General features: G+C 53.2%; 58 protein-coding genes and 3 tRNA genes (1 of these 61 cut by a window edge). 21 read left to right on the plus strand and 40 right to left on the minus strand.

The genetic code is table 11. From position 1 onward, the window contains the following. Window positions 1-225 (minus strand): argininosuccinate synthase domain-containing protein (locus tag ACTF5G_RS00005; protein WP_438950765.1); only part of this gene is annotated, 225 nt, incomplete at its 3' end. 227 nt (window positions 226-452) lie between these two features. Between ACTF5G_RS00005 and pyrC the strand changes: the two genes are divergently transcribed. From pyrC to ACTF5G_RS00020, 3 genes are all read left to right on the plus strand, one after another. Then, on the plus strand, window positions 453-1,484 hold the full coding sequence (gene pyrC / locus ACTF5G_RS00010; RefSeq protein ID WP_438950766.1) for a dihydroorotase: 1,032 nt from the start codon (window positions 453-455) through the stop codon (window positions 1,482-1,484). Between the two features lie 2 nt (window positions 1,485-1,486). Beyond that, the gene (gene rnt, locus ACTF5G_RS00015) at window positions 1,487-2,101 is read left to right on the plus strand and encodes a ribonuclease T (protein WP_438950767.1); all 615 of its coding nucleotides are present in this window, start codon (window positions 1,487-1,489) and stop codon (window positions 2,099-2,101) included. Window positions 2,102-2,180: 79 nt separating this feature from the next. After that, window positions 2,181-2,498, plus strand: a complete 318-nt coding sequence (locus ACTF5G_RS00020; protein ID WP_438950768.1) for a hypothetical protein — start codon at window positions 2,181-2,183, stop codon at window positions 2,496-2,498. 73 nt (window positions 2,499-2,571) lie between these two features. Here ACTF5G_RS00020 and ACTF5G_RS00025 read toward each other — a convergent pair whose 3' ends face one another. After that, entirely contained in the window at window positions 2,572-2,892 is a 321-nt protein-coding gene (locus ACTF5G_RS00025) for a 2Fe-2S iron-sulfur cluster-binding protein (protein ID WP_438950769.1), read from the minus strand. A gap of 32 nt (window positions 2,893-2,924) precedes the next feature. Beyond that, a complete protein-coding gene (locus tag ACTF5G_RS00030; RefSeq protein ID WP_438950770.1) occupies window positions 2,925-4,148 on the minus strand; it encodes an NAD(P)/FAD-dependent oxidoreductase in 1,224 nt (407 codons plus the stop codon). A 266-nt stretch (window positions 4,149-4,414) separates the two neighbouring features. On the opposite strand from ACTF5G_RS00030, the gene ACTF5G_RS00035 reads away from it, so the two are divergent. After that, entirely contained in the window at window positions 4,415-6,685 is a 2,271-nt protein-coding gene (locus tag ACTF5G_RS00035) for an NADP-dependent malic enzyme (protein ID WP_438950771.1), read from the plus strand. 72 nt (window positions 6,686-6,757) lie between these two features. On the opposite strand, the gene ACTF5G_RS00040 is transcribed toward ACTF5G_RS00035, so the two are convergent. The 3 genes from ACTF5G_RS00040 to grxD all read right to left on the minus strand — a co-directional run bounded on the left by ACTF5G_RS00040 (window position 6,758) and on the right by grxD (window position 8,145). Continuing rightward, the gene (locus ACTF5G_RS00040; RefSeq protein WP_438950772.1) at window positions 6,758-6,964 is read right to left on the minus strand and encodes a SlyX family protein; all 207 of its coding nucleotides are present in this window, start codon (window positions 6,962-6,964) and stop codon (window positions 6,758-6,760) included. Between the two features lie 86 nt (window positions 6,965-7,050). Continuing rightward, the gene (locus tag ACTF5G_RS00045) at window positions 7,051-7,656 is read right to left on the minus strand and encodes a peroxiredoxin (protein WP_438950773.1); all 606 of its coding nucleotides are present in this window, start codon (window positions 7,654-7,656) and stop codon (window positions 7,051-7,053) included. Window positions 7,657-7,818: 162 nt separating this feature from the next. After that, window positions 7,819-8,145, minus strand: coding sequence for a Grx4 family monothiol glutaredoxin (gene grxD, locus ACTF5G_RS00050; RefSeq protein ID WP_438950774.1), 327 nt, complete (start codon window positions 8,143-8,145; stop codon window positions 7,819-7,821). Window positions 8,146-8,396: 251 nt separating this feature from the next. On the opposite strand from grxD, the gene ACTF5G_RS00055 reads away from it, so the two are divergent. Then, a complete protein-coding gene (locus ACTF5G_RS00055; protein ID WP_438950775.1) occupies window positions 8,397-9,566 on the plus strand; it encodes an aspartate aminotransferase family protein in 1,170 nt (389 codons plus the stop codon). A gap of 6 nt (window positions 9,567-9,572) precedes the next feature. Then, entirely contained in the window at window positions 9,573-10,496 is a 924-nt protein-coding gene (gene argF / locus ACTF5G_RS00060) for an ornithine carbamoyltransferase (RefSeq protein WP_438950776.1), read from the plus strand. A 5-nt stretch (window positions 10,497-10,501) separates the two neighbouring features. On the opposite strand, the gene ACTF5G_RS00065 is transcribed toward argF, so the two are convergent. From ACTF5G_RS00065 to thrS, 12 genes are all read right to left on the minus strand, one after another. Further along, window positions 10,502-11,026: a lecithin retinol acyltransferase family protein gene (locus tag ACTF5G_RS00065; RefSeq protein ID WP_438950777.1), complete on the minus strand. Its 525-nt coding sequence runs from the start codon at window positions 11,024-11,026 to the stop codon at window positions 10,502-10,504. 188 nt (window positions 11,027-11,214) lie between these two features. Then, entirely contained in the window at window positions 11,215-12,003 is a 789-nt protein-coding gene (gene murI / locus ACTF5G_RS00070; protein ID WP_438950778.1) for a glutamate racemase, read from the minus strand. A 201-nt stretch (window positions 12,004-12,204) separates the two neighbouring features. After that, window positions 12,205-12,783, minus strand: coding sequence for a hypothetical protein (locus ACTF5G_RS00075; protein WP_438950779.1), 579 nt, complete (start codon window positions 12,781-12,783; stop codon window positions 12,205-12,207). A gap of 983 nt (window positions 12,784-13,766) precedes the next feature. Further along, window positions 13,767-13,843, minus strand: a tRNA-Pro gene (locus tag ACTF5G_RS00080). A gap of 50 nt (window positions 13,844-13,893) precedes the next feature. Continuing rightward, on the minus strand, window positions 13,894-14,250 hold the full coding sequence (locus ACTF5G_RS00085) for a MerR family transcriptional regulator (RefSeq protein ID WP_438950780.1): 357 nt from the start codon (window positions 14,248-14,250) through the stop codon (window positions 13,894-13,896). Continuing rightward, complete coding sequence (gene ihfA, locus ACTF5G_RS00090) at window positions 14,231-14,533, minus strand: integration host factor subunit alpha (RefSeq protein WP_438950781.1); 303 nt, start codon at window positions 14,531-14,533, stop codon at window positions 14,231-14,233. Before ihfA ends, ACTF5G_RS00085 begins: the two co-directional genes overlap by 20 nt. Before the next feature lie 7 nt (window positions 14,534-14,540). Next, entirely contained in the window at window positions 14,541-16,922 is a 2,382-nt protein-coding gene (pheT, locus tag ACTF5G_RS00095; RefSeq protein ID WP_438950782.1) for a phenylalanine--tRNA ligase subunit beta, read from the minus strand. Window positions 16,923-16,973: 51 nt separating this feature from the next. Then, window positions 16,974-17,987 carry a phenylalanine--tRNA ligase subunit alpha gene (gene pheS, locus ACTF5G_RS00100; protein WP_438950783.1) on the minus strand — a complete coding sequence of 338 codons (1,014 nt, stop codon included), beginning with the start codon at window positions 17,985-17,987 and terminating at the stop codon, window positions 16,974-16,976. Between the two features lie 113 nt (window positions 17,988-18,100). Beyond that, complete coding sequence (gene rplT / locus ACTF5G_RS00105; protein ID WP_438950784.1) at window positions 18,101-18,457, minus strand: 50S ribosomal protein L20; 357 nt, start codon at window positions 18,455-18,457, stop codon at window positions 18,101-18,103. 28 nt (window positions 18,458-18,485) lie between these two features. Beyond that, window positions 18,486-18,677 (minus strand): 50S ribosomal protein L35, encoded by a 192-nt coding sequence (gene rpmI / locus ACTF5G_RS00110; protein WP_438950785.1) that lies wholly within the window; start codon window positions 18,675-18,677, stop codon window positions 18,486-18,488. A 123-nt stretch (window positions 18,678-18,800) separates the two neighbouring features. Then, window positions 18,801-19,346 (minus strand): translation initiation factor IF-3, encoded by a 546-nt coding sequence (infC, locus tag ACTF5G_RS00115; RefSeq protein WP_438950897.1) that lies wholly within the window; start codon window positions 19,344-19,346, stop codon window positions 18,801-18,803. A 20-nt stretch (window positions 19,347-19,366) separates the two neighbouring features. Further along, the gene (thrS, locus tag ACTF5G_RS00120) at window positions 19,367-21,283 is read right to left on the minus strand and encodes a threonine--tRNA ligase (protein WP_438950786.1); all 1,917 of its coding nucleotides are present in this window, start codon (window positions 21,281-21,283) and stop codon (window positions 19,367-19,369) included. Between the two features lie 224 nt (window positions 21,284-21,507). Between thrS and ACTF5G_RS00125 the strand changes: the two genes are divergently transcribed. Further along, a tRNA-Val gene (locus ACTF5G_RS00125) sits at window positions 21,508-21,584 on the plus strand. 323 nt (window positions 21,585-21,907) lie between these two features. Next, complete coding sequence (locus ACTF5G_RS00130) at window positions 21,908-22,327, plus strand: hypothetical protein (protein ID WP_438950787.1); 420 nt, start codon at window positions 21,908-21,910, stop codon at window positions 22,325-22,327. Between the two features lie 23 nt (window positions 22,328-22,350). Here ACTF5G_RS00130 and uvrB read toward each other — a convergent pair whose 3' ends face one another. Further along, window positions 22,351-24,366, minus strand: a complete 2,016-nt coding sequence (gene uvrB / locus ACTF5G_RS00135; protein ID WP_438950788.1) for an excinuclease ABC subunit UvrB — start codon at window positions 24,364-24,366, stop codon at window positions 22,351-22,353. Window positions 24,367-24,491: 125 nt separating this feature from the next. On the opposite strand from uvrB, the gene ACTF5G_RS00140 reads away from it, so the two are divergent. Continuing rightward, window positions 24,492-24,567 (plus strand) — tRNA-Asn (locus ACTF5G_RS00140). 211 nt (window positions 24,568-24,778) lie between these two features. Here the strand turns inward: ACTF5G_RS00140 and ACTF5G_RS00145 are convergent. Further along, window positions 24,779-25,354, minus strand: coding sequence for a nucleoside deaminase (locus tag ACTF5G_RS00145; protein WP_438950789.1), 576 nt, complete (start codon window positions 25,352-25,354; stop codon window positions 24,779-24,781). A gap of 242 nt (window positions 25,355-25,596) precedes the next feature. On the opposite strand from ACTF5G_RS00145, the gene ACTF5G_RS00150 reads away from it, so the two are divergent. After that, a complete protein-coding gene (locus tag ACTF5G_RS00150; protein ID WP_438950790.1) occupies window positions 25,597-25,782 on the plus strand; it encodes a (4Fe-4S)-binding protein in 186 nt (61 codons plus the stop codon). 250 nt (window positions 25,783-26,032) lie between these two features. Here ACTF5G_RS00150 and ACTF5G_RS00155 read toward each other — a convergent pair whose 3' ends face one another. Together ACTF5G_RS00155 and ACTF5G_RS00160 are read right to left on the minus strand one after the other, a co-directional pair. Beyond that, window positions 26,033-27,298 (minus strand): NAD(P)/FAD-dependent oxidoreductase, encoded by a 1,266-nt coding sequence (locus tag ACTF5G_RS00155; protein WP_438950791.1) that lies wholly within the window; start codon window positions 27,296-27,298, stop codon window positions 26,033-26,035. A 130-nt stretch (window positions 27,299-27,428) separates the two neighbouring features. Continuing rightward, entirely contained in the window at window positions 27,429-28,466 is a 1,038-nt protein-coding gene (locus tag ACTF5G_RS00160) for an MBL fold metallo-hydrolase (protein ID WP_438950792.1), read from the minus strand. A gap of 195 nt (window positions 28,467-28,661) precedes the next feature. On the opposite strand from ACTF5G_RS00160, the gene ACTF5G_RS00165 reads away from it, so the two are divergent. Together ACTF5G_RS00165 and ACTF5G_RS00170 are read left to right on the plus strand one after the other, a co-directional pair. Next, window positions 28,662-29,762: an efflux RND transporter periplasmic adaptor subunit gene (locus ACTF5G_RS00165; protein ID WP_438950793.1), complete on the plus strand. Its 1,101-nt coding sequence runs from the start codon at window positions 28,662-28,664 to the stop codon at window positions 29,760-29,762. Continuing rightward, complete coding sequence (locus ACTF5G_RS00170) at window positions 29,762-32,797, plus strand: efflux RND transporter permease subunit (protein WP_438950794.1); 3,036 nt, start codon at window positions 29,762-29,764, stop codon at window positions 32,795-32,797. The genes ACTF5G_RS00165 and ACTF5G_RS00170 overlap by 1 nt, the downstream gene beginning before the upstream one ends. Window positions 32,798-32,830: 33 nt before the next feature. Here the strand turns inward: ACTF5G_RS00170 and ACTF5G_RS00175 are convergent, their stop codons facing one another. The 7 genes from ACTF5G_RS00175 to ACTF5G_RS00205 all read right to left on the minus strand — a co-directional run bounded on the left by ACTF5G_RS00175 (window position 32,831) and on the right by ACTF5G_RS00205 (window position 38,861). Beyond that, a complete protein-coding gene (locus ACTF5G_RS00175) occupies window positions 32,831-33,679 on the minus strand; it encodes a molybdopterin molybdotransferase MoeA (RefSeq protein ID WP_438950898.1) in 849 nt (282 codons plus the stop codon). Then, complete coding sequence (locus ACTF5G_RS00180; protein ID WP_438950795.1) at window positions 33,586-33,966, minus strand: hypothetical protein; 381 nt, start codon at window positions 33,964-33,966, stop codon at window positions 33,586-33,588. Before ACTF5G_RS00180 ends, ACTF5G_RS00175 begins: the two co-directional genes overlap by 94 nt. A 14-nt stretch (window positions 33,967-33,980) precedes the next feature. After that, the gene (gene moaB / locus ACTF5G_RS00185; RefSeq protein ID WP_438950899.1) at window positions 33,981-34,493 is read right to left on the minus strand and encodes a molybdenum cofactor biosynthesis protein B; all 513 of its coding nucleotides are present in this window, start codon (window positions 34,491-34,493) and stop codon (window positions 33,981-33,983) included. Between the two features lie 23 nt (window positions 34,494-34,516). Then, entirely contained in the window at window positions 34,517-35,248 is a 732-nt protein-coding gene (locus tag ACTF5G_RS00190) for a sulfite exporter TauE/SafE family protein (protein ID WP_438950796.1), read from the minus strand. Window positions 35,249-35,328: 80 nt separating this feature from the next. After that, window positions 35,329-36,501 carry a hypothetical protein gene (locus tag ACTF5G_RS00195; RefSeq protein ID WP_438950797.1) on the minus strand — a complete coding sequence of 391 codons (1,173 nt, stop codon included), beginning with the start codon at window positions 36,499-36,501 and terminating at the stop codon, window positions 35,329-35,331. A 2-nt stretch (window positions 36,502-36,503) separates the two neighbouring features. Next, entirely contained in the window at window positions 36,504-38,021 is a 1,518-nt protein-coding gene (locus tag ACTF5G_RS00200; RefSeq protein WP_438950798.1) for an MBOAT family O-acyltransferase, read from the minus strand. 12 nt (window positions 38,022-38,033) lie between these two features. Beyond that, a complete protein-coding gene (locus ACTF5G_RS00205) occupies window positions 38,034-38,861 on the minus strand; it encodes a methyltransferase domain-containing protein (protein WP_438950799.1) in 828 nt (275 codons plus the stop codon). A gap of 252 nt (window positions 38,862-39,113) precedes the next feature. Between ACTF5G_RS00205 and ACTF5G_RS00210 the strand changes: the two genes are divergently transcribed. Next, entirely contained in the window at window positions 39,114-41,519 is a 2,406-nt protein-coding gene (locus tag ACTF5G_RS00210; RefSeq protein WP_438950800.1) for an acyl-CoA dehydrogenase, read from the plus strand. A 120-nt stretch (window positions 41,520-41,639) separates the two neighbouring features. Then, a complete protein-coding gene (locus ACTF5G_RS00215; protein ID WP_438950801.1) occupies window positions 41,640-43,193 on the plus strand; it encodes a cryptochrome/photolyase family protein in 1,554 nt (517 codons plus the stop codon). Window positions 43,194-43,217: 24 nt separating this feature from the next. Here ACTF5G_RS00215 and ACTF5G_RS00220 read toward each other — a convergent pair whose 3' ends face one another. From ACTF5G_RS00220 to ACTF5G_RS00235, 4 genes are all read right to left on the minus strand, one after another. Next, window positions 43,218-44,006: an SDR family NAD(P)-dependent oxidoreductase gene (locus tag ACTF5G_RS00220; RefSeq protein ID WP_438950802.1), complete on the minus strand. Its 789-nt coding sequence runs from the start codon at window positions 44,004-44,006 to the stop codon at window positions 43,218-43,220. Window positions 44,007-44,084: 78 nt separating this feature from the next. Continuing rightward, the gene (locus ACTF5G_RS00225; protein ID WP_438950803.1) at window positions 44,085-44,663 is read right to left on the minus strand and encodes a DUF3833 domain-containing protein; all 579 of its coding nucleotides are present in this window, start codon (window positions 44,661-44,663) and stop codon (window positions 44,085-44,087) included. A gap of 13 nt (window positions 44,664-44,676) precedes the next feature. Beyond that, complete coding sequence (locus ACTF5G_RS00230; RefSeq protein WP_438950804.1) at window positions 44,677-45,177, minus strand: chalcone isomerase family protein; 501 nt, start codon at window positions 45,175-45,177, stop codon at window positions 44,677-44,679. Further along, a complete protein-coding gene (locus tag ACTF5G_RS00235) occupies window positions 45,164-45,682 on the minus strand; it encodes a DUF2878 domain-containing protein (RefSeq protein WP_438950805.1) in 519 nt (172 codons plus the stop codon). The genes ACTF5G_RS00230 and ACTF5G_RS00235 overlap by 14 nt, the downstream gene beginning before the upstream one ends. Window positions 45,683-45,804: 122 nt before the next feature. On the opposite strand from ACTF5G_RS00235, the gene ACTF5G_RS00240 reads away from it, so the two are divergent. The 4 genes from ACTF5G_RS00240 (at window position 45,805) to ACTF5G_RS00255 (ending at window position 48,228) form a co-directional block, all read left to right on the plus strand. Further along, window positions 45,805-46,116 (plus strand): hypothetical protein, encoded by a 312-nt coding sequence (locus ACTF5G_RS00240; RefSeq protein WP_438950806.1) that lies wholly within the window; start codon window positions 45,805-45,807, stop codon window positions 46,114-46,116. Window positions 46,117-46,123: 7 nt separating this feature from the next. After that, window positions 46,124-46,702, plus strand: coding sequence for a glutathione peroxidase (locus ACTF5G_RS00245; RefSeq protein WP_438950807.1), 579 nt, complete (start codon window positions 46,124-46,126; stop codon window positions 46,700-46,702). A gap of 69 nt (window positions 46,703-46,771) precedes the next feature. Continuing rightward, window positions 46,772-47,785 carry an NAD(P)/FAD-dependent oxidoreductase gene (locus ACTF5G_RS00250; RefSeq protein WP_438950808.1) on the plus strand — a complete coding sequence of 338 codons (1,014 nt, stop codon included), beginning with the start codon at window positions 46,772-46,774 and terminating at the stop codon, window positions 47,783-47,785. Beyond that, a complete protein-coding gene (locus ACTF5G_RS00255; RefSeq protein WP_438950809.1) occupies window positions 47,785-48,228 on the plus strand; it encodes a thiol-disulfide oxidoreductase DCC family protein in 444 nt (147 codons plus the stop codon). Before ACTF5G_RS00250 ends, ACTF5G_RS00255 begins: the two co-directional genes overlap by 1 nt. 39 nt (window positions 48,229-48,267) lie before the next feature. On the opposite strand, the gene ACTF5G_RS00260 is transcribed toward ACTF5G_RS00255, so the two are convergent. From ACTF5G_RS00260 to ACTF5G_RS00270, 3 genes are all read right to left on the minus strand, one after another. Then, window positions 48,268-49,680 carry a cryptochrome/photolyase family protein gene (locus tag ACTF5G_RS00260; protein WP_438950810.1) on the minus strand — a complete coding sequence of 471 codons (1,413 nt, stop codon included), beginning with the start codon at window positions 49,678-49,680 and terminating at the stop codon, window positions 48,268-48,270. A gap of 109 nt (window positions 49,681-49,789) precedes the next feature. Beyond that, complete coding sequence (locus ACTF5G_RS00265) at window positions 49,790-50,440, minus strand: ChrR family anti-sigma-E factor (RefSeq protein WP_438950811.1); 651 nt, start codon at window positions 50,438-50,440, stop codon at window positions 49,790-49,792. Further along, a complete protein-coding gene (locus ACTF5G_RS00270) occupies window positions 50,430-51,050 on the minus strand; it encodes a sigma-70 family RNA polymerase sigma factor (RefSeq protein WP_438950812.1) in 621 nt (206 codons plus the stop codon). The genes ACTF5G_RS00265 and ACTF5G_RS00270 overlap by 11 nt, the downstream gene beginning before the upstream one ends. Window positions 51,051-51,185: 135 nt before the next feature. On the opposite strand from ACTF5G_RS00270, the gene ACTF5G_RS00275 reads away from it, so the two are divergent. The 3 genes from ACTF5G_RS00275 to ACTF5G_RS00285 are packed head-to-tail and all read left to right on the plus strand — an operon-like array spanning window position 51,186 to window position 54,649. Beyond that, window positions 51,186-52,601 (plus strand): NAD(P)/FAD-dependent oxidoreductase, encoded by a 1,416-nt coding sequence (locus ACTF5G_RS00275; protein WP_438950813.1) that lies wholly within the window; start codon window positions 51,186-51,188, stop codon window positions 52,599-52,601. After that, complete coding sequence (locus tag ACTF5G_RS00280) at window positions 52,594-53,421, plus strand: DUF1365 domain-containing protein (protein ID WP_438950814.1); 828 nt, start codon at window positions 52,594-52,596, stop codon at window positions 53,419-53,421. The genes ACTF5G_RS00275 and ACTF5G_RS00280 overlap by 8 nt, the downstream gene beginning before the upstream one ends. Beyond that, the gene (locus tag ACTF5G_RS00285) at window positions 53,408-54,649 is read left to right on the plus strand and encodes a class I SAM-dependent methyltransferase (RefSeq protein WP_438950815.1); all 1,242 of its coding nucleotides are present in this window, start codon (window positions 53,408-53,410) and stop codon (window positions 54,647-54,649) included. The genes ACTF5G_RS00280 and ACTF5G_RS00285 overlap by 14 nt, the downstream gene beginning before the upstream one ends. A gap of 31 nt (window positions 54,650-54,680) precedes the next feature. Here the strand turns inward: ACTF5G_RS00285 and ACTF5G_RS00290 are convergent, their stop codons facing one another. The 4 genes from ACTF5G_RS00290 to lapB all read right to left on the minus strand — a co-directional run. Then, window positions 54,681-55,103 carry a nuclear transport factor 2 family protein gene (locus ACTF5G_RS00290; protein WP_438950816.1) on the minus strand — a complete coding sequence of 141 codons (423 nt, stop codon included), beginning with the start codon at window positions 55,101-55,103 and terminating at the stop codon, window positions 54,681-54,683. Between the two features lie 163 nt (window positions 55,104-55,266). Further along, on the minus strand, window positions 55,267-55,476 hold the full coding sequence (locus tag ACTF5G_RS00295) for a ComEA family DNA-binding protein (protein WP_438950817.1): 210 nt from the start codon (window positions 55,474-55,476) through the stop codon (window positions 55,267-55,269). A 166-nt stretch (window positions 55,477-55,642) separates the two neighbouring features. Beyond that, complete coding sequence (gene pyrF, locus ACTF5G_RS00300; protein ID WP_438950818.1) at window positions 55,643-56,350, minus strand: orotidine-5'-phosphate decarboxylase; 708 nt, start codon at window positions 56,348-56,350, stop codon at window positions 55,643-55,645. A gap of 39 nt (window positions 56,351-56,389) precedes the next feature. Beyond that, window positions 56,390-56,770 carry the final stretch of a lipopolysaccharide assembly protein LapB gene (gene lapB / locus ACTF5G_RS00305; protein ID WP_438950819.1) on the minus strand. Its footprint extends 807 nt past the window's final position, so only the last 381 of its 1,188 coding nucleotides appear in the window; its start codon lies beyond the right edge, outside the window — the gene reads right to left on this strand; its stop codon occupies window positions 56,390-56,392.

A 56,770-nucleotide genomic window follows, 5' to 3' on the forward strand; every position in this document is an offset into this window, starting at 1 on the left:
GAAAACGTAATCACGAACATACTCCTCGCGAAGGTCATCCACATAGATTTCCTTCACACCCAATGCCGCCGCCTTGGCGCGGGCCGGCTCAACTTCCTCACCCTGACCGATATCTGCGGTAAAGGTGACAACCTCGCAGCGATAGGTTTCCTGTAGCCACTTGACAATAACCGAGGTATCCAACCCCCCCGAATAGGCTAAGACAACTTTTTTAATGTCGGACACGACATGACTCCTGATTGGTATTTTGTGGGATAAAAGTGCGGGCTATTCTAATCGTTAAACAGACAGTTTCACAGTAAGCAGGGAACGCTGCCGGACCGCTCTGACGATCGATCAATGCGCAAAATCCTTTGACTGACAAAGGACTCACCACGTTTCCTCTGTTAAGCCAGCAACGATTCCGGTAGCATGGATTCACTCAATAACCACCCGCAGCAACCAACTTGACCATGACCCGATTAACTATCACCCGGCCCGATGATTGGCACCTGCACCTGCGTGACGACCAGTTACTTGCCTATACCGTGCCGGATGCCGCGCGATATTTTGGGCGCGCCATCGTCATGCCGAACCTGCTCCCACCAGTCCTCAATACCGTTCAGGCACTTGCCTACAGAGAGCGAATTCTGGCCCGCCGTCCAGTGGACAGCAAATGGCAACCTCTAATGGTGCTCTATTTGACGGACAATACCGATCCAGCCGAAATAGAACGTGCTGTAGCGTCGGGACAGGTGGTGGCCTGCAAGTATTATCCCGCCGGCGCGACCACCAATTCGGATTCCGGCGTAACCAGGCTCAACAATATCTATCCCGTTCTGGCGCGTATGGAGCAGTGTGGAATGCCCCTATTGCTGCATGGCGAGGTCACGGATACTGAGGTGGATATTTTTGATCGGGAAGCGGTGTTTATTGATCATCATCTAACCCGTCTGGTCAGTGATTTCCCCGCCCTGAAAATCGTACTCGAACACATCACGACCTCTGAAGGTGTGGAATTTGTGGCCGGGGCCGGCCCTGATGTCGCCGCCACCATTACGCCACAACACCTACTGTTCAACCGGAATCAACTGCTCGCCGGAGGTGTCAGGCCCCACTACTACTGCCTGCCGATACTCAAGCGACAACATCATCAAGAGGCCTTGATTGCGGCCGCTACCAGCGGCAACCCCAAGTTTTTTCTGGGTACGGACTCTGCACCCCACAGCACCCATCGAAAGGAAACTGCCTGCGGCTGTGCCGGTTGTTACTCCAACCATGCCGCTATTGAACTTTATGCCGAAGTCTTTGATGAGGCCGGTGCGCTGGACAAGCTGGAAGGATTTGCCAGTTTCTTCGGCGCAGACTTCTATGGCATGCCACGCAACACCGACACCATCACGTTACATTTTTCGCCCTGGCAAACCCCGGCCTACTTGCCCTTTGGCAGCGACACCCTCACACCGTTGGGTGCCGGGGAAACCAGACAATGGAGTGTTGAATAATCATGCATCCGCCTATTTCGGATCGCTTCAGAGGCTTTCTTCCCGTCGTTATCGATGTCGAGACCGGTGGATTCAACGCTGCCACGGATGCTTTACTGGAGGTAGCTGCTGTCACACTGACCATGGATGAAGATGGCATCCTCATGCCCAGTGAAACCATCTATCATGCGGTGATCCCATTTGAGGGAGCCAATGTCGAAAAAGCCGCGCTGGATTTTACCGGCATTGATATAGATGACCCCTACCGGATGGCGCTGGAAGAAAATGAAGCCATGAGAGCTCTGTTTCAGCCAATTCGCAATGCAGTAAAGGAGGCACACTGCAGCCGCGCGGTCATGGTGGCACACAATGCCCATTTTGATCTGGGATTCGTCAATGCCGCGGTTGAAAGAAACGGCATCAAGCGCAACCCCTTCCACCCATTTTCCTGCTTTGACACTGCCACCCTGGCCGGACTTGCCTACGGCCAAACAGTACTGGCACGGGCCTGTGAAGCGGCAGAAATCGAGTTCAGCAATGGCAAGGCCCACTCTGCTGCCTATGATGCCGAAAAGACGGCCGAACTGTTCTGTGGTATTGTCAATCGCTGGAAAGATCTTGGCGGGTGGTATAAATAAACCAGTAAACCGGGTAGGCAGCGTGTTCTAAATGCCATCCGTTCAAAGTCATCACAAACACTATCAAGGAACAATCATCATGAGCAGCAAAATTAGCGGTAAAACCAAGGCAATTATCGCGCACATTACTTTGATCGGCTGGATCATTGCGCTGGTGCTCAACATGCAGAAGCGCGACAGCTATACATCATTCTATATACGCCAGTATCTCGGCATCATGATTTGCGGATTGGTGGGCAACCTGGTGTTCAGCATGATTCACAATTCCCTGGTGATGATCTGGGCGATACTGATACTGGTAGCTTGGGTAATCAGTCTCGTTGGCGCCATTACCGACAAGGAGACCGAGATTCCCTATCTGGGCCGCTACTTTCAGGACTGGTTCAAGGGCCTTTAAATCAGAACTCTGGGTATAGAACCCCGAGGATAGCGCCCGGACATGCCGCCTGGCGCTGGGGGAACAGCCCAATCTAATACTGGGAAGCCGGCAATCTCACCACCAGGCCATCGAGGTCAGCTGTGACTTTGATCTGACAACTCAGGCGACTGGTGGGCTCCGGGGCCGGCACCATCTCAAGCATCAGACGCTCGCTGCCCTCGGGTGGCCCGACTTTATCAAACCAGTCCTCATCGACATAACAATGACAGGTGGCACAACTGCAAACACCCCCGCATTCACCAAGAATGCCGTCAATCATGTTATCGACGGCACCCTGCATCACGGATTGCCCCACTGACACCTCCGCTTCATATTCTGCACCATTGGCTTCAACGTAATGAATTATCGGCATATAACAACCTCTGCTTAACCTATTGTGGCGGTTCAATCCAGCCAGCTTTTTGGATCAATGGTTTCATCAACCAACGCCACAGGATCCACTGCAAGCGCTCTCACCAACAATTGCCTGGCAACCATAAACTCTTTTGGCCGATTGATACAGTCTGCCGCCAGAAGCCGACCAGCACGGAGATACCAGACAACAAAGCCTTTCTGCCGGTCTTGAGCACCCCGCACAACCACCTGGTCATAGCCCTCGCTCAGACCGGCAATCTGCAACTTCAACTCATATTGGTCAGACCAGAACCAGGGATAACTCTGGTAGGGGACAAGCCGGTTGCAGAGCACCCCTGCCGCTGTTTTTGCCTGTTCGACCGCATTGGGAACGGACTCCAGACGCACACGGCGTCCCAGCAGGCCGTTCGGGTGATTGGTGCAATCACCAGCGGCAACAATATCCGGGTCAGATGTCCGGGCAAACTGATCAACCAGAATGCCATCATTTACCACCAGGCCACAGGCCTCAGCCAACTCGACATTCGGGATAACACCGACACCGACAATAATCAGGTCTGCGTGAAAACGACTGCCATCAGTGCAACTCACCCGTTTGGCACCGCCATGATTATTTTCTATGGCAAGCACCTCAATACCGGTGCGGATATCCACTCCCTGCTCCCGATGCACCCCACTATAAAAATCGGACACTTCCGGGGCACAAACTCTGGCGAGAATACGCGTCTGCAGCTCGAGCAGCGTTACCTTCATCCCCAGACCACGCAGTATGGCAGCCGTCTCAAGACCGACATAACCACCGCCAATGATAACGGCGCTTTTACCCGGTGAAATATTGGCACGAATCCCGTCCACATCGGCAAGGGTTCGCAGGTAAAAAACCCCGGGGCTGTCAACTCCCCGGATATTGGCAGGCCTGGCACGCGCACCGGTACAAAGTGCCAGCTTGTGATAGTTCATCTGTTGGCCATCATCCAGCACGACAACTTTTGTCGCCCGGTCAATACTCATAACACGGCGCCCGGTCAACAAATCGATACCGTGACTGGAATAAGCTGCAGCTGGGCGAATCAGAATATTTTCAAGCGTTCTCTCACCGGCAAGGTAATCCTTCGAAAGTGGCGGACGTTGATAGGGGGCATGCGGCTCTTCACCTATCAGTAAAATATCACCCGTCCATCCCTGCTGACGAAGGGACGACGCAAGTTGTGCCGCAGCGTGGCCGGTACCGACAATAATCATACGCGGATTCATTGGCATTCCACCCTGATCAAAAATTAATTATCCCCTGCTCAGAAACAGGATCAACGAGTCAGACCCATGAATATCAGCCCGCCATAAAACAAATGGTCCATCATATTAACAAGCGGTAACAATGAATATCCGGGTTGGCAGACAAAACGGCATAAAGCGATTATTACGCGTGGCAATTCTGTCTCGCATAGCGTTAGAATAACTGCCCTGTCGAACACCCCTCGTCCGCCTCTGTGCTAGCAGACATATTATTAACCGAGAAAAAAATGGCTGATTCATTCAAAGAAAGTGCTCTGCGTTACCATACCCACCCGGTTCCGGGAAAAATCGAAATCCGTCCCACCAAACCGCTGGCCAACAAGCGTGACCTTTCTCAGGCATACTCGCCCGGCGTAGCCTATGCCTGCGGGGCTATTGTAAAAAACCCCACGGAAGTTGCCAATGTCACAGCCCGGGGCAATCTGGTAGCCGTGATTACCAATGGCACCGCCGTGCTGGGGCTCGGCGACATCGGTCCGCTGGCCGCCAAACCCGTCATGGAAGGCAAGGCAGTACTGTTCAAAAAATTTGCCAATATCGACGTATTTGATATTGAAATCGATGAAACCGATGTCGACAAACTGGTTCATACCATTGCCTCGCTGGAACCCACTTTTGGCGGTATCAACCTGGAGGATATCAAGGCACCCGAGTGTTTCCTGGTGGAACGCAAACTCAGGGAACGCATGAAAATCCCGGTTTTCCACGATGACCAACACGGCACGGCGATTGTGTCTGCCGCTGCGGTCTACAACGGACTGAGAATCGTCAACAAGAACATTGAAGACATCAAACTGGTGGTAACCGGTGCTGGCGCAGCCAGTATTGCCTGCGTGGATCTGCTGGTCAGCATTGGCCTGCAAAAAGTCAATATCCGCATGATCGATCGCAACGGCGTTATCTACAAAGGCCGGACAGAAGGCATGAACCCCTGGAAAGAAAGCTATGCGGTGGATACTGAAGACCGCACACTGGACGATGCCATCGACGGTGCCGATCTGTTCCTGGGCCTATCGGGCCCCGGCATTCTGAAAGTCGATATGGTCAAAAAAATGGCACCCAATCCATTGATTCTGGCCATGTCCAACCCCACCCCGGAAATCATGCCGGAAATCGCCAAAGCCGCCCGCCCGGATGCCATTCTGGCCACCGGTCGCTCCGACTATCCAAATCAGGTCAACAACGTTCTCTGCTTCCCGTTTATTTTCCGTGGCGCCCTCGACTGTGGTGCCACGGTCATCAATGACGCCATGAAGCAGGCCTGCGTAAAAGCCATTGCCGATCTGGTTCACCTCGAACCATCGGAGGCCGTGGCGGAAGCCTATGCCGGTGAAGTGCTGAAATTCGGACCAGAGTATCTGATTCCGAAACCCTTTGATCCGCGTCTGATCGAGGAAGTCCCCCTGGCGGTGGTAAAAGCCGCAATGGAAAGCGGTGTTGCCACCCGACCCATTGAGGACCTGGAGGCCTACCGCAACAAACTCCACTCCTATGTGAGCCGCAGCCGCCTGTTCATGCAACCGATGATCGAACAGGCACGTCGTCACCCATCCCGCATTGCCTACGCCGAAGGAGAAAATGACGACGTGCTTCGCGCCATGCAGGGCATCGTCGATGAGAAGGTTGCCAGGCCGATTCTGATCGGTCGTCCCGCCGTGATCGAGCGAAAAATTCTGGAAATGGGGCTGCGCATTAAAATCGGCACCGACATCGAGATTTTCAACCCGGAAGAAGGTGATCACCACCAGAATTACTGGCAGTTCTATCACCAGCGCGTGGGCCGAGACGGCGTGTCCGTGGAAGCAGCCCAAAACACAGTGCACACCAACAACACAGCATTGGCAGCCATTATGGTCGCTCTGGGTGATGCCGACGGACTGATATGCGGCAAAGTCGGTCGTTTTGACAAGCACCTGAAAGACATCCGCAGCATCCTGCCACAAAGCAGCACCACCGAGATGTCATCGGTCTGCGTACTGCTGATGGAGGATGGCCCACTGTTTCTTGCTGACCCATTCGTCAATGTAGACCCCACAGAAGAACAGGTCGTCGCTACCGCGCTGAACACCATCAACTTCGTAAAAAGTTTTGGGATAGAGCCCAAGGTGGCGCTGCTCTCGCACTCCAACTTTGGCACCTACGACGACCATTCTGCCCACAAGATGAAGCGGGCCGCCGAGCAGTTGCGCAATCAATTACCCGATGTCGAAATTGAGGGCGAAATGCACGCCATGTCTGCCATGAACGAGACCCTGCGCGGCAAAACCTACCAGAATGCCAATCTTCAAGGTCGCGCCAATGTATTGATCATGCCCAACATGGATGCCGCCAGCATCACCCTGGGCCTGCTGCGCTCACTGACCAATGCCCGGTTGGTTGGTCCCTTCCTGTTCGGCTTCGACAAACCGGCCCATATTCTGATTCCGTCTGTTTCCGGACGAGGTATCCTGAATATGACCGCGTTGATAGGGGCGGACATCACCTCAAAAGTAGAATGAGGAATAATTCACCATAAAAAACGCGGCAGAAGCCGCGTTTTTTATGGTTGTAACGGAATAGACCCGCACAACCTAGTAATGCGGCGGTTTTTCTTCCCCACCTTCTTCGTCCGGCAACTTGGCGGCAATCTCACCGAGTTGCGCACGCAACGCTTCAGCGCGGGCAGTCAACCGGTCGATCTGACCCTGCTGCCGATAAACTACATCATTCAACTGCTGTAGAGTATCTTCCTGAAAGGTCAGTCGGGTTTCGATATCCACCAAACGATCTTCATTCATTGCCCATACCCCTCAAGTATCGAATGGGCCACAAAAAAACCGCAGAAGAAGCCTTCTGCGGTTTTTTCCAAAGACAAATCTGAGTATCAGAGTTTGCTTGAGTTCTCTGCAAGATAGGAAGCCACACCAGTGGGAGAAGCATCCATACCCTTGTCACCCTCTTTCCAGCCGGCGGGACAAACTTCCCCATGTTTCTGGTGGAAAGACAGCGCATCAACAATACGCAGCATTTCATCAATATCACGACCCAGCGGGAGGTCATTGACGATCTGATGACGAACAACACCATCTTCATCGATAAGGAAAGAGCCACGGAAGGCAACACCAGCCTCATCGAATTCAACATCATAGGCCCGACAGATTTCGTGCTTGACGTCGGCTACCAGCGGGTATTTAACCTGGCCGATCCCACCTGCGTTAACGGGTGTGTTTCTCCAGGCATTGTGGGTAAATACCGAGTCAATGGACACACCAATGACTTGCACGCCACGTTTTTTGAATTCATCAAGGCGGTGATCAAATGCAATCAGCTCTGATGGACAGACAAAGGTAAAATCCAGAGGATAGAAAAAAACGACCGCCTTTTTTCCCTTGATGTTGTCTGACAGCGTAAATGCATCAACAATTTCACCGTTACCCAGTACTGCACCAGCCGTAAAATCCGGTGCTGCTTTACCTACTAATACTCCCATAATCTAGCTCCTTTAATGGTCTGTTTTTCTGAAGGAAAATAAGGGCCAGCTGTTGTAGCCCATGCTCGAAATCCTGAACTCAATCTTACACAATCAGCTTTCTGTGTCTCATTGTAATTAGCTATAACTACCATAAGCCCAGTTTAACAACGGAACTAACGCTTACTCGGCAGCTTTCTGCGCAGCTTCTTTGACCAGCGGTGCCAACTCGCCTTTCTGGTGCATGTCTGCAATGATGTCACAACCACCAATCAGCTCGCCATTAACCCACAACTGCGGAAATGTAGGCCAGTTGGCATATTTTGGCAGATTAGCACGAATATCCGGATTTTCCAGAATATCAACATAGGCGAAGCGCTCACCACAGGCCATTAATGCTTCGACTGTACGGGCGGAAAACCCACACTGGGGCTGATTGGGGGAGCCTTTCATATAGAGAATAACAGGGTTCCCTTCCACCTGCTCACGAATGGTTTCCATAATATCCATTGATATAAACCTCTGACTGAAATTGGAGCAATAAAGAATAGCTGACTATTACAGTCAACTATTTTACTCCACTGCCAACCAATCTAAAACCACCTGCCTGAAAAAATATTTCGGACCAGTTAATCCGCACACCCTCACACACCGTAAAGATCGTCAGGAGCAGATCGTTGCGAACCCGTCAAAACCGCTATAATATGCCTGCTCCTGGGCAGCGCAACTCGCGTCTGCCTTTTTTCGTTTTGGAAGAGGCCATGACCAGCGACGCATTGATGAACAATTACGGTGCCAGAAAAATCACCCTGACTAGAGGTCAGGGAACCTGGGTATGGGATGACCGGGACCATCGTTATCTGGATGCCATTTCCGGCATCGCCGTCTGCGGACTGGGTCACTCGCACCCGGCCGTGACCAAGGCCATCACGGAGCAGGCAGCCACACTACTTCATTGCTCAAACCTCTACAACATACCTGTACAGGAAGCGCTGGCCGAACAATTGCGTAACATATCCGGCCTGAGCAAACTTTTTTTTTGCAATTCCGGCGCCGAGGCCAATGAAGCCGCCATCAAGCTGGCGCGTCTATTTGGCCACAGCAAAGGGGTAGATCAGCCCGCTATTATTGTCATGGAAAACGCCTTTCACGGCCGCACCATGGCGACACTTTCTGCCACCGGCAATCGCAAGGTGCAGGCGGGTTTTGAACCGCTGGTGGGTGGTTTTGTCCGGGCACCCTTTAACGATCTGCAATCGCTACACACCATCGCCAAGAATAATCGCAATATTGTGGCTATTCTGGTTGAGCCGATTCAGGGGGAAGGTGGTATACGAATTCCTGCAGCAGACTATCTGCCGGGACTGCGGGAAATATGTGATCAAAATGACTGGCTGCTGATGCTGGACGAGATCCAGACCGGTAATGGACGGACCGGATGCTACTTTAACTACCAGCATTTCAACCTGTTGCCAGACGTTGTGACGACGGCCAAGGGGCTGGGCAATGGAGTGCCCATTGGCGCTTGCCTGACGGGAAACAAGGCAGCTGATCTGATGCAACCCGGCAGTCATGGTACTACCTTCGGCGGCAATCCGCTGGCATGTGCAGCGGCGCTGGCCACTGTCAGCACCATTCTGGATCAGAATCTGTGCCAGCGAGCTACTACCATGGGCGACTATATAAAGCAGCGTCTCACCGAGCGCCTTGCCGGGCACTCCGGAGTCGTTGAAGTACGGGGCCAGGGACTCATGCTGGCCATTGAGATGAGCGAACCCTGCTCTGAAATGGTGACAAAGGCCGCCGCCAACGGTCTGCTGATCAATGTTACGGCCCAGTCCGTCGTCAGACTGCTGCCAACACTGACCATCAGTGAAGACGAAGCAGATCAACTCGTTCAGATACTGGGTGAACTGATTACCCGGGGGTAACCAAGCATGGCTATACGACACTTCCTCACTTTGCAGGATCTCTCCAGGGACGAACTGAAAGCAATCCTGCACCGGGCGATAGAACTAAAGGTTCAGCGCCAAAAAGGCACGGATGACCATCCGTTCTCAGGCAAGGTTATGGCTATGATTTTCGAGAAATCCTCCACCAGAACCCGGGTTTCCTTTGAGACAGGCATGGCTCAGCTGGGTGGCAGTGCCCTGTTCCTGTCACCGAATGATACTCAACTGGGGCGTGGCGAACCGGTTGAAGATTCTGCCAAAGTGATTTCAAGAATGGTAGATATCATCATGATCCGCACCTTTGGCCACAACCGCATCATCACCTTTGCGGAAAACTCTTCAGTGCCTGTCATCAATGCCCTGACCGACGATTTTCACCCCTGCCAGTTACTGGCAGACATGCAAACCTATCTGGAACACCGGGGCAGTATTTCCGGTAAGCGAGTGGCCTGGGTCGGCGACGGTAACAATATGTGCCAGTCCTATATCAATGCGGCAGACAGGCTGGATTTTGAGTTGGTCATCGCCTGCCCCAAAAGCTATGAACCCGATGCCGCGCTGCTGGAGAGGTTCAGTGACCGGGTATCCATTGTTCGCGATCCCCTGTTGGCGATTACCGGGGCGGATCTGGTGGTCACCGACACCTGGGCATCCATGGGCCAGGAGGAGGAAAAGAAATCCCGGGAGCGCGCCTTCCAGGGCTTCCAGGTCAACGAGGAGATCATGCGGATGGCGGCCCCGGACGCTCTGTTCATGCACTGCCTGCCCGCTTACCGGGGCCTGGAAATCAGCGAAACCATGCTGGAATCAAAGTGGTCCGTGGTATGGGATGAAGCAGAAAATCGCCTGCACGCACAAAAAGCGCTGGTTGAGTTCCTGCTTAACGAGACAACAAACAGGCCGCAGTAGATGCCCTAGCGAAACAGCTTCCAGGGAAGTTCAGCGAAATTGGTCAGGGATTCACCAACGCGATATTTCATGAAGCCACTGCCGGTAAGTGCCTGGCGCCATAAATCGATAATCTGATCGCTGTTACTGATACCGGTTTTGGACCAGGTGGCGAAGTGTTCGCAGTTGTTGAACACCAGATCGAAGGCAAACTCACCCAATCGGCTCTCGGCACGCTGCATCACCGCATCCGCCGAAAAGTCCAGTTCACCCGCTTTCAACCCTCGCAAATTGTCCATCAGACGATTCAAACCACGGGTAGTCCGATCCAGAATATCACCACTTTTAAGCGTCTCAAAAAACCGTTCGTAATCCCGCACATGAATCTCGTCACCGCGGGCAAACTTGTCAATACTTGTGCGCCGCACTTGGCGCGGTGTCACCCAGTGATCACTGGTGTAATGAATCACCGTACCGTCCCCGGCATCAATACCGTGGTGAGCGTAAACCCCACCAAAGCGAAGTGCGTAAATATGGTCACCACGCGCCATAGGCCAAGTCCAATTTCCCTTCGAAACACTGTTTAAGGGACTGCTCAATAATAGCAGTTTAACGGGGTATCTCTACTGCCTGTGATATTTATCACTTTCGTGGTTGGCGGGGATTAAAGTGGCAGCTCATCAGCACCCGAGCACCACACAAAAAGGCATTAACTGGAGAAGTATTGGCAACAAAATGGCTAAAGTTGGAAGATATTTTTACCCTGTCCCCACAATTGCTCGATTTGGTTCCGGTAAACATCAAGAGCGCCATTTGTCCAGAAATCATCGCTTCCCACGCCGTTATTCACAGCAAGTAGTCCCTCGGTTGTGAGCCTGCGAACCACTTCATTTGCCACCGCGGTTGCTGTATTGACGATAGCAACGTCAGGCCCCGCCAGTTCGGCAATTAAATGAGACACATGGTTGTAGTGTGTACAGCCGAGAATAATGGTATCAACCCTTTTTTCAAGGAGCGGGGAAATGTAACGCTTCAACAGCGCAATCGTTCTGTCACTATCGAAGCTCAATGATTCTATTTGAGCAGCCAGATCAGGACAGGATTGAACCTCAATCTTCACGCCACTTGCATAGCGTTCCGCCAAACTAAAAAAAGCATTTGTTTCAAGTGTTCTAGGCGTTGCCAACACACCAATCACACCGGTACGGGAGCGAAGTGCAGCGGGCTTGATTCCCGGCTCCACACCGATGATCGGAACCGAATATTGAGACCTGAGCTCGGCAATCGCCGACGTGGTAGCCGTATTACATGCCACAACAACAACCTTCGCACCATGGGACACCAGAAATTCTGTGATAGCTCGCATACGCGCCAACAGGAAACTGTCTGCCTTATCCCCATAGGGAGCATGAAGAGAATCTGCAACATACAAGATATTTTCACTCGGCAACAACTCCCTGACTTTTCGCGCAATTGACAGCCCACCAATGCCCGAATCAAACAGCCCTATCCCACTGGAATTGGTCATCTAGCTAAACACCGGTACTGGAGAAACTGGACAGGTCAGACGAATAATAAGAATGGTTCTCATCTGTCACCGACCCCTTTATTGTTTATTGCCGCGACCCCTTTATTGCCGGGCGGTCCCACACCATTGCTTTGTTAGTACTATTGGCCACGGGGAGGGCTTGGCCGCTGTGGCTTTTGAGTATTTCCTTTCACGCTTCTCTCAGGTGGTCTTGGGGGCGGCGGGGGCGGCGCTGGTTTTGTCATGTTGAGTTTCCGTAGTGTTGTTTAGGTAGAAAGGTACAGCAGCAGCAAATGCTAGAAATAAAGAGAACATCAATGCAACGATAGACCTGTATATATTGAAAGATCTGCGGTCATTATTTATTGCATTTTCTGACGCGAATTGTGCGTAGTAATCAAACAAAAAAGCATAGAAGTACTCGTTGGTTAGTTTTTCACTCTCATCATACTCTTTATATGTATTTTCAAGCTCGACGTAATAATCCTCAATAGTTCTGGCCACGGGTAATAACTTGTCCGTGTGACCGAACCAAGCCATTCTGAAAAACCATGCACCTACCAAAAGAGCCAAAGACGATAGAGAAAACAAACTCCAAAATATTACAGACAGATTTCCACCATTAAGTTTAGCATCTGAATTTAGCATAAATGATAAAAATGCTATTACCGCTAAAATTACTGTAAATGGCAGACTCAGACGGCCACTAACCTTCTCAATTCTTTCTAGCTCATGAAAATACAGTCTTTCGTATAGGGAAAATCTATCTTTTCTATTCATCGTAGTTCCGTACTACATTGCACTAACGCCAAAATGTGGGACGAAATGCGCAGCATTTTGTCCCACACCATTTACTTGTTAGGGTTTTTTGATTGATAAGATTGGAGTGTAGCAATGAGTTCCTCAGGTGATTTTGCATTTATGATTTTGCCGGATATTTCGCTGGAAGCCTCCACAACTGCTTTGGCCATAATTGGTGAAAGCTCTGCATGGAACTTTGTAATAAGTTTAGACCAGCGGTAAAAGTGGTAATTAAGGTAAAGAGATGAACATAGTACCTGGATTGCTACTACTGATAATCGGAGTCTTTCTAACGGTTGTGAATCTAGCCCTATCCAAGTCGTGTTCAGAATACCGAGGAGAAAGTACACGACAGACACACCTGATAGCAGGGCTATTATCAATCTTTTGGATTGCAGAGTCGGTGCGCGATTTATTATTTCTGCTCGAATATCCATGAGAACCCTAACATTTGTATATCGCGCACTCGCGCTTTGCCGAATCTGATATTCGGCACCTTTTGATAACGGATTGATACAGAACAGAAAATTGAGACATATCCGATTCCCTTCAGAATAAAGCGAGTTTTTCCTATATCTAAAATAATAGGACCTCGTTATCTTTTCTCGCGAACCTGCAACGCTCTATTATATTTGGATATTTTTTTTCCGGTTCGCATGATAACGCGCATTGACTGAGTATAAACCGAGAAGGGGATTTAATAACACCTCGATATCCTGTATACAAAAAGAGCCTATCGAGCACGCATACCTATTTAATTTAGACGGTGCCCAGAAGCCAGGGGCAAACCGGCACGAGGGTTACTTTCCTAGGGATTTTCAGTGCAGCTTACCTTTCGATCACCACCTACCAGAAGTACGCAATCGTCAATAAAAACTGGACTTAATAGGGACTTAAACTGAGAAACGAAAAAGGCCCGCTTTCAAGCGGGCCTTTTAATTCGTTGAATTACAACGTTTTTTTGGTCGGGACGACAGGATTTGAACCTGTGACCACTACACCCCCAGTGTAGTGCGCTACCAGACTGCGCTACGCCCCGAATGGAAGGCGCACATAATACCGGATGCACCCCACAATTCAAGAATAAAATCAGGCCTTCAGCACCCGTAACAGGTCTTCCAGCTCACCCACTGTCTGGTCGATCAACTGCCTTACCTGAGTGGCCTCTTCCTTGGCATCTTCCCCGGTCATGCGCTGTCGCGCACCGCCAATGGTAAAGCCCTGCTCGTAGAGCAATGAGCGAATCTGCCGGATCAGGATGACGTCCTGACGCTGATAGTAACGACGGTTACCACGGCGTTTTACCGGACTTAGACTGGGGAATTCCTGCTCCCAGTAGCGAAGCACATGGGGTTTGACATCGCAGAGTTCACTGACTTCACCAATAGTAAAGTACCGCTTGCCGGGAATGGCGGGCAACTGATCGTTATTGCTCGGTTCCAGCATAGCCTTCTACTCTCGCTTTAAGTTTTTGTCCGGGTTTGAACGTCACTACTCGTCTGGCAGAAATGGGAATTTCTTGGCCGGTCTTGGGATTGCGACCGGGGCGGGTTTTCTTGTCGCGCAGTTCAAAATTACCAAAACCGGATAATTTGACCTGTTCATTTTTTTCAAGGGCCGTACGAATCTCTTCAAAAAACGATTCGACGATTTCCTTGGCCTCACGTTTATTCAAACCAAGGTCTTCGAAAAGCATTTCTGCAAGGTCGGCTTTGGTAAGTGCTGACATAACTCGCTTAACCCCTGAGACTCGCTGAATGTTGTTCTTTCATGGCGTTGACCACCTGGTCCACAGCACTATTAATTTCTTTTTCGGTAAGAGTGCGTGAACTCTCTCTAAAGGTCAAGCCGACTGCAATACTTTTTCTATTGTTTTCAACACCTTTCCCTTGGTATACGTCAAATATTTTTAAGTCAACGAGGTAATGGCCTGCCGCTTCACGAATGGTGTCACAAAGTGCGCTGGCGGAAAGATCCCGATCCACAATCACTGCCAGGTCGCGGCGTAATTCCGGGAACCGACTGATACCACGAAATGCGGGCAGCTCGCCCTCGACCACAGCACCCAAGGCAAGCTCAAAAACATACACCGGCTGGGAAATATCCAACTGCTTCTGAACACGTGGATGCAAAAGGCCAACGTAACCCACTAACTCACCTTTTCGCTCGATGGCGGCGCATTGGCCGGGATGCAGGGCCGTATGTGCAGCGGGCACAAAACGGTATTCACCAAACACGTGGTTCTGTTTGAGAAGCGCTTCCACATCGGACTTGATATCATAAAAATCCACCAGATCATGCGGATTTGACCAGCGTTCCGGCAGACGACTACCGGTGACGGCACCGGCAATCATGGATGCCTGCTTCACCCCGCCCGCCTCGGGTATAAAACTCAATCCGGATTCGAAAATTCTCACACGGGATTGCTGGCGATTGAGATTCCGCCGCACTGCCGGCAGCAGGCCGGACCAGAGGGTCGTCCTCATCACCGACATATCACTGGCAATGGGATTAGCCAGCGCAATACCCTCAATATCTGGCAAAAGGTGTTTCTGTATCTCGGGATCGACAAAACAGTAAGTGATGGCTTCGCGATAACCTCTGGCAACCAGCTGCTGGCGCAACAATGACAGACCGGTCCGGGTTTCACGGCATACTTCAATCGGCAAGCTGGCAGTGATAGTAGCTGTCGGCAAGCGGTTGTAACCGTAGATGCGAGCCACCTCCTCAATCAGGTCCACTTCAATCGCAATATCGAAGCGCCAGCTGGGAACCCTGCAGCTCCAACCAGCCTCATCCTCGGCTAGAATTTCGAGGCCGAGCCGTTGCAACATATCGCGAACCAGCTCGATATCCAGTACCAGACTCAGCTGCTGTTGCAATTTTCGCCTGGTCAACGTTACCTCTACCGGCCGAGGCAGATATGGTTCTGACTCAACCACCGTCACCGGCCCGGCTTGACCTCCGACGATTTCCAGTAACAAAGCGGTGGCCCGCTCAATGGCGAGAGACTGTAACTGCCAGTCGACGCCGCGCTCAAAACGATGGGATGAATCGGTGTGAAGACCGTAATGGCGTGGACGACCGGCAATCGCCAGTGGATCAAAGTAGGCGCTTTCAAGGAAAATATCCCGGGTATCCGCCGTGACGGCCGACTGTTTCCCGCCCATGATACCGGCGATGGCCAGCGGTTTCTGATGGTCGGCAATCAGCAGGGTATCGTTGTTCAGTGTGGCTGTGGAGCCATCCAGCAATTCGAGCAACTCACCCTGCTCCGCCATACGCACCCGAATGCCACCGTCCAGCGTGGTGAGATCAAAGGCATGCATCGGCTGACCCAGTTCGAGCATCACATAATTGGTGACATCGACCACCGGGTCAATACTGCGAACACCGCTGCGACGCAGTTTTTCCTTTAACCACAGAGGTGATGGCGCAGTCATATTCACACCGCGAATCACACGCCCCACATAACGGGGACAGGCAGTGGGGGCATCCAGCACAACGGGCAAATGGTCATCGACCGTGGCTGATACGGGGTCAAGGGAGGGCCCGATCACGGCAGTAGTGTTCAATACTCCCACCTCGCGGGCCAGACCCCGGATACTCAGGCAATCGCCGCGATTGGGGGTCAAATCGACTTCAATCAGCTGGTCATTGAGACTCAGGTAGTCCCGAAGATCCGCACCTGTTGGTGCATCACAGGGAAGCTCCCACAGCCCGGAACCATCAGCACCCAGACCAATTTCATCCTGACCGCAGAGCATGCCGAAGGACTCCACGTCTCTCAGGCTGGCTTTGCGAATTGTCATATCGCCGGGCAATGTGGCACCCACCGTTGCGAACGGCACTTTCATACCTGCGCGGGCATTCGGCGCACCGCAAACCACCTGAACGGTTTCTCCGGCAGCACCAGTCACCTGACAGACACGCAACTTATCGGCATTCGGGTGTGGATTCACAGCGCCAATTTCACCGACCACCACGCCATCGAACGCCGGTGCCACGTCCTCAATCGCGTCCACTTCGAGACCCGCCATGGTTAGCTGAGCCACCAGCTCTGCTGTGTCAATACTCGGACTAACCCACTCACGCAACCAGGATTCACTGAATTTCATTGCTCACCAAATCAAATAATTTACTTTATATAAATAATGTATCTATTTGTTTTAAAACTGTTTTAAGAACTGAATTTCGTTATCAAAAAACAGGCGAAGGTCACTGACTCCGTAGCGCAGCATCGCCAGCCGCTCGACACCCATACCAAAGGCAAAACCTGAATATACCCCAGCATCAATGCCGCAATGGCCGAACACATTGGGGTGAACCATGCCGCAACCCATCACCTCCAGCCAGCCGGTATTCTTGCAGATCCGGCAACCGGCACCGCGACAGTTGGTGCATTGAATATCCACCTCGGCAGAGGGCTCAGTAAAGGGGAAATAGGAGGGCCGAAAACGCACCGGCAGATCCGCTTCGAAAAAGGCTTTCAGAAACTGATCGATGGTTCCCCTGAGATCGGCCATGCTGACATCGCGATCCACCACCAGACCTTCCACCTGATGAAACATGGGCGTATGGGTCAGATCTGAGTCGCAGCGGTAGACACGCCCGGGACAGATAATCCGGATTGGCGGCTCCTGATTCTTCATAGTGCGAATCTGCACCGGCGAGGTATGGGTGCGCAGCACGGTATTTTCCGTCACATAAAAAGTATCGTGCATGGCCCGGGCGGGGTGGTGTGAAGGAATATTCAGGGCCTCAAAGTTGTGGTAGTCGTCTTCAATTTCGGGCCCCTCTTCCACCCTGTATCCGACGCGGCTAAAAAAGGATTCAATCCGCTCCATGGTATGGGTGATCAGATGCAAGCCGCCGCTGTCTTCACCGCGTCCGGGCAAGGTTACATCAAGTGCCTCACTGGCCAACCTGGCTTCCAGGTCGGCATTCTCGAAAGCATCACGACAGTGATTTATCTGACGCTGGAGTTGTTCCTTCACCTCGTTAATTTTCGCACCGGCCGCAGGGCGCTCTTCAGCCGAGAGCTTGCCCAGCCCCTTCAACAGGTCTGTCAACCTGCCCTTCTTGCCGAGATATTCAACCCGCACCTGATCCAGGGCCGCCAGATCTCGGGCCTGCTCAATGGCTTGCTGTGCTTCACTGGCCAGAAGCTCTAGGGTTTCCATGCTCACAACCTTATCAACCGGTTCAGACCAAAACAAAAAAGGGAAAGAGCTGCGGCCCTTTCCCTTTTCAATCTACATTATTTAATGCCGGGAAATTTCCCGACACAAATATATCAAGCCAGGGCAGCCTTTGCCTGTTCAGCGACAGCAGCAAATGCCGCTTTATCGTGAACGGCAAGATCAGCCAATACACGGCGATCCAGCTCAATATTGGCTTTCTTCAGACCCGCGATCAGGCGGCTGTAGCTAATACCCTCAGCACGAGACTGCGCATTGATACGGGTAATCCACAGAGCACGAAAAGTACGCTTTTTGACACGACGGTCACGGTAGGCGTACTGACCGGCTTTGGTGACAGCCTGCTTGGCAACGCGGAATATACGACTGCGAGCACCATAGTAGCCTTTTGCAGCCTTCAGAATTTTCTTGTGACGACGGTGTGCGACAACACCTCTTTTTACACGCGGCATATCAATATCCTCTCAAATAATCGGTTAATCAGGAGCGCAACATACGATCGATCAGCGGCGAATCAGACCCATTCATGGTGCTGGTGCCGCGCAGGTGACGCTTACGCTTCTGCGACATTTTGGTGAGGATGTGACTTCTGTTCGCGTGTTTGTGCTTGTAGCCAGCGCCGGTTTTCTTGAAGCGTTTGGCGGCACCACTATGTACTTTTGCTTTTGGCATTTTGTGTCTCCATTTATAGACGGTTTAGATAATGAAGAAGTCGTTCCCGGACAGTCTGCCAAGGGCTGCACGCGGGTAACGCCAGATGAATCCTGATATGGTCAAAGACCAGAGGGGATCGGGTTACTTCTTCCTGCTTTTGGGGGCGATCACCATAGTGAGTTGCCGCCCTTCCATTTTTGGGAATTGTTCAACGGCGCCCAATTCCTCGAGGTCCTGCTCAATACGTTTGAGCATTTCCATACCGAGTTCCTGGTGAGCCATTTCACGGCCGCGGAACCTGAGGGTTACCTTGGCCTTATCCCCGTTTTCGAGAAACCGGATCAGATTACGCAACTTGATCTCGTAATCCCCTACATCCGTTCCCGGACGAAACTTCATTTCCTTGACCTGAGTCTGCTTCTGCTTCTTGCGTTGTGCCGCTTGCTGCTTTTTTACTTCAAACAGCTTTTTGCCGTAGTCCATTACCTTACAGACGGGCGGTTCGGCATCCGGGGCGATTTCCACCAGATCCAAACCGGCAGCCAATGCTGCGTTCAAGGCATCTTCAATGCTGACAATGCCAGCCTGTTCGCCATCGGCGTTGACCAGTCGAACCTCGGGAACATCAATCTCTTCATTCATTCGAGACCGTTTCGCTGTCCCCTTGCCATAATTTTTCTTGATAATTTAATCTCCGACCATTGTCTTTAAATAACGCGACCGCGGCGTTGTACGTCTTGAGCGAGAAGCTCGGCAAACGCTGAAACCTGCATAATGCCCAGATCTTCACCGCTTCGCGTGCGTACTGCCACGGTCTGCGTTTCTACTTCCCTATCCCCGATTACCAACAGGTAGGGAATCTTCTGAATTGTGTGCTCGCGGATTTTAAAGCCGATCTTTTCGTTTCTCAAGTCATTTTCCACGCGGAAGCCCTTGTTTTTCAAGGTATCAGCTACCTGCCGGACATAATCCGCCTGCGCATCGGTAATATTCATCACCACCGCTTGCTGGGGGGCGAGCCAGACAGGGAAAGCACCTTCAAAATGCTCGATCAGGATACCAATAAACCGCTCAAAAGAACCGAGGATGGCACGGTGCAACATCACCGGCACCTGGCGGGAGCCATCTTCCGCCACATATTGGGCATCTAGTCGTCCCGGCATGGAAAAATCCACCTGAATCGTACCGCACTGCCATACCCGCTCAAGGCAATCCTTCAGGGAGAATTCGATTTTTGGACCGTAGAAAGCGCCCTCTCCCGGCAACAATTCATAGCTCAACCCTTTTGCTACCAGGGCATCCACCAGCGCCTGTTCCGCTTTATCCCAGACGGCGTCGCTACCAACACGCTGCTCGGGTCGGGTGGAGAGCCGGATGATCACATCCTCGAACCCGAAATCCCGATAGACCTGGAACAACAGATCAACAAAAGTTGAGACTTCGTCCTGAATCTGTGATTCGGCACAAAAAATATGTGCATCGTCCTGAACAAAACCCCGCACCCGCATCAAACCCTGCAAAGTACCGGAAGCCTCGTTACGGTGACAGGAACCGAATTCCGCCAACCGTAATGGCAAGTCGCGATAGCTTTTCAGACCCTGATTGAATACCTGGATATGACAGGGGCAATTCATCGGTTTTACCGCGTAGTCGCGGGCTTCAGACTCCACGGTAAACATGTGTTCCCGGAAGATATCCCAATGACCGGATCGCTCCCAGAGAGAGCGATCCACCACTTGGGGTGTTTTGATTTCCCGGTAGCCATTGTTGCGCTGCACATCGCGCATATAGCTCTCTATCTGGGTATAAACACTCCAGCCCTTCGGGTGCCAGAACACCATGCCCGGAGCCTCTTCCTGCATATGGAACAGATCGAATTTTTTGGCCAGCTTGCGGTGATCGCGTTTTTCCGCTTCTTCCAGCCTGAACAGATAAGCATTCAGTTCTTTCTTGCTCGACCAGGCTGTGCCATAAATGCGTTGCAACATTTCATTATTGGAATCACCTCGCCAATACGCCCCGGCTACTTTCATCAATTTGAAGTGCTTGAGCTTTCCCGTTGAGGGCACATGGGGCCCGCGGCAGAGGTCTTCAAAATCGCCCTGGCAATAGAGGGAAAGCGTCTGTTCTGGAGGGATACTCTCAATAATTTCCGCCTTATAGGCCTCACCGATGCCACGAAAATAGGCGACGGCTTCGTCGCGGGACAACTCACGTCGCACTACGGTTGCATCCGCCTCGGACAGTTCGAGCATTTTTCGCTCGATGGCATCAAGATCTTCGGGAGTAAACGGCCGCTCATAGGCGAAGTCATAATAAAAGCCGTTATCAATCACCGGGCCGATGGTGACCTGCGCTCCTGGAAATAACTGCTTAACCGCCTGGGCAAGCAGGTGGGCGGTGGAGTGGCGAATGACCTCCAGCCCTTCGTCGGACTTTTCGGTGATAATCGCCAGCTCGGCGTCTGAATCAATCAGATAAGAGGTGTCCACCAGATTGTCACCCACTTTGCCGGCCAATGCGGCCTTTGCCAGTCCGGGCCCAATATCGGTGGCAACTTCATGAATAGTCACAGGATTTTGGTATTTGCGTTGACTGCCGTCAGGAAGGGTTACTACGGGCATTTTCTGATCCTTTCCAGTGGTGACCCCTACCAAAGGCCACATGGTTTATGCTGCGGGGGCAGCGCCAATTTGTGAGCGGGCCATTTTACCGGCTTGACCTGCATAAGCAAGCCGCCATCATCAGTGGCGGTAAAGCGGCATAACGTTTGGCAGGATCCCATAAAGCTTGTCAGGAGGAAGACCCGCTGGTAAATTACGCGCCTTCCTGATCGCGGAAAGTCAGCAGGCACGTAGCTCAGTTGGTTAGAGCACCACCTTGACATGGTGGGGGTCGGTGGTTCGAATCCACTCGTGCCTACCAAATAGAAAGCCCGTCGTATATACGATGGGCTTTTTTATTGACTGACCAAAAAATAGATACATTAAAAATATGTTATTTATTAAAAAGATAGAATTTTTATTTAATGTATATTATTGAATAATTTTTACTCATCAATATCACTGTCGACCAACAGACCGCCGAACCCTCTGGGAGGCCATGCCTCCTCAACAGGGCAGCGCCGCCAATCAATAAAACGCCACAGCCACATACAGACTCGGTTCAGTGCGGTAATATGCTGGTGTATTCAGTAACAGAGCCCCCGAAACCGGGCGGCCGTCAACTTGACAAAGGGTTTGGTCATTATGAAAAAAAGTATATTCACTGCCTTGTGTGTGTCAGCGCTGATGAGCGCCAACCTGTATGCAAACGATAAAGAGCTCTATCTCTGCAGATATATCCATATCTACCAGGTGGGAACCGGCTCAGGTGTTGACACGGATGGCGGCGATCTGGAGGTAACCATCGACGGTAATAACATGCGGCTTCATGGTGACAACAAGGACGCGTCGGGGACATTCAATCTTGAAATAACACAACAATCGGGCCGGAGTATTACTGCCAAAAATGAGTCAATGCTGTTCATTCTGAAGCCCCTAACCGGTGACTTCATGCTCAATGCCGGCTTGGGCGAATTCGGTTTTGATGTCAATAGAGGCGGTCACAAAGGCCACCAGAGACGGTATGCCGGTAGCTGCAAACGGGTCGAGAGCTTCCAGGCATAAGCTGACGGACGACACAGTGTCCGTCAGGCAACCCCGTCAGCCAGCCGCTTGAGCTGGCTGACCTGATCCCGAAGTCGGGCGGCCTCTTCAAACTCCAGATTTTTGGCGTGCTGAAACATCTTGTCCTCCAGTGCTGCAATCTGCCGCCAGACATCCCCACTGGTCACCACCTCCCTGGCTTCCAGGTGATACCTACCCTTCTCGTCTGCCACCTTGCGCCCGCCCTTGCCGGGGATCATACGGGCACCTTCCATAATATCCGCCACCGACTTATGGATGCCTTTCGGAGAAATATTATTAGTCAGGTTATGGGCTATTTGCCTGTTCCGGCGACGCTCGGTCTCATCCATGGCGCGCTGCATGGAGCCGGTGACCTTGTCCGCGTAGAGAATGGCGCGGCCCGCCACGTTTCGTGCCGCCCGGCCAATGGTCTGGATCAGTGACTGCTCTGAGCGTAAAAAACCCTCCTTGTCCGCATCAAATATCGCCACCAGCGCCACCTCCGGCATATCCAACCCCTCCCGCAACAGGTTGATACCTACCAGCACATCAAATTCACCAAGCCGCAGATCGCGGATAATTTCCACCCTTTCCACCGTTTCAATATCCGAGTGCAGGTAGCGCACTCGCACCCCGTTTTCCGCCAGATACTCGGTGAGATCTTCCGCCATCCGCTTGGTCAGCACGGTAATCAGCACGCGCTCCTCATTGGCCACACAACGGCTGATTTCGGAGAGCACGTCATCCACCTGAGTCGTTGCCGGGCGAACCTCAATCATCGGATCCACCAGGCCGGTGGGCCTGACCACCTGCTCCACCACCTGGCCCGCCTTTTCCGCCTCATATTTGGCCGGGGTGGCGGAGACAAAAATCATTTGTGGTGCCAATCGCTCCCATTCATCGAACCGCATCGGGCGGTTATCCAGCGCCGAGGGCAACCGGAAACCGTATTCAACCAGGGTTTCTTTACGCGAGCGATCACCGCGATACATGCCGCCCAATTGGGGAATCGTCACGTGGGATTCATCAATCACCATCAGGGCATCCGCGGGCAGGTAATCGTAAAGCGTGGGTGGGGCCTCGCCGGGTTCCCGGCCTGAGAGATAACGCGAGTAATTTTCAATGCCGGTGCAGTAGCCGAGTTCCTGCATCATTTCGAGATCGTAGCGGGTGCGCTCACGCAGGCGTTGCTCTTCCACCAGCTTATTGACAGAGCGCAACTGTTCCAGTCGCTCCGCCAGCTCGGTTTTAATGTGTTCCATCGCGTCGAGAATGGTCTGGCGTGGCGTTACATAATGGGACTTTGGATATACCGTCACCCGTGGCACCCGGCCAAACACCTCGCCGGTCAGCGGATCAAACATCGACAGGTTTTCTACTTCATCGTCAAACAACTCGACCCGGACGGCCTCACTATCTGAATCCGCTGGAAAAATATCGATCACATCACCCCGCACCCGATAGGTGGCGCGCTGAAACACCGCATCATTTCGGGTGTACTGCAACTCGGCGAGACGCCGTAGAATAGCCCGCTGATCCACACGGTCACCCCGCACCAGATGCAGGACCATTTTCAAATAGGATTCCGGGTCACCCAACCCGTAAATTGCCGACACGGTCGCGACGACAATCACATCCTTGCGTTCCATCAGTGCTTTGGTAGCCGACAGGCGCATCTGCTCGATATGCTGATTGATCGAGGCGTCCTTCTCGATAAAGGTATCCGATGAAGGCACATACGCTTCGGGCTGATAGTAATCGTAGTAGGAGACAAAATATTCCACGGCGTTGTCGGGGAAGAAGTCCCGCAGTTCACCATAAAGCTGGGCGGCCAGCGTTTTGTTGTGAGCCAATACAATGGTGGGGCGCTGTACCCGGCCAATCACATTGGCAATGGTAAATGTCTTTCCCGAACCGGTGACTCCCAGCAGCGTCTGTGCTGCCAGTCCTGCCTCAAGCCCCGCCACCAGCTTTTCAATCGCTGCTGGCTGATCTCCAGCAGGTTGATAGGGGCTTTTAACCGTAAAGGGTTTTGACACGTTTGAATCGCTCCGAATCAGTGCAGAAAACCGCGTATTATACCCCAGAAAAAGCCCTGAAAAGGCAGCTTCGGCGGGGTTGACTACCCCAAAGTCGATCTATAAGATACGCGCCTCTCGACTGTTCCGCCTTAGCTCAGTTGGTAGAGCAAATGACTGTTAATCATTGGGTCGCTGGTTCGAGCCCAGCAGGCGGAGCCATATAAAACAAAGGGTTGCAGAAATGCAGCCCTTTTTTGTTGTCTGAATAAAGCAATAAAGGGGTCAAAGCAATAAAGGAGTCGGTGACAACTGAGAATCATTCCCACTTGGCTTTCGATGACCTTCCGCCCAGCAGGAATAAAGAAGCGCACTTCAGTGACCAACAGGCGCCGACTGATTAGACCAGCAAATAATTGCTATCCAGATCGCATCAATTCTTGCGAATCGCGGCAAGCCCCTGCCAATCCTCCAGCTCCAGCGCAGGTTGTTCGGCACGAAAATGCGCATACAACTCGATTCCGAGCGGGTCTTCCAGAATGTCCACCTGCACACCCTTGTCGCGCAACAGTTTCTCATTACCTGAAGCATTGCTGACATCACCCACCACCACCCGGGCAAAACCACGCATGTGCAGCAAGGTCGCACAGATGTCACAGGGACTCAGCGAGGTGAACAGCGTAGCGCGGCTGAAATCCAGCCGCCCGGCATCGCGTATAGCTGCAGTTTCGCCATGGTTATAGGGGTGATTCTCCTGCACCAACGTATTGTGGCCCTTGCCGACAATCCGGCGCGTGACATTATCGACAATCACCGCACCGATGGGACAACCTCCCTCGTCATAACTCTTCCTGGCCAACAATACGGCGATGCGCATCAAATCGGCATCACTCAGTCGCGAGGCAAACGCTTCATCCATCAGCACCGGCAAGCTTGCTGTCGGCATATGGGCAATGGCGGTGAGAACTTCGTTCGTAATACTGGTATCACTGTCAAAAACAGCATTCATCGCTCAGCCAAACCTCCCTCTATCACCCGCTTCGACCGATAAACAGGGATTTGAGTATAATGAATAAACAAAAAACAAATCAGACCACCAACAAAAATGATTCTCAGTTACCACCGGCCCATTTTGGACAGGACCCCTTTTTGTACTAGAATTTTCATTGACACTTGCATACCTGCTAGTTGTAGCTCAATTGTTGCTTCGCAAGCCTCAATAACAATGAATTGATAAAGGGGTTAACCATAATGAACGTTACATTTGACGGGACTATCTGCAAACATTCAGGCGAATGTGTCAAGAGGTTACCAGAGGTTTTTAAGGTGATTGATGGCAATATGGTGATCGATACCAATCAAGAAACAGATGAAAATATTCGAGCGACGGTTGCAAAATGTCCTACCGGTGCTTTGAAATGCATTGATGAGAAATAGGGAATAAAAGGGGTCGGTGACAACTGAGAGTCATTTCTGCTTAGCTTTCAATGACCTTCCTGGCCAGCATAGCACCATTCGATTTGTTCCTGAAATCACTGCATTCAAGAGCATGGAGAATGTAAAAACTCACTCAATGGCGTGTAGCAACGGCTTTTCCAGGTCACTGGAAAACAACTCACGATAAGCAAAATAGCAACCTTCCCCAGTCAATCAAAACCGAGCAACCAATAAGAATGGTTCTCAGTTGTCACCGACCCCTTTTTGCGGGCTTTGCCAGCCATTCGTGACCCTTCAGCATAACGTGCCAGTAGAGCATGGGCAGTTGTTTTGCCTTTAGCCACCAGGCGGCCCGGGTGGCTTTGGTACCATCGTTCACCCAGCTCGGGAAGGTGGGTTGAAGTACACCGCCGTAGCCGAATTCGGCAAGGACAATACGGCCTCTCTCGACGGTGAGCGGGCAGGACCCGTATCCGAGGTATTCGGCTGTCAAGGGCTGGCCGTTGAGGTACGCAATCAGGTTTTGGGCAACCACCGGTGCCTGCTTGCGAACGGCAGCAGCGGTTTTGGCATTGGTCGTACCACTGACATCCCCCAGGCCAAAAATATTGTCATGGCGGCTGTGGCGAAGCGTATCGCTCTTCAGATCCAGCCAGCCGGCTTCGTTAGCCAGACTGGATTCGCGGATAAATGCAGGTGCCCGCTGGGGAGGCACGGCGTGGAGCATATCAAAGCTGAGCTCCCGATCCTGGCTGCCGCCCTCACTATCCGAGATACGAAATATGGCTTTCCGGGCAGGGCCGTTCACCGAGACCAGGTTGCTCTGGTAGTTGACATCAATCCCGTAACGATCGATATACGACTGCAGGGCTGGCACATAATCCGGCACACCAAACAGCACGGCACCGGCATTGTGGAACTGGACCGAAAGGTTATTCAGTGCACCATTTCGGCGCCAATGATCCGAAGACAGGTACAATGCTTTCTGGGGAGCACCGGCACATTTGATGGGCATTGGCGGCTGACTGAACAGCGCGGTACCTTTTTTCAACTGCTGAACCATTTCCCAGGTGTATTGGGCCATACCCTCCTGATAATTGGAGGTGACACCATTTTCTCCCAGACTTTCCGCCAGTCCTTCGATGCCAGCCCAATTCAGTTCCAGCCCGGGAGCAAGCACCAGCGCCTTGTACCCCAGAACCGTCCCATCTGAGAGCGTGACACAATTCTGATCCGGGTCGAGGGATACAACCGGTTGCTGGTACCAGATAACAAAACGGGGCATCACCGTAACCATTGGCTTAGCAGTGACCTCCGGGCGAAAAACACCCCCGCCCACCATGGTCCAGCCGGGCTGATAGTGATGCGTATCCGACGGTTCAATAATGGCGATTTCCAGCTGCCGATCACGCTTGTGGAGGCTGGCCGCCACCGCAATGCCCCCGGCCCCGCCACCGACAATCAGGACAGGGTAGGTTTTTTCGGGCTGCACGTGATTTGGGGCTTGATTATTCATGGCAAGGACCTCCTGTTTTCATGCCAAATCTGGTCACAGGAATGACGGGGCAGACATTATTTCAATTTAGTTATATGTATATACCATAATAGAATAAACAGTTTAGCAAGGACGGCGTTGACTGAACACCCTACAGAGAGGCGATGATACCGCCCCGAAGACTGGCAACCCGCTGGATACCCGCCTCTGCCAGAATCGACACGGCCATCGCTGAACGCCGCCCGGACCGGCACAGGGCAATGACGGGTTTATCGGTCGGGACCTCAGCCACCTTTTCTCTGAGTCTGTCCAGGGGAATCAGCAGGTCTGACTGCAGGGCCGAAGGTTTGTCCGAACGCACCTCATCAATATCACGCACATCCAGCAGTGTGACTTCCGGGCGATGGGACTGCAGCCAGTCAATCTCCACTTCCGGCACACCGGCATAGGTCACTTTGATCTCGGCCCAGCCCGGCTCTTCCGGCAATGAACCATTTTCCGGACACCCACTGCGCAGATTGGCGGGAACCGCTTCATCAATCTTCTTGGGATGCGGCAGTTTCATGGCATGCATGTATTCAACAAAATCGTGCTCATCGGCACCGCCGCCGACACGGGCATTAAAGGCTTTTTCTTCGCCGATAGTGCTCTGGGTCCTGCCGTTGTAATCGTGTGCGGGGTAGACCACATAGTGATCGGACAGACAGAACAGCTTCTCAGTAATTGAGCGGAACAGGTTGTGGGCACTGCCCTCCTGAAAATCACTGCGACCACAGCCACGTATCAGCAGCGTATCGCCGGTAAAAACCATCGTCTGATCTTCCAGCACATAGCTCATGCAGCCGTTGGTATGCCCGGGGGTTGCGAGGGCTTTCAGCTGGATGCCGTCAACACCAAAAACCTGCCCGTCTTCCAGGGCAAGATTGACGTGTTTTGCCCCGATGACTTTTGCCGAGGCAATCTGGCAACCGGTCTTTTGTTGCAACAACCAGGCCGCCGTCACGTGATCGGCGTGGGCATGGGTATCCACCACCAACGCCAGCGACAGGTTTAGCTCTCGCAGCAAAGCCATGTCCCGCTGGGCCTGCTCAAACACGGGATCAATCAGAATCGCCCGCCGGGTGGTTTCATCGGCCAGCAGGTAGGTATAAGTGGAAGAGGTATTATCAAACAACTGCCTGAACAACATAAAACATCCTTCTATTGATGATTACCTTTGGTTGATTATGGTTGAATCTGCTTGATGTTGCCTAAGAAAGGACAATTTTGTGTTCGTTTATCGCCAATCATACATAACTGTGTAAAATATTTGCTTACCCATTGTGGTGCCGTATTTTTTCATCTCCGCGATACCCGCTTCAAACTATAAGTGTCCATTGATCCTATGAAAACTACCACCAGACTGATTACTGTTATTGTCCTGCTGACCCTGGTTCTGGGCAGCCTGTTCGCCTGGAAAATGCAGCAGATAAAACAACAGGAAGCCCTGATGAGTCAGGCTCCGCCACCCTCTCCGGTTGAAGCAACCCGCGTGGTGAAAGATACCTGGCCACAGTCACTGTCTGCAATCGGCAGTGTTCGGGCGGTCAACGGCATACGGATTGCCAACGAGATGGCGGGTGTAGTAGAAAGCATTGAATTCGAATCCGGCCAACAGGTCAGTGCCGGTGACCTGCTTTTGAAACTCAACACCGCTACGGATCAGGCCGCCCTGGAAACCCTGAAAGCCGAGCAGCGACTGGCGCTGCAACAATTCGAGCGCTATTCCAATCTGATCAAGGGGAAAACCATTTCCCAGTCCGCCTTTGATGAGGCAAAAGCCACTCTGGAGGCCGCCGAGGCCCGGGTTCACGAGCAGCAGGCCATTCTGAACAAAAAACGGATTCGCGCACCATTCGACAGCATTATCGGGCTGCGGATGGTCGATCTCGGTCAGTTCCTTGAGGTAGGCACACCCATCGTCCAGCTCAGTATGCTCGACCCCATTTATGTGGACTTTACGATCCCCGAGCGGGACCTGCCGCGGATCAATGTGGGAGACGCGGTTGAAATCCGTGTTGCCGCCCACCCCGGGGAACTGTTCAGTGGCGCTGTGCTGGCCCTGGAGACATCGGTCAGCACGGAAAGCAGAACCCTTGCCGTGCGCGCCGAATTGCCCAACCCCGAACACCGGCTGCGACCGGGAATGTTTGCCAATGTCAGCACCTATCGCGGCCAGCAGGATCAGGTACTGACACTGCCGCGCACGGCGATCTCCTACAACACCTACGGCGACTTTGTGTTTGTCATCGAGACCGGTGAAGACCGGCAAAAAACCGTACAGCGGCGCAGCGTCACTACCGGGGAGGTCCGGGGCGGCAGAGTATCGGTTACCAGTGGTGTTGAAAAAGATGAACAGGTAGTTGCCACCGGCCTGCTGCGGTTGCGCAATGGCCAGGCTGTCGAGATTGTCGACGCGGTAAAACCTGATGAGGCTGCCAACTGATGCGGTTTACCGATATTTTTGTTCGCCGGCCGGTGCTGGCTACGGTCATCAGTCTGCTGATTTTGCTGATGGGGTTACGCGCGATCCTGGAACTGGAAGTCCGTCAGTACCCGGAACTGGAAAGCACAACGGTAACTGTATCAACGGCCTATCCGGGGGCGGATTCCGAGCTGGTAAAAGGTTTCGTGACCACCCCGCTGCAACAGGCCATTGCCGAGGCCGAGGGCATAGATTACCTCACATCCACCAGCCAGCAGGGTGTATCGACCATCGAAGCCAGAATGATCCTGAACTACGATGCCAATGATGCGCTGGCAGAAATTCAGGCCAAGGTCGCCTCGAAGCGGGATGTGTTGCCAGAGGCTGTGCGCGACCCGGTCATCACCTCGACCACAGGGGACAGCACCGCACTGATGTATATCGCTTTCTACAGCGACACTATCAAGGTTCCACAGATTACTGACTACCTTACCCGACAGGTACAGCCGAGACTGCAGGCACTGGCCGGGGTCGGCAAGGCCGAGTTGATGGGCAGAACCTTTGCCCAGCGAGTCTGGATTGACCCGCAGCGACTGGCCGCCATCGATATGACGCCGCGCGACTTGATCGAAATTCTCCTCGACAACAATTATCTCGCTGGTATTGGCAGCACCCGGGACGAGCTGGTCCGTATTGACCTGACCAGCAACACCGATGTCAATAATCCGGAACAGTTTCGCAACCTGGTCATAAAACAGACCGAAGACAGCATCATCCGCCTCGGTGACATCGCCCGCAGTGAGCTGGGATCGCAGACTTACAACTCCATCAACAACTACAAGGGCAAGCCCTCGACCTATATCGCCATCGAGATTGCACCGGGCGCCAATCCCCTGGATGTTGCTGCGCTGGTACGCGCTGAACTGCCGGATATTCGATCGCAATTGCCGGACGGGATGCTGGTGGAACTGCCCTACGATGCCTCGGAGTTTATCGACAGCTCCATCAAGGAGGTCATTAAAACTCTGGGCGAGGCGGTGATTATCGTCCTGCTGGTAATCTTTCTGACACTGGGTTCTTTAAGGGCCGCCATTGTGCCATCCATCGCCGTTCCGCTGTCATTGATTGGTGGCGCACTGATCATGCTGATGCTGGGCTTTTCTCTCAACCTGCTGACCCTGCTGGCAATGGTGCTGGCCATCGGGCTGGTGGTGGATGATGCCATTATTATTGTGGAAAACGTCCACCGGCATATCGAAAATGGCGAAAGCCGCTTTGACGCAGCCCTGAACGGCGCCCGGGAGATGGCGACACCGATTATCGCCATGACCACCACTCTGGTGGCCGTCTACGCACCGATCGGTTTCATGGGCGGACTGGTCGGCTCACTGTTCACCGAGTTTGCTTTCACGCTGGCCGGAGCCGTACTGATATCCGGGGTGGTGGCCCTGACCCTGTCGCCGATGATATCCGGCAAGATACTCAAACCCCACGGCAACCCATCCCGCTTCGAGGGGTTCGTGGAGCGCAGCTTCAACCGACTTGCCAGCGGTTATCAGTGCGCACTTGGGTTTGTATTGCAATCCATCTGGGTGGTGGTTTTTTTCGCGCTGGTACTCCTCGCATCCATCTATTTTATGCTGCAGCTGAGCCAGAATGAGCTGGCACCGCCGGAAGATCAGGGCATCCTGCTGTTTATGGGCGCGGCACCACAAACCGCAACACTGGAATATATGGAAGGTTACGGCAACCAGATGCAGGCTATTTTTGAGGAACTGCCGGGCTATGACGAGACCTTCCTGCTGATTGGCCGAGGCAGTGCCAATTCCATGTTTGGCGGTTTCAAAATGAAACCCTGGGACGAGCGAGAGGTGTCCCAGTTTGAAGTGGAGCCCTTGATGCAGCAGGCCATGTCGAGAATTCCCGGCGTGCGAATCTCCGTTTTTCCCCGCCCGCCAATACCCGGAGCGGGCAATGGCCTGCCACTGCAGTTTGTGATGACATCGGGTAAAAGCTATGAAGAGATTGATGCCCTCGCCGATGAATTGCTGGGCAGCGCCATGGCCAGTGGCAACTTCATGTTCCTGCAGAAATCCATCGAGATTGATAGCCCGATCAACAAAATAGTCATTGATCGGGATCGGGCTGCTGACCTGGGACTCTCCATGGGCGATATCGGTCGCTCACTGTCCAATATGCTCGGCGGCGGCTATATCAACCGCTTTAATATGCAGGGCCGTTCCTATGAGGTGATTCCCCAGGTCGAGCGCAGCGCCCGGGCATCCATAGATGACCTGAAAAGCTACTATATCCGGGCCGACTCGGGTGACCTGATCCCACTCAGCAATCTGGTGGATTTCGAGCAGCAGGTCGAACCCTCGTCCCGCACCCAGCACAATCAGCTCAACGCCATAGGACTGGAAGGCGTTCTGCAGCCCGGTGTCGCCATGGGCGATGCGATCGCATTTCTTGAGCAGAAAGCAGCAGAGCTTTTTCCCCCGGGCTTCAACTACGACTACAAAGGCCAGTCGCGACAGTTCAAGCAACAGGGAAGCGCTCTATTGGTGACGTTTTTCCTCTCTTTGCTGGTGATTTACCTGGTGCTGGCCGCCCAGTTTGAAAGCTGGCGCGACCCTATCATTATCCTGGTCACGGTGCCGCTCTCGGTGGCCGGTGCCATGGCGTTTATCATGATGGGTGCGGCGACCATGAATATCTACACCCAGGTGGGCCTGATCACACTGATCGGCGTGGTCAGCAAGAACGGTATTCTGATCGTGGAGTTTGCCAATCAACTACAGGCCGAACGTCAGCTCAGCAAGCTCGACGCCGTCATAGAGGCCTCGGCCATTCGGTTGCGCCCCATTCTGATGACGTCCGTGGCACTGGTCGTTGCCATGATTCCGCTGTTGATGGCGGCCGGACCCGGCGCAGAGAGCCGCTTTGCCATTGGCCTGACCATTGCCACGGGTCTGGGTCTCGGCACATTACTGACCCTGTTTGTATTGCCCGCTTTCTACTGTCTTTTGGCAGGCAGTCACCAAAAGGCGCACTAAAGTCAGACAGGACTTCATTAGTGTAAACCGGAGCTAAAACAGCAGCTCGGAAAACAACAGAAAAGGGACCGGCTCATGCTCATTGATCGCCTCACCGAGGCGATGAATGACAAAGCCGTTACCGGCGCTGGCCGTGGATAACACGCCGCTGCTCTGATTGCCCGACAGTTCAGCACGAGCAACACCACCGGCATCCAGAACCAGCCGGGCGCGCAGGTATTCCTGGCGTTTCGCCGCATGGGGGCGACTGAACCCGGCGATCACCGGAATCGGCGTGGGCACATAGTCCCTGGCACCCTGACTTTTCAGCAGGTAAGGCCGCGCAATAATCGCGAAGGTGACGAACACTGAGGCGGGATTGCCAGGCAACCCGACAAAGAGCACGCCTTTGACATCCCCGAAGGCCAGTGGTTTACCGGGTTTGATCGCAAGCCGCCACAGGCTCAGATTACCGAGTTTTTCCACACAATCCTTGACGTGATCTTCCTCCCCCACTGAAACGCCGCCACTGGTGAGAATACAGTCCGCCACCTCTACGGCCTCGAGTAAGGCCCGTTCAATCGCATCAGCATCATCGGCTAATATCCCCAGATCGAGACAGTCAAAGCCCAGGGCGGTGAGTTGTCCCGCCAGCGTGTAGCGGTTGCTGTTGTAGATATGGCCGGGGGGCAATACCTGACCCGGCTCGACCAGCTCATCGCCAGTACACAGCAGCGCCACCCTGAGTCGCCGATACACCGGGACACGGGCGATACCCACCGAAGCCAGCAACCCCAAATCCTGGGGTTTCAGCCGCTGCCCCCGCTGCAGGACAACGGCTCCCCGGCGAATGTCCTGCCCCAGGGGACGAATATTGCTGTTGGCCCTGATCCCGGAGGGCAGAACAACCTGTCGTTCACCCCAGCGGCACCGGCCGGAATACGCTGACTGATGTTGAAAACCGTCTCGCCGTCCGGGCAGGCATCACCGCTGTTCAGCGCAAACCCATCCATCGCACTGTTATCCGCCGGAGGCACATCCACCGGAGAATGCTGGTCGTCCGCCAGCACTCGCCCCAGAGCCAATGCTAGTGGCACTTCCTCTGACTGCTGCAGAGGCTTTGCCGCATTCAGCAGCTGATCCAGTGCCTGCTCGACACTCAATATTCCGGGTTGGTCACAATTGCGCATCAATCAAGATCCATTCAACTGGCAACATGGGGCGTAAAATTACAGGGCCGGGTTCGGGCGTCGAGCTGTTCGCCCAGAATTCTGTCCCAGGCCGTGCGACAGGCGTTGGTGGAACCCGGCATACAAAATATCAGCGTGTGGTTGGCAATCCCCGCCACGGCCCTCGACTGAATGGTGGCGGTCCCTATCTCGTCAAAAGAGATCTGGCGAAACAATTCACCAAAACCCTCAATCTGTTTATCAAACAGGGGCACCAACGCCTCCGGGGTGGAGTCGCGATCGGTAAACCCGGTGCCGCCCGTCACCAACACCACCTGGACGGCCGGATCGGCAACCCAGCGGGACACCTCGGCCCGCAGTCGATAGATATCATCCGGCACCAGCGCCCGGTCAGCCAGCTGATGTCCGGTGGCAGTTAGGCGGTCCACCAACAACTGTCCGGAGGTATCCTCCGCCAGTGCGCGGGTGTCGGAAACGGTCAAGACCGCTATCTGAAGCGCTATCAATTCTTTTTCGGCATGGGACATGGCGTGCTCCAACAGTTCAGTGATTAATTTCCGCACCCCCAGCACGGCTTCATACCAGGGCAATCATCTTGATGCCGGCAATAACCAGAACCAATGCCAACAGCTTCTGGATAGCCGGGCTGGCCAACTGCCATATTCCGCACCGATAAAACCACCCACCACCGCGGCAGCTCGGGTACACGACTGATGACACCCAGCAATCCGGCAATGGAATTCACCAGAATAAAAGCAGCAGCCGTTCCGGAAATCACCCGAACTTCGGCCCATCTCAGGAACAGCAACAGCGGACTGAGGAATATCCCGCCGCCCACACCGGTCAACCCGGAAAGCAATCCGAGTGCTGCGCCAACCGCCATTAGCAGGACTTTGCGTGGCGACCGGATAGCCAGACTGGAACGGGTATCTGCCCAGAGGAATGCACGGCAGGCTGCATAAACGAGCACTATACCAACCAGCGGCTTGTAAATCTCCGCATCCAGCGTGACGGAACCACCGATAAAGGCAAAGGGAATGGATGTCAGAACCAGTGGCCAGAACAGCGGCCAGGAAAAAGCCCCCACCCGGTAATACTTTGTAGTGGCAATCAGCGCCACCAGAATATTCAACGACAGCGCCGCCGGCTTCATGACAGCCGGAGACACGCCCGCCAGCGCCATGGCGGCAAGATAGCCGGATGCCCCCGCATGTCCCACAGCGGCATAGAGCATCGCTGCCAGAAGAATAACCACGGTCAGTATGATGTCTTCCGGAAGCATGAATTTTCCTTAGTCAGGGTTGAATGTCATAAACAGGGGTTAACCCGTCTCACTGAGCGCATTGTGGCGCCAATCGGTCACTAACGGATTAAATCACTGATTTCCCTGACCAGTATCGGCTGATTGCGAATCAGCGAATTCAACCTGTTCCGCTCTTCCTCCAGCCACCCGGCGATGTTGTCAGCGCTAGGATTTTTCCCGAAACCGTCATCGCTATCACTGTTACCCCACAAACGCTCGATCACCATCTGCCCCATTTTATGGTTGTAATGACTCGATTCCCAATACCATTGCATGCGATATTGCTTATCACCCAGCTCCGGAAATGGCTCACTGGTATAGCGGGAAATGGCTGAAAAATCTGTCAGTGTCACCCGACAGCCATTTCCTTGATGTTGCGCGACCATTTCTGCAAGCTGCGCTTTCCAACTGAAAAACAAACCGAGATGACCCGTTTCTCGGATCAGTAACAGTTGCCGGACATGCAGGGGAGAAATGAACAATCTGACATCGGTATTTTTCAGACAGGTATCGGCTAGCAATGCATCAAATACTGCAAGCCTGTCGAAATAAACCGCCAAATCATAGCTCGAATAAACTTTCGCCATGCGGGCCTCCAGCTTCTGCGTCACAAGCCGGTGTCCGGATGCCTCCAGTTTCGTCAGTTTGGTGTCGGTATTTGAAGCACCGTTCAGAGTTGTGTTGTGCGGCCTGAGGATCACCTTTACAGAGGCCAGAAACGTACTTTTTGACCAGAGTGCAGTGGCCAGCTTTTTTAACGGGATCGGGGCGCCGGGAAAGCTGCCCCCTGAATCCAGCCAGTGCCCGGGCGGGGGGTTGCCAGCAAGACCATTGCCACGAAGAAATTGCCCCAAATCCAGACCAATCACCAGATGGCGCACGGCATGGTCTTCAAGAACAATCCGTATGTAACGATTCAGCTCATCAAAACGCGCACCGGGCAGACCGAGACTGAGTATTTCGCCCAGCTGTTCCACTAATCGCCGGTCGTTCACGGCGAAGCCATGTTTAACCCTCGAGTTACCGGCTATGAGGGTATCCGGACGGTGGCTATCGATCGACAAATCGTGTGCCATTCTGTCATCTGACCACACGCGATCACCCAGAAATGTACCAGGATGGAAGCCCTGGTTGCGAAAATAACCCGATGGATCAAGGGTGAAGTTAAGGGCAGCGCCGAGAAAAAGAATCGCCACAAGAGAGCCGCTGAAAAAACGCAGATAAGCATTCATGGTCAGAACTGATAATAGATGAAGCGACTGGTGCCGCTCATGAAAATCAACGCAGAACACAACATGGCTGCCATGATAATCGCCCAACGGCGATTCAGGCCAAATACCTGATGTCGAAACCAGGGCAAAAGGTCCGGTGTAGTTTTCCCGGGGTGCACGTTGCGTTGATCGAGTGCTGTCCAGTGCCGGGCAAACAGGTGTCGGGTACTGGGTACTCCCCACACGATCAGCATCATCAACATCAGATTGATTAGCACTCGGCGATCAAACGTACGATCAATGTGATGATAAAGCGCGGCAATATCACCAGCGAAAATAGTTTGCACAGCAACCATCATCTGCTCATACATACCGAATGCAACCTGCAGGTCACTCGAACGAAACAGCACACCGAGCAGAACCGTCATCAGGAACGTCAATAGCATCAAAAACCATGGGAAACGTTCTTTCCGGAAAGAAAATCCGAGTTTCCCGGCAATCACACCGCGGTAGTGAACCCCCAACATCAACAGACTTTGCAGTGCACCCCAGAGAATAAAGGTTGCACCGAGGCCATGCCAGAATCCCGATAGCAGTGTCGTCACTGCCAAAGCCCCGACATGCCCAATATGTAATTTCTTTGCTCTGGCCAGGGGGAAGAAAACGTACTGCCGCATAAAGGCACCAAACGAAATATGCCAGCGGCGCCAGTAGTCGAACCGGTTGACTGCCCGGTACGGGGCATCGAAATTGATCGGCAGGTTGATGTTGAACATCCGGGCAAGGCCAATCGCCATATCCGAATAGGCGGAAAAATCAAAATAAATCTGCAATGTGAAGCCCAGGGCCGCGGCCCAGGCATCTATTGGGGCAATACTCTCACCCTGAGAGGCGCTGCCATATACGCCGTCGACGAATGGCGCAATGCTGTCGGCCAGCACTACCTTTTTGAACAGACCAACAATGAAAATACACATCCCCAGAGAAAAGTTATCCGGGTTCCAGCGAAACAATCCGGCGCTTCTGAACTGCGGTTGCAACTCCCGATAATGAACAATTGGCCCCATGATCAGCTGCGGAAAAAAAGTGATAAAAAGGACATATTCCAGTGCACCGCCTTCCGACAGCTTGCCCTTGTATGTATCCACCAGAAAGGCGATTTGCTGGAAGGTAATAAAGGATATTCCCAGGGGAATCAGAATATGATGGGTGGTGCTGAACGCTGCTCCATTGTCACCAAAAACAGCGATGACCAGCTTGAAATAAAACAGTAGCGCCACATTAGCGAGTATTGCAATCCATAGGCATAGCCGCCGGTAACGGGGTAATTTACGGATAAGGGCCGCAGCAAAATAATTGAATAGCAACGATGCCAGTAGCAGCCAGAGGTAGGACAACTCCCAGCTGGCATAAAAAATCAGCGAGGCGACAACCAGCCAGAGCAACCCCCCAGTGCGGCCTGCAACATGTCCCACTCCATAAAAACCAACCAATACCAACGGCAGAAAAACCAGCAGGAACAGATAGGAGTTGAACAACATTGTGACTGAACTCTAGCCAGCTGGCCGGCGATAGAACAGAAAACAGGCGTGATAGGTGGCCTGAATTTTACGGCTACCGGGTTCTTTATAGCGCGCCTCGTAGTAGTGGAGCATATCCCTGAGCACGGCCTTCGGAATCGACCGCTGACCCGACTGGGAATTTACCGCCCCGGCATTCTTAATGGACTGCAAAAAAGTCCTGACATCCTTGAAGTGGGCGAGGATATCCTGTTCAACCACCTCGGCCTCCGGCAATATCTGCCGGAGATAGCCGACAGACTTCATCGGCACCAGGTGATTCTGGGCCGCAAGCCGGTTTTTCTGATAGGCGCAATCAAACGCATCTGCCAACTCACAGAATGTGCGCTCGGCGAAGGTGCCCAACGCCAGGAATCCGCCCGGAGTAAGCCCAGCTCGCATACTGGCAACAACCTTCTCGAGATCGACAAACCATTGCACCGTTGCATTCGAAACGATCAGATCAAACCGTCTGTCCAGTGATCGAAGATACTCTTCAGCGTCCATAACCAGGTAGTCCGGTCCCGGCACCTGTTTTGTGGCATAGTCGATCATCTCCTGTGAAATATCGATGGCCGTTATGTTCGCTGAGGGAAACAGGGCTTTTAGCTCCCTGGTCAACCGACCGGTGCCGCAGCCGACCTCAAGAATTTCCTGAACATGCCCATCAGGCTGTTCACTGCGGATTCTGTCCAGCAGGCATTGGCCCATCACTTGCTGGACGGGTGTCGCGGCATTGTAGCTCTCAGCGCGGGAACCAAAACGATTGGCCAGTGCTCGCTTGTCGAGGGCCAGTAACTGTGTGTGTTTTATCGCAGACAAGGGTAACAAAAATCCTCTTTTATCATTGATTGCAATAGGCCTCGGGATACAGAACTTGATCTCATTGGTGGCCGATCGCTGCCAGAGGGTTTCTTTTCCGTATTCAATGTGTGAAGAAGAGATTCAAATCCAGACTTTTCTGGACGAGAATAATTATACAACCCCACTGGGCGAGAGGCACGAAATCGTCTAGGGTTGCAGTCATCGGTGCGCAAAGGGGCTGCGGGGCCTGCCACAAAAAGGTGAAAAATTATGTTGTTATCGCTGTTGTTGTTTATCGGTTTACTCACGGCCGTATTCTATTACCGTCCGCCATTGCAAACCGGTTCTCTGGTTATGGTGGTCGGCACCTTTCTACTGACAATCTACAGCGGCGGCATGTGGCTGATTTTGCTGGCGACGATCGGTGTGTCAATCCTCCTCAATCACCCCCGGTGGCGCCAGCAGTGGCTGATCAAACCGATATACCACCTGCTGCGAAAGTCCATGCCCACCATCAGTAAAACAGAGCGGGAAGCCCTGGAGGCAGGCACGACCTGGTGGGAAAAGGAACTGTTCAGTGGCAGGCCGGACTGGCAGCAGTTTTCTGCGATTGCCCTGCCCCGACTCAGTGAGCGAGAACAGCAGTTTCTTGACCGTGAAGTGGCGGGACTGTGCGAGCTTATAGATGAGTGGGATGTGCATCAGCGGCAGGATCTCTCGCCGGAAGTCTGGGAATACCTGAAGAAAAATGGCTTCTTTGGTCTGATTATCCCGGAAGAATTTGGCGGGCTGGATTTCAGTCCTTACGCACAAAGTCGCATCATGAGCAAAATTGCCAGTTGCTCGCCAACGGCCGCCGTCACCGCCATGGTGCCAAATTCTCTGGGACCAGGCGAACTGTTGGTGAAATACGGTACAGAAGAACAGAAACAGCGCTGGTTACCGGGTCTTGCCAACGGCACGGAACTGCCCTGTTTCGGTCTGACCGGTCCGGAAGCCGGGTCAGATGCGGGCTCGATTCCGGACCTCGGCATCGTTTGCAAAGGGCAACATAACGATGAGGAAGTACTGGGGCTCAGCCTGACTTTCACCAAACGCTGGATCACTCTGGCACCGGTGGCAACGGCAATTGGCCTCGCCTTCAAACTGCGGGACCCGGATGGCTTGCTCGGTGATCCGGATACCGTGGAATACGGCATTACCTGTGCCCTGTTGCCAGCTGACCATCCCGGTATCGAGATCGGTCGTCGCCACAATCCGGGCGCGCCCTTCATGAACGGGCCGATCAGTGGTACCGAGGTGTTTATCCCCATTGACTGGATTATCGGCGGCCCCGACATGGCCGGCAAGGGCTGGCGAATGCTGATCGAATGCCTGGGTGCAGGGCGCGGTGTATCCCTGCCCGCACTGGCCACTGCCAGCGGCGAAATGTGCTACCTGACGGTGGGTGCCTTTGCCCGGATTCGCCGCCAGTTCAATATGGAAATTGGCAAGTTTGAGGGCGTACAGGAAGCCACTGCCGAAATTGCCGCCGGCGCCTATACACTTGAGGCAATGCGGCAGATGGTAACCAGAGGGCTGGCAGATGGGGCACCCTCGGTGCTCACCGCGATGGCCAAGCACCATGCCACTGAACGGATGCGCCAGATTGTCAATCACGCCATGGACGTGGTGGGCGGCCGGGCAATCCAGCTGGGGCCACGCAATTTCCTCGCCTCGATGTACCACTCGGTGCCGGTAGCCATCACGGTGGAAGGTGCCAATATTCTCACCCGCTCCCTGATGATTTTTGGTCAGGGGGCCATGCGTTGTCATCCCTACCTGTACGCAGAACTGCAAACATTGCAACATAATGATGAACAAGTGGGCCTGGCAGAATTTGATCCCCTGTTCAGAGAACACCTGGGGCATATTTTCAGCAATATCGCCCGACTCAAGCTGTATGGCATCACTGCGGCGCGCTTCAGCCCGGTACCCGATGACACCTCGGATTTCAGTCGTCGCTGGTATCAGCGCATCAACCATCTGAGTGTGGCACTGGCCAGCTGCTCCGATGTAGCCCTCGGCATTCTCGGTGGCGATATCAAGCGGCGGGAGTTGCTGTCCGCTCGCCTTGGCGATGCCCACAGCGAACTGTTCATTGCCTGTAGTGTTCTCAAGTATCACGATGCCAATCAACAGAACGAAGCGACAGATGTACATGCCCGCTACGCGGTACAGCGCTCCCTGTTCAGGGCACAGCAAGCCTTGCTGGCATTTTGTGATAACTTCCCCCTGCGCTGGCTCGGCAAAATCCTGGCATTCACCTGCTTTCCCCTGGGACGTATTCACCGGGCGTCGGATGATCATCAGATTCGCCAACTCGGCAGCCTGATCATGGAACCGAACCCGGTGCGGCAGGCACTGGGCCAATTTGTGTATCTCAACGAAGACCCGCTGGATCCTGTGGGGCGGGTTGAATCCACCTATCAGGCATTGCTCAAAATTGACAAGCCCTGGCAGGCGTTCGTTCGGGCACGCAGCAAAGGGCTTCTGGAACATCCGGATAATCTGGATCTGGCACTGGCCGATGCGGCTGAGCAGGGCATCATCGACACTGCCGATATCGAGCCTATCAAAGCCTATGACAAACAGCGTTATGACTGCTTGCTGACAGATCACTTTGAGGCACTTTAGCGGCCACCGCTCCAGACCGGCGACAATGACTGCCGTGGCACTCACTGATCGCCGGCCTGCTCTGGATTGCCTGTAGCAACGTACACTGCCCTGAATTTTCAAGATCAGGGGAACACCGCCATGCAGCCGATACGACATCTGAACCTGATACTGGGCGACCAGCTCAATCGGAACAGTACCCTATGGGACGAGTTTGACCCCGCTCGTGATCGCGTCTGGATGGCCGAGGTCAGGGGCGAGTCCACCGCAACGCTCTCCAGCAAGCAGCGCACTGTCCAGTTTCTATCCGCCATGCGGCATTTTGCTGATGCCCTGCGCACAGAAGGAATCGAACCTCTCTACATTCCCCTCTCAGCAGGCTACCAACACTTTGCAGACGCTATTCACGACACGCTGAAAAAAATAAAGCCGGAGCAGATTCGCTGTGTGGTGCCCGGTGATAATCGTGTATTGCACGAGATGAATCAGGTTTGTATCGAACAGGGCTATCCCATCATATGGCTTGAAGACAGCCATTTCATAAGCACAGCTCGGGACTTTGCCAGTTGGGCAGCTGGCCGCAAAAGCCTGCGCATGGAGTACTGGTACCGCCTGTTGCGCAAACGCAACAATATTCTTCTCGACTACGCGTCCAACCAAGACGCTGAACCCTGTGGCGGCCAGTGGAACTATGACAAGGATAATCGCCGGGCCTTTGGCAAAGCCGGCCCACAAAAACTGCCCCAGCCAAAACTGTTTTCACCGGACCCACTGACTCAGGAGGTGATGGCCGATGTGGTCCGATACCTGCCGGATCTGCCCGGTGAGCTGGAGGGTTTTCAATGGCCGGTCACCCGGGAGGATGCGCTACTGGCGCTGACAGATTTCATTGAACATCGTCTCGCGAGATTTGGCGACTATCAGGATGCCATGTGGCAACACCAGCCCTGGTTGTACCACTCGCGCCTGGCGGCCTCACTGAACCTGAAACTACTGGATCCACGGGAGGTCATTGCTGCCGCGGAGGCGGCCTGGCGCAACGGCACCGCACCGTTGAATGCCGTCGAGGGCTTTATCCGCCAGATACTCGGCTGGCGCGAGTATGTTCGTGGAATCTACTGGCTGTACCGGGACGAATGGCCGGGCATGAATGCTCTGAATGCCACCCGACCACTGCCGGATCTCTACTGGACTGCACAGACCGACATGCGCTGTATGCAGCAGTCTCTGCAACAGGTGTTGTCACACGGCTATGGGCATCACATTCAACGGCTGATGGTAACGGGCCTTTTTGCGCTGTTATTGAGAGTCCGACCGGAGGCCATTCACCAGTGGTATCTGGCCATGTATGTGGATGCAGTGGCCTGGGTGGAAACGCCCAACACCCTGGGGATGAGTCAGTATGCCGACGGCGGGATTCTGGCATCAAAACCGTACATTGCCAGTGGTGCATACATTGATCGCATGTCAAATTACTGCACCGACTGCCCCTACAATCCCAAACAGGCGACCGGAAAAGCCGCGTGCCCCTTCACCACCCTGTACTGGGTTTTTATCAGCGAACATCAGGATCGTCTGAAGCAGAACCCACGGCTGGCCATGCAGGTAAAACACTGGCACAACAAGTCCACCGAAGAAAAACAGGCGATTCTGACCAAGGCAAAAGTAATCACCGATAATCCGGATGACCTTTAAGTCACAGAGGGGTCGACACAGAATTCATAACGATTTTTGGGTCGCCCGGCGCATCAGTGGCAAATAAAGCCGATTGGGCAATAACCGCAGCAACTTCATCCAGAACACAAAGCGCCGGGGAAACGCAATCTCGAAGCGACTGGACTGCAGCCCACGATAAATGGCCATGGCCGCATCGTCCACTTCCATCAGTGCCGGCATCTGAAAGGTATTCTTATCGGTCAGCGGCGTTCGGACAAAACCGGGGTTGATGACCTGCAAACACACCCCGGTGCCGTGTAAATCCATATACAGGGACTCGCACAGACTGATCAATGCCGCTTTGCTGGCACAGTAGGCCGCCGCCGTGGGCAAGCCCCGGTAACCCGCTACAGAAGCCATCACGGCAATGTGTCCTTTCCGGTCCGCAATGTAGCGATGCAGTACCGGATCGAGGCAGTTAATCGTGCCCTGCAGATTGATATCCAGCAGTCTGCGGCAGCGCTGGGCAGAAAAGGCCTCGGCACTGGCGGGGTCGTGAGTTCCCGCATTCAGCACCACCAATTCCGGAAATTGTTGCTCCCTTTCCCAACGTTCAAACAGCGCTGCTATCTCAGCGGGGCGACGGATATCCAGTGGTACGGGAATGAATTTTCCCGGCGCAGAGGCCAGCGATGACTGTAGCTGGTTGAGCTCGTCGAGGTTGCGAGCGGAACCATAGACGGTTGCACCGCGTTGACAAAACAAGCGTGCCAGTGCGGCACCAATACCGCGCCCCGCCCCGGTAATCCACACGCACTGCCAGGGTATCTGCATATTCTGTTCAATATTCATGGTCGTCTTTCGTCTCTCCAAAATGCTGCTTTAAATAATCATTAAAATGGCGATCCATATGAGAACCCGTATCAAAATCTAGATGGCGTCCCGAGCCGTGCAAGCTGGCCAGATATCGTCGGCTGGCTGATCAGATTCACGGCGGATATAGAGTGTAATTTCACCCACAGGAATACCGAACTTACTCATGGTGGCACGGTTGATCAGGTTGTTTTCATCCACCAGGTAGAGCCAGTCATTCAGCTTGATGTGACGCACCTTGCCATTGACCGGAATTTCCAGCACGTATTGCCAATTCAGTGCGTTTCCCTGCGTGGTCCCCGTGGCCTTTCCCACCACATCTCCAGCCGTCCCGGTGTATTGATTACCGTTTTTTGTCAACCGCCAGCAGCGGATTTGCTGTTCACCGTCATTGAAGAAGAACTGTTCGTCCAGAACGCCTTCCCCATCCTGCCAGGAGGCATTGATTTCCGCTCTGAAACGGCGAATCACCTTGCCACGAAAATCCTGCACCATGCCGTAAGCCACCAGATGACCATTGAAGAACCGGTCCAGGTGCAACTCCGGCGTTTCATGTTGGTAGTCGGTGATCGTGGAAGAACAACCTGCCAGCAGCAAGCCAGCGAGGCAAATACTTTTTGAGACATGACGCGCCATAAGGACTCCTGTTTTAGTGTTCTCCCCGAAGCTTTCGGGTCAGTTTCGGATTGATGCTATCATCTGCCAGCCAAATATTCAGGAAAGCTTCAGTAAATACACGATCCTCCAGCGAACCGATGTATTGACCGTTGTGATGAAAGTGACCCCGGCCCTCGGGATCCATGTAGAACGTCAGCTCATCGCCTTTCTCCAGATCCGGCCACATACCGGCCAGGCCCGCCATCCATTGATCCAGTTGGGTATCCGGCAAATCGCCGATCTGTTTGCGGGTTTCACTCACCAGCCTGTTGCTGCTGATATCCCGCTGATAAATGAGCCGCAGCATCAGGGGACCCTGTAATTTTTCGTAACGGCCGGAAGTGCTGTAGAGCTCGGCCCGGTAGATTTTCATAAAAAAAACCCTGAGATCTGCATGGCCGACGAGCTGCAATCTGCCCGGCACGGGAACGGCCTGTGCCGACACAGCACAAAGCAACAAACTCAGCAACAGTGACACACTAAACCTGCGCACGATGACCTCCCAGCCAGTCTGCCAACAACATCAGGGCGGGAAACAATCCCAACCAGACGACCGCCAGAATCACCACGGAAGGCACTACGGCAAAACCAAAGTCTGCCGCCCCCAGATTGATTGCCGCCCAGTAGGTAAGCGCACCAGCCACTGATCCGGTCACCGCAGACAGCAGGTACCGACCGGAAAAAAATCGCAGGCATTGGCGCAGGGTTGCAGCAAATCCGAGCCACAGTAGCACCAGCCACACCGGGGGCCAGGGTTGGCCACGATCAAAAACAAACACGCCACCAAGAGTTAGCAGTGCATCAATAATGAAGCCCAACAGCGCACAAAAAATTAATACCCGGGTTTCCAGAAGTGGCTGACGATGAAAGGCAAGATGCAGGGCCAGCAATACTAAAACGATCGGAGCGGCACTATTGCCCAACAATACAGACGACCACCAAATCAGCTGAAAACCAGCTAGGTTGACCCAGAAACGCTCGGAAATACCAGAAAACAAAGTTTGATCTCCTGTTGTAACGGAACTGTTACGCTTTGCCGCTACAGTCAGATCATCAGACACTGATCCAGACAAACCCGCGAAGCGTATTGACCAGAGAAAACGATATTTAGGCGGCAATAATGACAATTCAGCTTCTCAGACAACGGCAAAAGAAAGGACAACTGGAAACCGTTCGGTTTATCCAGAATGCCTGCGCCCCCATCGTGATTCAGGTGATTTTTTCTGAAAATGGACAATGGCAGCAACAGCTGATTAAGAACCGTCATGGCCAGGTGGTGACCTGCACCAATCTGGCCCAAGCCTATGCTATATGTCGCTCCGCTGGCGTGTATCGCGCCGCACTGGTACAGATCGTCGCCCATGACGAAGCCTGCGCCGCAGATAGTGCGGTCACGCCCCGACCTTCGATTTCACTGACATTTCAGGAGTGATTCATCCTTGAGCAGCTCTACTTTAATCATCACAGGGCTTCTGTCAGCACTTTGCATCAACGCTGCCATCGCCGGGTCGGCAGTGACGACCAACACCGAAAAGGCCACCTGCATGAATATTTATCAATTCACTGTGCCGGATTTGATCGATGAAAATCCGGTGGATTTTTGCCGGGCCTACGCCGGCAAGGTGCTGATCATTGTCAATACTGCCAGCAAGTGCGGATTTACCGGACAATACGAGGGACTGGAAGCACTGTACCGGGAGTTTGGCGACCAGGGCCTGGTGGTGCTGGGCTTTCCATCCAATCAGTTCGGCAATCAGGAGCCGGGCACCGCCGAAGAAATCCAGAACTTCTGCCGTGTCACCTACGGTGTGCAATTTCCGATGTTTGCCAAGACTCACGTACGCAAGGGCGATGCCGACCCTCTTTGGACTTACCTTGGCGAGACTTCGGGCACCTATCCCAAATGGAACTTTTATAAATACCTGATCAATCGCGAAGGCGAGGTGGTTGATGTATTCAGCAGTGTCACCTCACCGGAGAGCCGACGGTTTCGCAAAGCCGTCAAAGCGCTCCTTTGATCTGGACCAATTGAGCTGGACACCTGACACCCCATCAGAGAAGCGGAGTATTTCAAGGTGACAATACCGATGAGACATCAGAGTGTTGCCGTGATCGGTGCCGGTCTTGCTGGTGCAACATTGACCCAACGCCTGCTGGAGGTTGGCTACCAGGTCACCGTCTACGAGAAAAGTCGTGGCACCGGCGGCCGCCAGGCCAGCAGTGGGCTGGCGGAAGCCACGGTAGACTTCGGCGCACCCTGGTTTGAACCCGTCTCGGACAAGTTCCGAAACTGGCTGGAGGATCGGCCGGAAATACGACGCTTTATTCCACCACACAGGGATTTTACCGGTCTGAAACTGGATCCAATCTCGGTCTATCTGGCATCACCCAAACAATCCACCCTGACACGAAATCTGCTGGAAGGTGCCGTATTCTGCTCTTCAAGCCGGGTGGGCAAAGTGTATCCCTGCCCGGAAGGTGTTACCGTCGAGAGCGATTCAGGCCAGTTACTGAACACCCATCAAGCCGTTATCATCACCACACCCGCACTCCAGGCTGAGGTTCTGCTGTCGGCCATACCGCGCTTTGCTGAAGTGGCAAAATTTGCAGAATCGATACCAGCCTGGGTGGTGGCGCTGGGTTTGCGTCGCCGCGCCAGAAAATCGGTAGAGCTGTTCAGCGGCAGACACCCGCTACTGGCGAGGGCCATCCGCGACAGCAACAAACCCGGACGCAGCGCCGGACCGTTTGCTGAAACCTGGCTACTGGAAGCCAACCCACAGTGGAGCGAAGCCCATAGGGACTCTGATCCCAAACAAGTGGGTGCCGATCTGATCAAAGCCTTCCAGGCCATTATGGAGGAGCCTCTGGAAATTGCCGCACTGCGCACCCACCGCTGGCTGTATGCCAGGCACAGGTCGGCTGGTTCCGAAGAGTATCTATGGTGCCCGGAAAACCGTATTGGTGTTTGCTCCGATTGGCTGAGATGGACGGGCAGCGAAGGGGCGTGGCTGAGCGCCAATCATCTGGCCGATAAACTGCTCACCAGTCTTAAAACCTTCTCTTCTCATTCCTCCATCAACCTGGATGGCCTACCGTGATGACTAATAATACAGAAACCCGCAATGCACGCCCTTTGATGCAAAGTACTTCCGGCAGGGTGATTGTCTTCTACGATGGCAGCTGTCCCCTCTGCCAGAAAGAAATCCACCATTACATCAGGCGGGATCATGCCGGTCAGCTTGTCTGGGATGATATTTCAAAGGGCACCGGGCTCCTTGACGAGTTCGGCATCACACTGAATGAAGCCATGCGCCGGTTTCATGTGATAGACAGGAGCGGCAGTGTGACTCGAGGGGCCGAGGCATTCCTCACCCTGTGGCACGCCCTGCCAGTCTACCGGCACCTGGCCAAAACCGTTGAATATCTTCATCTGACGTCGCTGCTGGATTGGGCCTACGAACATTTTGCACGGGTACGCTACCGGCGCGCCTGTCAAAGGGGGTTCGGCAACACTTGCTCGATCGACACGAAAGGGCGCTGACCTGTCCGAACGGAATGAACCAATAATACAGGAAAATGGCTACTGCCGTTGGTAGTCCGCAAGGCTGGCCGCTCGGGCCTTACCGTAATCAATGATGGGAGACGGGCGCCCGACTTCGGCGGCAAATGCCGGATCGTGACGCTGCATACCCTTCAGTTCCCTGAGCTCAGGTAACCAGTGCGCGACATAATCCCCCTTCGGATCGAATCGCTCAGCCTGGCGCATGGGACTGAAAATACGGAAGTACGGTGCGGCATCCGCACCCACCGAGGCACTCCATTGCCAACCACCCAGATTGGAGGCAAAGTCACCGTCAATCAGATGGTTCATAAAGAAACGAGCGCCCTTTCGCCAGTCCTGCCGCAACAACTTGGTCAGGAAAGAGGCGGTGATCATGCGCAGGCGATTGTGCATCCAGCCAGTCGCCAGCAGTTGTTTCATCCCGGCATCGACAATCGGATAACCGGTTTCACCCCGACACCAGGCAACAAACAACCGGTCGTCATTCAGCCAGCGAATGCGCGATTCAACCTCGGGTCTGAAAGGTTCCCAGCGGTTCATATCCGGAAAGTGCATCATCAGATGGCGGTAAAACTCACGCCAGATAATCTCAGTTACCCACTGGTTGTTCAGCCAGTTCGTTCCCTCTGAGGCGACAGACATGGCCGCCAGACACTGGCGAGGGGAAATTACCCCACAGCTGAGATAGGGCGACAATCCCGAGGTACCAGCCATCGAGGGGGAATCCCGATCGGCCGCATAGCTCCCGACCCGGTTCGCCACAAAATCCGTCAATCGGGCGTGGGCAGATTCTGTGCCCACCGGCCATAGTGACGGAAGCCAGCGGCTACCATTGCTGATTGCATAAACCACGTTGTCGGGGATCACATCGGGAGCCAAACTGGCATCCGGCACAGGCGGTTGAACCGGGGGAACCGGCAGCGGCACAGGGTATTGCTCGGTAAAAATCTTGCGCCAGGTTTTACTGAAGGGCGTGAATACCCGAAACGGCAAACCCTGACCATTCATCACTTTTCCCGGCGCCAGTATCAAATCACCGTGCAGACCATAAACCGGGATGCCCGCCTCGCGACACCTGGCGACGACCTGTTTGTCGCGAAGATTTTCGTTCAGACAATATTCGCGATTCAGATACAGGCCATCACAGTGGAACCGGCGAGCAAGTGACAGCAACTGGCCGGGCAAATCAGCAAAGGTATCCACATGGAGAATCTTCAACGGAATACCCAGCGCCGTCAGTTGTTGTTGCAGACTCCGCAAGTTAGCCAACCAGAACTCCACCCTGGCCGGAGACTCGTCGTGGCTGGCCCACTGCGCGGGGCAGATGGCCGCCACTGCAAGCACGCCTTGACCGGCGGCATCGTCACAGGCCCGGAACAAGGCCGGATTATCTGCTACACGAAGATCGTTGCGGAACCAGACGAGTTTCAAAAGGGGTTTCCTCGTGGCAAAGACTGTTGGATGGTTTTCAAAGACCGGCAGGCTGGGTCACTGAGGCAGTACACAACGGACAGGCGGTTAACGTTCGCGCCGCGTCCACCTAGAAACCAAAGAGCGGTTGAGTCACTTTACCGAACAGTGTGGTGTAGCGCAGTGGGTACTCAGTGGCAATCAGACAGATACAATCATGATCGCTGTCCACCAGTGGCTGATGGGTAATCTGATCATCCAGATCAGCAATATCGCCGGGCATGAAGCGCCCCACTTCATCAGAGTATGATCCCCTCAACAGCAGGGTCAGCTCACTGCCTCGATGGCTGTGTGGTGATGCCGCTTTGCCAGGCGTCACACGCAACAGGCGGGTCATGCCCTTGCCCTGATTTGGCAAATCATGCATCCATATACCGGGAACCAGTTTTTTCCAGGACAGATCGTCCAGTGAATCTCCGACGTAGCCCGCCAACGGTGCCGGCACTTCACTGCCGCTCACAGGCAGCGGACGCACGGCAATCTCCGAAGTACCACCCTGATCCAGTCGATCAAGCACCGACTTCAGCGTATTTTCACTGACCGCCGCCAGGGCAATATTTTCCAGCAAAGCGCCACCGATGGCTTCAAGCTCACGGGCCCGTTGCCGGCAGGAATCACATATTGCCAAGTGTGAGGCGACCACAAGGGCCAGACCCTGACCCATAGCGCCAGCCACATAACTGAACAGAGTCGCTTCATCGAGATGATGATTAATGGTCATGGTTACCTCTCAACGCCTGTTTTAACTTTTCGGATGCCAGACGAATTCTGGATTTGACGCTACCCAAGGGGATCGACAGCCTGTCGGCAATCTCTGAATGGGAACGCCCCTCGTAGAAAGACATAATAATGACCTGGGCCTGGTTATCGGGTAGTTGACGAATTGCCGAAGCGACCTGATCAGACATGACAGACTGTTCGGACAGCTCCAGCGCTACGGGCTCACCCGCCTCTTCGTGCCAGCTGTCCAGATCGTATTCCGGATATTTCTGTTTGCGCATCCAGTCGATGCTCAGATTGCGCGCCAGTGTATAAATCCAGGTACTGGCGGCGGCCTTGCCGGGATCGTAGAGTTGGGCTTTGCGCCAGACGGACAACATGGCTTCCTGAGTCAACTCCTCTGCGGTGGCTTCCGTGAGGCCCAGTTTTATGATGTAACCTTTGATTCTGGGCGAAAAGTGCCGGAATAGCCGGATAAAAAGCTTCCGGTCCCGGGAAATGGCCAACTCTGCCAGAATTGCAGACCAGTCTTTCGCCGATGTCTCGGATGCTTTTTCTGCTCTTAATGCCACGACGCTCAACGCTTCATCTCCCGGCGGCTGGTCTTGCATGACTCTCCTTACGCATCATCAGCTTCAATAGATCACAGAGATTAGCGCCCACGGCTGATAAAGCCAAATAAAAAGGGTGATCCCTCTCGGCACTTCCTGCGTATTATCAGCATCGCAAACAACACGGATTGAAAAATGAATACCCGCTCCCTGAAATATCCTGCTGAAAACAGCCTGACCCGCAAGAACATTGCGATAATTGGTTCGGGTATTTCGGGTTTGAGCTGTGCCTGGCTGCTGAGCAAATCACAAAATGTCACGCTGTTTGAAAAAGATGACCGGCTCGGCGGACACTCCAACACCGTGACCTTCAAACCGGATAAGCAGGACATCAGCGTTGACACGGGCTTTATTGTCTACAACCCCGCCAACTACCCCAATCTGGTGAAATTCTTTGAACAGTTGGGAGTGACCACTTGTGATACGGACATGTCCTTCTCGGTGTCAGTTAACGGCGGGGAACTGGAATACTCCGGCAGTGGCTTGTCGGGACTACTGGCACAAAAAAGGAACCTGCTCCGACCAGCCTTCTGGGCAATAGTGATCGATTTGCTGCGTTTTTACAGGCAATCGCCAAAATTACTCCAATCAGCCGACCTTGAGCAGCTTTCTCTCGGTGAACTGCTTGAAAAACACGGTTACGGCAAATCCTTTATCAACAACCACCTGCTGCCGATGGGCGCGGCCATCTGGTCGGTCCCTGTGGACAAAATGCTCCAATACCCGGCCCTGAGTTTTATGCGTTTTTGCAGCAACCACGGTTTGACCCGGGTGAACAACCGACCCCAATGGCGCACGGTGGTCGGTGGCAGCCGCCAATATGTGAATAAAATCGCCGACGCACTGCAAGATTCCATCCGATTGAATACTCGCATCCAGTCCGTCACCAGACTGAATGACCAGGTGGCCCTGGACGATATTCACGGCAACCGGGAAATATTTGATGACGTGGTTTTTGCCTGCCACAGTGATCAGGCCCTCGCGCTGTTGGCGGATCCGACAACCGAGGAGCAGTCCTTGCTCAGCTGTTTCCCCTACCAGCGCAATCGGGCGTTTCTTCATCTGGACACCGACTTGATGCCAGAGCGAAAGCAGGTCTGGTCCAGCTGGAATTATCTGGCCAGCAATAAACCTGCTTCAAAAAATGGACACCTGATCACTCACACACAAAGAAAAGTTTCTGTCAGCTACTGGATGAATCGACTTCAGCCACTGGCTACCGAGCAGCCGGTAATGGTCTCTTTAAACCCTCTGAAAATGCCCAGATCAGGCACCATTATCAGAAGTTTTTTTTACGATCATCCCGCGTTTGATCAATCCTCCCTGGCCGCCCAGAAACAACTCTGGTCACTACAGGGCAAGCAGAGCACCTGGTTCTGTGGCGCGTATTTCGGCTACGGTTTTCATGAAGACGGGTTGCAGTCCGGACTTGCCGTCGCCGAAGCGCTGGGTGGTATTGCCCGCCCCTGGCAACTGGACGAGCCGAACTCACGGATTGAGGTCAATACTGACGCCCCGCCCATGACTGTTCTGGAGCCACATTGTGTCTGAAAAGCTGAAGTCGGCCCTCTACAGCGGCAAGGTCACGCATCAACGATTGCGCCCCAAAAAACACCGGTTCACCTACCGGGTTTTTTCACTGTGCCTCGACCTCGATGAGCTGGAGTTACTCCACCATCGACTGCGTCTGTTTTCCGTCAATTGTTTCAACCTATTTTCGTTTCACGAGAAAGATCACGGCAGCGGGAAATCAGACTTGAGGGGACAAATAACCCAACTGTTGACTGAGCATGGTTTTGCCGATGCCACAGCCCGGATCAAGTTACTCTGTTATCCGAGAATACTGGGCTATGTGTTTAATCCCTTGAGCATTTATTTCTGCTACAATGACCAACAGCAGCTATCAGCTGTGCTCTACGAAGTCAGCAACACCTTCAAACAAAAGCACACCTACCTGATCCGGGTGGACTCAACCCGGCAAAACAAGCTGATTGAGCAGCAAGCTGAAAAAGCCATGTATGTGAGTCCTTTCATGCCGTTAGCAACACATTACAGCTTCCGGATTTCACCTCCCGATCAACAACAGGTATCTGTCTTTATCAGGCAATCCGATGACCAGACCGGCAAGCCTGGTAACCATGTGCTGCTGGCGACCTTCAACGGCAAGCATCGGATATTCAACGATGCGACCTTGTTGAAGCTTTTTTTCAGCCATCCACTAATGACCCTGAAAATTATTGGCGCCATTCACTGGCAAGCCATACGCCTTTGGCTGAAGGGGTTACCCCTGCAGCCCAGAAAAACCACAAAGAATGCCCGCGATCTCAGCTGGCAGGACGATGATGGAGTATTACACCATGAACGGCTCTGACCTCGACGCCAACGGTATGACTGCCAAGCCAGCCAACTCACCGGTATGGCTGGAAACACAAATTATCCGGCTACTGCAGAGAAAGCTCGGACACTGCCAGGGGAGTGTTTCACTGCAATTTCCAAGTGGCTACAGACACTCATTTGGTCAGGGTGAAGCCGCCGCGCACGTCAGGCTCCATTCAATGGCTCCATTGGTCCGGTTATTCTTTGGTGGAACCAATGGCTGGTCTGACAGTTATTTGAACAGTGAGTGGGACTGCACTAATTTGACGACCCTGATTCAATGGGCAATTCAGAATGAACCGACCCTGAACAGTATGGCAAAGGCCGGTTATGTCAACGACCTGATTTATAACCTCTATCACTGGAGCCGTCGCAATACTCGCCGGGGCAGTCGCCGTAATATTGCTGCCCATTATGATTTGGGGAACGATTTTTATCGGGAATGGCTCGATCCGGGAATGACCTACTCTGCGGCGATGTTTGATGATGATCACCAGCAATCTTTACAACAGGCACAAACAAAGAAATATCAACGTATTCTCAATCTGCTTGCCCCCAGGGAGCGGAATCAGGTACTGGAAATTGGTTGCGGCTGGGGTGAATTTGCTCTCCAGGCTGCCGAAACTGCCAATGTACAGGTTCATGGTATTACGCTGTCCTCAGAACAGCAGCGCTGGGCAGAAGACAAACTTGCTGACGCAGACCTGACAGATCAGGTGACCATCAGTTTGACCGATTACCGAGACCTGAAGAGACAATATGACGGAGTTGTTTCGATTGAGATGTTCGAAGCGGTGGGCGAAGCTAACTGGGACACCTATTTTAAAAAACTCAAAGGGGTCCTGAAACCAGGTGGCAGAGCGGTACTCCAGATTATCACCATTGATGAGAAGCGCTTTGAGGTCTATCGCAAGCAAGCTGATTTCATTCAACGCCATATCTTCCCCGGTGGCATGTTGCCCAGCGTCATGGCCCTGAAACAAAAGTTCTCACAGCACGGTTTTGGTCTGATCGAGCAGGAGATGTTTGGCGAGGGATACGCCAGAACACTTGAACTCTGGCGACAACGCTTCGAAGATCGCTGGCCGAAGATCAGTACCCTCGGTTTTGATCAGCGTTTTTATCGTCTCTGGCGCTATTACCTCAGTTACTGCGAAGGGGGATTCAAGGAAGGGGCTATTAATGTGGGTCTGTTCGTACTGGAACATCAAAGCGACAGGTAACCATGATGACAGGGATTTAACTGCCAAAAAGTCAGTGCTCCCGGAAAGCAACCCGCCGTCTCAACCAGCGAAACAGGGCCCCCAGCACAGGCACTTTTTCATAAAGGTCGGCGCTGTCCCAAAAATCCTGATGTTGGGTAATTTTACCCGTCTCATCAAAGATCAACCGGCTACTACCCTGAAAATTCAGCCGACCAGTAACACTACTGCTGCCAGAAAATGTCCAGTATAAGTAGGCGACGGTCTCCTGTTGCTGGCTGTGATGAACAGTAAAATCCACACTGTCCAGCCGTTCAAACATCTCAGTCAAAAGTGCCAGATATGCATCAATACCTTTCACGTGATTGAATGGATCTGTAAAAACCACGTCCTCACTGAGCACGTCTCGCAGATGCTCCAGGTTAGACATCTCCAGGGTTTCCAATAGCTGTATGTACTGACTCAAACTGCTCATTTTCCCTCTCTATCAATAGACAGCGACCAGACAATCTGGCTGTTCTACCAATCCATCAAGTGTACGCAACCAATACAATAAAAACGTCAAGAATCGAAACTCTCCAGCGGACTCAACGAAAAAGGCCAGCCTCCTGGCTGGCCTGAATAGACACGGGTAAAAGCTACTTCACCGAGAGCATATCACGGTTCTGCTCCAGCAGCATTTCACCTACACCTTTTACCGACTGCAATTGTTCCACAGTCCTGAACGGACCATTTTCCTCCCGGTAAGCCACGATTGCCTCGGCTCGCTTTTCACCAATACCCTTGAGCATGCGGGATAACTCGTCCGCAGTGGCGGTATTGATATTGATCATTACAGGCGACTGCATCGTCCCATCGAGGGATGACTCGTCAGCCGTAACAGTCTGCCAGAACGGTTATTGCGAGCAGGGACAACAACAGAACGCTGGAAAGTTTTTTTACATGTTTCATGTCGAACTCCTTGTGCCAGTGGCACTCCATTTCAAAGAAGGCGGCACCTCGTGTACCGCAGGGTCAATCTTGCAAAATATCGCGATTGATAGCAAGTAGGGCCTCAACCGGATCCGATGACTGGGTGATTGGTCGGCCAATCACCAGATAACTGCTGCCGTTGGCGATAGCTTCGGCAGGGGTGACAACCCGTCGCTGGTCATCCGCCACGGCAGAAACAGGACGAATACCCGGTGTCACCAAGGTAAAGTCGTGTCCGAGCATATTGCACAGCCCCTGGGTTTCCATTGCAGAGCAGACCACACCATGCATACCGGACGCCTTGGCCAGCGCAGCCAACCGATGCACCTGCTGTTCCGGGCTACACTCAATACCCAATTCTGCGAGATCTTCCACTGAGAAACTGGTTAATACGGTCACCGCTATCAACAGCATATCAGTACCGGATTGGTCGCCGGCCAATCGGGCAGCTTCCATCATCTGACGACCACCGGAAGCGTGAACATCTGTCATCCATACACCAAGATCAGCAGCGACTTTTACCGCAGCGGCAACCGTGTTCGGAATATCATGAAATTTCAGATCCAGAAATACATCAAACCCGCGATTGACCAGCGAAGTAACAAACTGGGGACCTGAACGGGTAAACAATTCATTCCCGACTTTCAGCTTACAAAGTTCCGGGGAGACCTCACCGACAAATTTCTCTGCCGCAGCCGTTGTATTGTAGTCCAGCGCGACAATCACCTTACTGCCATTAGAATTTTTCATGAATCGTTCTCATTTTAAAATAGCCTCTTCGGTCAGCGGTCATTCACCATCGATTCCACGAACAGGCCGGACTGTTTCCCAGCGCAGGCATTGGGGGCAAAGCCAGTGAAGCTGGGCGCCACTGAAGCCACACATATCACAACGGTACTGCAAACGACGGGCAAGCAGACTGTTCAACAGTTGCTGCAGCAGATGTAGCTGCTCTTTTGCCACTTCAGTGCCACTGTCTTCTGAAACCCCGAGTAATGTTTGCAGCCCCCGGATGGACAGATGTTCCCTCAGATAATCCATTAAAAAGCTTATGGCCGGTTGTTTTCCGCACTGCTTCACCATCACTTCGACCACCATTTGCAGCAAACTGGCGCCGGGATAGGCTTTCAGCCAGAACTGCAACTGCACAAGAAGCCCGGGGATATCATC

This window comes from Porticoccus sp. (assembly GCF_965660005.1).
Taxonomy (GTDB): domain Bacteria; phylum Pseudomonadota; class Gammaproteobacteria; order Pseudomonadales; family Porticoccaceae; genus Porticoccus.

Bases quoted from the DNA above. Each gene is read 5' to 3' on its own strand.
- pyrC (WP_438950766.1), top strand. From the start codon at position 453: ATGACCCGATTAACTATCACCCGGCCCGATGATTGGCACCTGCACCTG.
- rnt (WP_438950767.1), top strand. From the start codon at position 1,487: ATGCATCCGCCTATTTCGGATCGCTTCAGAGGCTTTCTTCCCGTCGTT.
- ACTF5G_RS00020 (WP_438950768.1), top strand. From the start codon at position 2,181: ATGAGCAGCAAAATTAGCGGTAAAACCAAGGCAATTATCGCGCACATT.
- ACTF5G_RS00025 (WP_438950769.1), bottom strand. From the start codon at position 2,892: ATGCCGATAATTCATTACGTTGAAGCCAATGGTGCAGAATATGAAGCG.
- ACTF5G_RS00030 (WP_438950770.1), bottom strand. From the start codon at position 4,148: ATGAATCCGCGTATGATTATTGTCGGTACCGGCCACGCTGCGGCACAA.
- ACTF5G_RS00035 (WP_438950771.1), top strand. From the start codon at position 4,415: ATGGCTGATTCATTCAAAGAAAGTGCTCTGCGTTACCATACCCACCCG.
- ACTF5G_RS00040 (WP_438950772.1), bottom strand. From the start codon at position 6,964: ATGAATGAAGATCGTTTGGTGGATATCGAAACCCGACTGACCTTTCAG.
- ACTF5G_RS00045 (WP_438950773.1), bottom strand. From the start codon at position 7,656: ATGGGAGTATTAGTAGGTAAAGCAGCACCGGATTTTACGGCTGGTGCA.
- grxD (WP_438950774.1), bottom strand. From the start codon at position 8,145: ATGGATATTATGGAAACCATTCGTGAGCAGGTGGAAGGGAACCCTGTT.
- ACTF5G_RS00055 (WP_438950775.1), top strand. From the start codon at position 8,397: ATGACCAGCGACGCATTGATGAACAATTACGGTGCCAGAAAAATCACC.
- argF (WP_438950776.1), top strand. From the start codon at position 9,573: ATGGCTATACGACACTTCCTCACTTTGCAGGATCTCTCCAGGGACGAA.
- ACTF5G_RS00065 (WP_438950777.1), bottom strand. From the start codon at position 11,026: ATGGCGCGTGGTGACCATATTTACGCACTTCGCTTTGGTGGGGTTTAC.
- murI (WP_438950778.1), bottom strand. From the start codon at position 12,003: ATGACCAATTCCAGTGGGATAGGGCTGTTTGATTCGGGCATTGGTGGG.
- ACTF5G_RS00075 (WP_438950779.1), bottom strand. From the start codon at position 12,783: ATGAATAGAAAAGATAGATTTTCCCTATACGAAAGACTGTATTTTCAT.
- ACTF5G_RS00085 (WP_438950780.1), bottom strand. From the start codon at position 14,250: ATGCTGGAACCGAGCAATAACGATCAGTTGCCCGCCATTCCCGGCAAG.
- ihfA (WP_438950781.1), bottom strand. From the start codon at position 14,533: ATGTCAGCACTTACCAAAGCCGACCTTGCAGAAATGCTTTTCGAAGAC.
- pheT (WP_438950782.1), bottom strand. From the start codon at position 16,922: ATGAAATTCAGTGAATCCTGGTTGCGTGAGTGGGTTAGTCCGAGTATT.
- pheS (WP_438950783.1), bottom strand. From the start codon at position 17,987: ATGGAAACCCTAGAGCTTCTGGCCAGTGAAGCACAGCAAGCCATTGAG.
- rplT (WP_438950784.1), bottom strand. From the start codon at position 18,457: ATGCCGCGTGTAAAAAGAGGTGTTGTCGCACACCGTCGTCACAAGAAA.
- rpmI (WP_438950785.1), bottom strand. From the start codon at position 18,677: ATGCCAAAAGCAAAAGTACATAGTGGTGCCGCCAAACGCTTCAAGAAA.
- thrS (WP_438950786.1), bottom strand. From the start codon at position 21,283: ATGCCCGTAGTAACCCTTCCTGACGGCAGTCAACGCAAATACCAAAAT.
- ACTF5G_RS00130 (WP_438950787.1), top strand. From the start codon at position 21,908: ATGAAAAAAAGTATATTCACTGCCTTGTGTGTGTCAGCGCTGATGAGC.
- ACTF5G_RS00145 (WP_438950789.1), bottom strand. From the start codon at position 25,354: ATGAATGCTGTTTTTGACAGTGATACCAGTATTACGAACGAAGTTCTC.
- ACTF5G_RS00150 (WP_438950790.1), top strand. From the start codon at position 25,597: ATGAACGTTACATTTGACGGGACTATCTGCAAACATTCAGGCGAATGT.
- ACTF5G_RS00155 (WP_438950791.1), bottom strand. From the start codon at position 27,298: ATGAATAATCAAGCCCCAAATCACGTGCAGCCCGAAAAAACCTACCCT.
- ACTF5G_RS00160 (WP_438950792.1), bottom strand. From the start codon at position 28,466: ATGTTGTTCAGGCAGTTGTTTGATAATACCTCTTCCACTTATACCTAC.
- ACTF5G_RS00165 (WP_438950793.1), top strand. From the start codon at position 28,662: ATGAAAACTACCACCAGACTGATTACTGTTATTGTCCTGCTGACCCTG.
- ACTF5G_RS00170 (WP_438950794.1), top strand. From the start codon at position 29,762: ATGCGGTTTACCGATATTTTTGTTCGCCGGCCGGTGCTGGCTACGGTC.
- ACTF5G_RS00180 (WP_438950795.1), bottom strand. From the start codon at position 33,966: ATGCGCAATTGTGACCAACCCGGAATATTGAGTGTCGAGCAGGCACTG.
- moaB (WP_438950899.1), bottom strand. From the start codon at position 34,493: ATGTCCCATGCCGAAAAAGAATTGATAGCGCTTCAGATAGCGGTCTTG.
- ACTF5G_RS00190 (WP_438950796.1), bottom strand. From the start codon at position 35,248: ATGCTTCCGGAAGACATCATACTGACCGTGGTTATTCTTCTGGCAGCG.
- ACTF5G_RS00195 (WP_438950797.1), bottom strand. From the start codon at position 36,501: ATGAATGCTTATCTGCGTTTTTTCAGCGGCTCTCTTGTGGCGATTCTT.
- ACTF5G_RS00200 (WP_438950798.1), bottom strand. From the start codon at position 38,021: ATGTTGTTCAACTCCTATCTGTTCCTGCTGGTTTTTCTGCCGTTGGTA.
- ACTF5G_RS00210 (WP_438950800.1), top strand. From the start codon at position 39,114: ATGTTGTTATCGCTGTTGTTGTTTATCGGTTTACTCACGGCCGTATTC.
- ACTF5G_RS00215 (WP_438950801.1), top strand. From the start codon at position 41,640: ATGCAGCCGATACGACATCTGAACCTGATACTGGGCGACCAGCTCAAT.
- ACTF5G_RS00220 (WP_438950802.1), bottom strand. From the start codon at position 44,006: ATGAATATTGAACAGAATATGCAGATACCCTGGCAGTGCGTGTGGATT.
- ACTF5G_RS00225 (WP_438950803.1), bottom strand. From the start codon at position 44,663: ATGGCGCGTCATGTCTCAAAAAGTATTTGCCTCGCTGGCTTGCTGCTG.
- ACTF5G_RS00240 (WP_438950806.1), top strand. From the start codon at position 45,805: ATGACAATTCAGCTTCTCAGACAACGGCAAAAGAAAGGACAACTGGAA.
- ACTF5G_RS00250 (WP_438950808.1), top strand. From the start codon at position 46,772: ATGAGACATCAGAGTGTTGCCGTGATCGGTGCCGGTCTTGCTGGTGCA.
- ACTF5G_RS00255 (WP_438950809.1), top strand. From the start codon at position 47,785: ATGACTAATAATACAGAAACCCGCAATGCACGCCCTTTGATGCAAAGT.
- ACTF5G_RS00265 (WP_438950811.1), bottom strand. From the start codon at position 50,440: ATGACCATTAATCATCATCTCGATGAAGCGACTCTGTTCAGTTATGTG.
- ACTF5G_RS00270 (WP_438950812.1), bottom strand. From the start codon at position 51,050: ATGCAAGACCAGCCGCCGGGAGATGAAGCGTTGAGCGTCGTGGCATTA.
- ACTF5G_RS00275 (WP_438950813.1), top strand. From the start codon at position 51,186: ATGAATACCCGCTCCCTGAAATATCCTGCTGAAAACAGCCTGACCCGC.
- ACTF5G_RS00285 (WP_438950815.1), top strand. From the start codon at position 53,408: ATGAACGGCTCTGACCTCGACGCCAACGGTATGACTGCCAAGCCAGCC.
- ACTF5G_RS00290 (WP_438950816.1), bottom strand. From the start codon at position 55,103: ATGAGCAGTTTGAGTCAGTACATACAGCTATTGGAAACCCTGGAGATG.
- ACTF5G_RS00295 (WP_438950817.1), bottom strand. From the start codon at position 55,476: ATGCAGTCGCCTGTAATGATCAATATCAATACCGCCACTGCGGACGAG.
- pyrF (WP_438950818.1), bottom strand. From the start codon at position 56,350: ATGAAAAATTCTAATGGCAGTAAGGTGATTGTCGCGCTGGACTACAAT.